Origin of the sequence: Arthrobacter woluwensis, from assembly GCF_030816155.1 — a bacterium.
In the GTDB taxonomy this organism is placed as follows: domain Bacteria; phylum Actinomycetota; class Actinomycetes; order Actinomycetales; family Micrococcaceae; genus Arthrobacter_E; species Arthrobacter_E woluwensis_A.
In genome coordinates, this window is sequence record NZ_JAUSXR010000001.1 from 1493073 (window position 1) to 1550129 (window position 57057).

Consider the following 57057-nt stretch of genomic DNA (forward strand, 5'->3'; position numbering starts at 1 on the left):
ACGTGGAGACCTTCGGCACCGAGACCGTGGATCCCGCGCGCATCAGTGATGCCATCAACGAGGTCTTCGATCTCCGCCCGCGCGCCATCATCGACGCCCTGGATCTGAAGCGCCCCATCTACGCCAAGACGGCTGCTCACGGTCACTTCGGCCGCGAAGAGCCCGAGTTCACCTGGGAGCGTCTCGACAAGGTCGCGGACCTCAAGGCCTTCTTCAACGCCTGATCCCGGTGGTGACACGTGCAGGACGGACTCTTTCCGGTCTCTGACTCCGTGGGACCGTCGGCCTCCGGGCCGGGCGCAGGAGGCGGCAAGGGCTGGCTCATGCCTGAACCGCCGGAGAAGCTGGCCGCCACGAATCCTGTGGCACGGGTGGTTGTCGAATCCCCGCTGCCGCATCTGGACCGACCGTTCGATTACCTGGTGCCGGACGCCCTGGACGGCGACGCCGTCGCCGGAGCCCGGGTCAGGGTCCGGTTCGCGGGCCGGGAACTGCACGGATACATCGTCGAACGCCGGGAGGACAGCGACTCCGGGACACGTCTGAGTGTGCTGGACAAGGTCGTCTCCCCGGTCCCGGTGCTCACCCCTGAGGTTCTGGAGCTCTGCCGTCTGGTCGCCGCCCGGTACGCGGGCACCGTGAGCGACGTCCTCCGGCTCGCCATTCCGGGCCGGGTGGCCAGCTGCGAGAAGGACTGGACGCCGCGGGGCGGGAATGACGAGGACGTGGCGTCCCTGGCGGAGTCGCCTGCCCGCGAGGAGGCGTGGAGCCGCCTCGGCAAAGGCGCCGCCTTCCTTCAGCACCTTCGCACGGGCGGCAGCCCGCGCGCCGTCGTGACCGTGCCCGAGGGATACGGCCCGCACGCGTGGCCCGAGCTCTTCGCAGAGGCCGCCGTCGCCACGCTGCATTCCGGACGCAATGCCCTGCTCGTGGTCCCGGACCGCCGGGACCTGGATCGCCTGGCCGCCGCCCTGGCCGCGCATGTGCCGCGGGGCCTCGTGGCCAGGCTCTCGGCCGAGGACGGCCCGTCCGTGCGGTATCGCGAGTACCTCCGCGTCCTGGGCGGCTACGCCCGCGTGGTCATCGGCACCCGGGCGGCGTCCTACGCGCCCCTCAAAAACCTGGGACTGGTGGCGATCTGGGACGACGGCGACGACGTCCACGCGGAACCCCGCGCTCCGTACCCGCATGCCCGCGAACTCCTCATGATCCGCAGTTCCCAGGGGGAGGGCGCGGCGTGCGTCCTCGCGGCACATGCTCGGAGCACCGAGGCCGAACGCCTCGTGGAGCACGGCTGGGCGCCGGCGGTCGAAGCGGACCGTCCCTTGTTGCGCGCCGTCACCCCTCGAGTGGTCAACACGGCGGATTCCTATCATCAGGAACGGGACCCGTTGGCCACTGCCGCCCGGCTCCCGCATGCGGCCTGGCAGGCAGCCAAGGACGCTCTGGCGCACGGGCCGGTTCTTATCCAGGTGGCGCGGGGCGGGTACGCGCCCACGGTGTTGTGTGCAGAGTGCAGCACGCCGCTACGCTGTTCGACATGTGAAGGCCCCCTGCACGTCCCGGCGACCGGCGCTGCGCCCGAATGCCGCTGGTGCGGCACGGTGCACCGCACGGTCACCTGCCGGGTCTGCGGGTCTCAGCGGTACACGGTCGCCGGGAACGGTGTCCTCCGCACGGCCGAGCAACTCGGCCGGGCGTTCCCCGGTGCACGGGTGGTCTCGTCGTCGGCCGGTCGCGTGAAGGACGAGGTCTCCGGGGCAGGCACCCTCGTGGTCGCGACGCTGGGCGCTGAGCCCGTCGCGCCCGAGGGGTACGCCGCCGCGCTCCTGCTGGATGGCGATCAGATGCTCCGGCGTGAGAACCTGCGGGCAGCGGAGGAGACGGTCCGCCGCTGGTTCAATGCGGCGGCGCTGGTCCGTCCGGCGCGGGACGGGGGAGTGGTCATGATCACGGCTGAGCACGAGGTCGCCGTGGGAGCGCTCGTGCGCTGGGATCCGGCGTCGTTCGCCGCGCGCGAGCTCGCCGAGCGCCGGGAGCTCCACCTGCCGCCTGCGGTCCGCGTCGCCGCGATCACCGGGCCCAAGGACGCGGTGGAGAACCTGCAGCAGGCGCTGGCGCCGTTGCAGGCCGGCGAGCATGAGGTGCGGACGGTGGGTCCCGTCCCCTTCGACGACGGCGACTACCGGACGCTCTGCTTCATCCCCTTCGCGGTGGCCTCCGAAGCCGCACGGCTGCTGCGGGCCGCGAAGGCCGCGGCCTCGGCGAAGAGGACCCATGCTGCAGCCCAGGTGCGCTTCGACGGCCTGGATCTGCTGTAGCCTCCGGGTTTCAGCGGCTCCGCGAACCCCGGAGCCGCATCACTTCCTCCGCCGCGGACAGGAGTTCCTGCGCCGATTGGTCCCAAGAGAACCGGGCTGCCTGCTCCAGCGAGGCGCGGCTGGCGGCCTGCCATGCGCCGTCGTCCTCCAATGAGCGGACCGCGGCGGCGAAGGCGGCAGGGTCCTCGGCCGGCACATAGTGTGCGGCGTCCCCGCCGACTTCACGGAAGATCGGGGTGTCTGCCACCACGACGGGCGTGCCCAGCGACATCGCCTCGACCAGCGGAAGGCCGTAGCCCTCCGCCTTGGACAGCGTGACCAGCGCCGTGCAGCGGCGCAACAGGTCCTCGTACTCCTCGTCCGTGACGCCATTGTGGAACACCACCTGTGCACCCTCGGGGATGAGGGCTTCCAGCTGGGCGCGTCGTTCGGGCTGCACGCGGCTCATGAGCCGGAGCGTGTAGTCCGGCAGGGACGCCATGCCCCGGATGAGGGTCTCGACGTTCTTGTACTCCATGAAGGAGCCCATGTAGACGAGCTCCTTGACCGGTGCCACGCCTTCAGGCCGCGGGACCGCGCCCGGCTGCGGGGCGTTCCCGACGATCCGGATGGGGCGCTTGGTCAGCCGGAACTTCTCCATGAGGGACTCGGTGGTTCGGCTGATGGTCGCGACGACGTCGGCCCGGTTGAGCAGGACCCGTTGCGGCCAGTACGCCTTGTGGTACAGGCGCCACAGGAAGCGGACGGGTGCCGGGAGGAAGCCCGGAGGAGCGGGGTGTTCGTAGTAGATCAGGTCGTGGAGGGTGAGGATGAGCCCGTACTTGCGGCCCCAGGAGCCCATGGTCTGCATGGGGCACACGACCACGTCCGCGCCGAGCTTGTTGACCTCGCGCGCCACGAAGAGTTCGAGCGGCGAGAGCGGGCTGCCGATCTTCACATACGGGACATCCGGGAGGAGCTTGAGCTGCCGTTCGTCACTGATCAGCATGGTCACGTCCGCCACCTTGGAACAGGCCTCGATGAGGCTGGCGCCGTAGCGGCTGATGCCGTCGTGGTGGTCGGTGCGGGTGAACCGGGCGTCGATCACCAGTTTCATGCGGGGTGCTCCTGAAGGAAGAGTTCGATCGAGTGGGCGGCGGCTTGCGGCGTCTCGTAGTGGATCAGATGCCCGACGCCGTCGATCACCACCAGCCGTGAGTCCGGCAGTACGTCCTGCAGTTTCTCCTGGGCGGGCAGCGGGGCGACCTCATCGGTGGAGCCCGCGATCAGCAGAGTCGGCAGGGTGATCCGGTCCGCCACCTCGGTGACCGTGCCGGACACGGAGGCGCGGAAGGACTCGAGCAGGCTTTCCCGGCTGGCGAAGTCGCTGAAGTACGCGTCGTGCTGGGCGTGGATGAACCGGCGGAGGTCCTTCTGCTTGGTCCTGGCCATCGTGACGCTCATGACGCGGACGATCGCCGGATTGGCCAGCAGGGCCCGCCCGGCCTTCTCGGGCAGAGCGGCGGCGGCGCGGTAGTAGGCGATCGCGAGCTTGGTCAGGAGGGCCTTGGGCCCTTCCAGGGCCGGCGCGGCGATGGGATTGATCAGGATCAACGGGTTGACCCTGCCCGGATACAGCGTCACGAAGCGGCTGCACACGAGAGAGCCGAAGGAATGGCCGAGCAGGACGGTGTCGGGACCCAGGTCCAGGGCGTCCATGAACTCCGCCACGAACCGGGCATAGCTTTCCAGCGAATGCTCGCGGTCCTGGAACGCCTCCGAGGCGCCGAATCCGGGCAGGTCCGGAGTGATGAAGCGGTGGCCCGGCATCAGATCCACCAGACGCAGCAGGCCGTGGTGGTCGCCGCGGAACCCGTGGATCACCAGGATGGTGCGGCTCGTGCCGGGGACCGGATCCACGGCGGAATGCTCCCAGTAGCGGGCGGGCCCTCCGGGCAGCTCCACGACGGCGGTCCGTTCCCGGTCCGCGAGGGCGGGGGAGATGAAGCCGGTGGTGTCGGGCAGGGTCTGGTTCCGTGGGTTCATCACTTCACCTGATCGGGGTGGGAGCCGCTGCGGAAGTCCCGGTCAAGACCGGCGATCCGGTCGAGGTCCTCCTGGTCCAGGCTGAACCCGAAGAGGTCCGCGTTCTGCCGGATGCGCTCGGCCGAGCTCGCCTTGGGGAAGACGACGATCCCTTCCTGGATCTGCCAGCGCAGGGCGATCTGAGCCACGCTCTTGCCATGCTTGGCGGCCAGGGCCGCGAGCACCGGATCCTCGAGGAGCGCGCCGCGCGCCAGGGGGCTCCACGCTTCGGTCGTGATGCCGTGCTGGGCGTGGAAGGCCCGGAGATCCCGCTGCTGGAGCCAGGGGTGCAGTTCCACCTGGTTCACGGCGGGCACGACTTCGTGTTCCTCGAGCACCCGTTCGAGGTGCTCCACCTGGAAGTTGGAGACGCCGATCGCCCGGACCCGGCCCTCGCGGTACAGGGTCTCCAGCGCACGGTACGTCTCCAGGTACAGACCGCGGCCGGCCACGGGCCAGTGGATCAGGTAGAGGTCCAGGACGTCGAGGCCGAGGGCCACCATCGAGTCGTCGAAGGAGCGCAGCGTGGCGTCATAGCCCTGCTGGTCGTTCCAGACCTTGCTCGTGATGAAGAAGTCCTCACGGCTCAGGCTGCCGTCCTCCAGCTGCGCGCCCAGGGCCTTGCCCAGCGCCAGTTCATTCCCGTACATCGCCGCGGTGTCGAAATGACGGTATCCGGCGTCGACGGCGGCAGGAACCAAGTCGCCGACATCCTCCCCGGGGACCTTGTAGAGCCCGAATCCCAGCTGAGGGATCAGGACGCCGTTGTTCAGGGCGACGGAGGGGATGTGACTCATGCTCCTGACTCTACCGAAGGTGCCTCCACGAATCCGGGGGACTCGCGCTCAGCTGCCCACCAGGAGCCGGGCCGTCTTCTCGTCGAGGATGAGTTCGGTGACGAGGCCGGCGGCGAGTGCCCCCTTGAGGCCGTTGATCTTGCCCGGACCGGAGACGACGCACACGCGGCGGGGCGCCCGGCGCAACTGCTCATGGCTGGGCCCGGTCGATCGGGCGTTGAGAGGGATGCCGTCGGTGGACCCGTCGGCGCGGAAGAACACGGTGGCCACATCGCCCACCACCTGGTGTTCGGCGAGGGATTCGAGGTCCCGGCGCTCCAGGTAGCCGCCGGCGTACACGTGGCTGGGGTATCCGGCGTCGATCCCGCCCACGCCGAACAGCGCCATCGTCATCCGGGACTGGAGGTCGAGCATGCGCGCCACACTGCGTTCCTTCCACATCGCCTCCCGCGTCTCGACGTGGTCGAAGAAGGCCGGCACCGGGAACTGCTCCACCTTGGCGCCGTAGGCACGACCGAAGCGGCGGAGGATCTCGCTCGAGTAGGAGATGCCGGTGGAGTGTGTGTTGCCGGCGCCGTTGAGCTGAACGATGACGCTGTTGTGGGTGGGCCGGCTGGTGAGGTGGCGGCTCACGGCGCTCATGGTGGCGCCCCAGGCGACGCCGATGATCGAGTTGGAGTCGACGTGCGGGGTGATCGTCCGTGCGGCGTAGAGGGCCACGCGGTCGAGCGCCTCGGCCTCGCCGACGCTCGACGGGATGGGCACGACGTGGGCGTCCACTCCGAAGTGTTTTTTGATCAATTGTTCAAGCTCGGGCGCCATGTCCAGGCTGGAGCGCACCTGGATCTGCACGAGGCCGGTATCCCGCGCGGCTGCCAGGAGACGTGAGACCGTGGAACGGGAGGTGCGCAGCTCCCGCGCGATCGCGTCCATGGTCAGGTCCTGCAGGTAGTAGAGCTGCGCGGCCTTCAGCACGTCGCCGTCCTTGCGCATGACCCACCCTTCTGCACGTTTGTGCATTTTGCTTGACGGTAATTTTCACTCCTTCCAAGAATAGTGGGGACGACGCCGTCATGGCGTCTGGAACGACGTGAAACCCAGTCCGGAGAAGCAATGTCCACGCAGCAGAACGCATCCGCCAACACCCCCCAGACCCGCCAGGCCGTCGAGGCCATCGCCGCCAGGCCGACAGCGAAGGTGCTGATCGTCGGCGGAGGCATCAACGGTGTGGGCACTTTCCGGGACCTCGCGCTCCAGGGCGTGGACGTGGTCCTGGTGGAGCGCGGCGACTACTGTCAGGGCGCCTCGGGCGCGTCTTCCCACATGATCCACGGCGGCATCCGCTACCTGGAGAACGGCGAATTCCGCCTGGTCCAGGAGTCCGTGGTCGAGCGCAACCGCCTCATGAAGATCGCGCCCCACTACGTGAAGCCGCTCAAGACCACCATCCCGATCTTCAGCACCTTCTCCGGCATCCTCAGCGCCCCGATGCGCTTCCTGACCCACAAGCAGGGCAAGCCGAAGGAGCGCGGCGCCTTCCTCATCAAGCTCGGCCTGAGCCTCTACGACTCCTTCTCCCGCGACGGCGGCACCGTGCCCCGCCACCAGTTCCGCGGCCGCACCAAGGCCCTCGAGGAGCTGCCCCGTCTGAACCCGGGCATCAAGTACGCGGCCAGCTACTTCGACGCCTCCGTGCACAACCCGGAGCGTCTCACCCTGGACGTCCTCAACGACGGCCTCAAGGCCGGCGGCGACAAGGCCCGTGCCGCCAACTACCTCAGCGTCGTGGGCGCGGCGGAGTCCGCACCCGGCGTCGTGCGTCTGCGTGATGAGCTGACTGGCGAGGAGTTCGACTTCAGCGCCGACATCGTGGTCAACGTCACCGGCGCCTGGGTGGACCAGAGCAACACCGCGCTGGGCGCTCCGACCACGTTCATGGGTGGCACCAAGGGTTCGCACATCGTGCTGGACCACCCGGAGCTGCTCGCCGCCACCGGTGGCCGCGAGATCTTCTTCGAGCACACCGACGGCCGCATCGTCCTCATCTACCCGATGGGCGACCGCGTCCTCGTGGGCACCACGGACATCAACGCGGACATGAACGAGGACGCCGTCTGCACCGACGAGGAGATCGACTACTTCTTCGACCTCGTGGCGCACGTCTTCCCGGACATCGCCGTGAGCCGTGACCAGATCGTGTACACCTTCTCCGGCGTCCGCCCCCTGCCGCGTCACGATGACACCGCGCCGGGCTTCGTCTCCCGCGACTACCGCATCGAGAAGCGCGTGCAGGATTTCGGCTCCGTCCGCGCCACCGTGCTCAGCCTCGTGGGCGGCAAGTGGACCACCTTCCGCGCGCTCTCCGAGCACCTCGCGGATGAAGTGCTCGGCCTGATCGGCGTGCAGCGCAAGGTCTCCACGGCGAAGCTCGCCATCGGCGGCGGTGTCGGCTTCCCGGCCGACGACGCCGGGGTGCAGCAGTGGATCAAGCAGCGTCTCAACCCGGCGGCGGGGCTCGACGCGGCTCGCGTCGACGGCCTCCTCACGCGTTACGGCACCCGTGCCGACGACGTCATCGCGTACCTGGGCCAGGGGGAGGACCGCCTCCTGCACTCCACGCACGAACTGAGCGTCCGTGAACTTCACTGGATGGCGGAGCACGAGCAGATCGGCCACCTGGTGGACGTTCTCATCCGCCGCACCTCCCTCGCTTTCCGTGGCCTGGTCACGGGAGAACTCCTCCGCGAAACGGCCGAGGTCTTGTCAGAACCGCTTGGCTGGGACAAGGATCGAATCGTGGCGGAAATCAACCATGCAACCACTGTCCTGGAGCGTATGCATCTGGTTCAGCTGGACAGCCTGGTTGCCTAGCCCTTCGGGGCTACTTATCCACCGGGCGCTGGCCCGGTGTGTTCAGCACCTCTCAAGGAGTCAATGATGTCTCTTGGAATCGTCTTCCTTTCGGAAGTCTTCGGTACCGCAATGCTCACCCTCCTCGGCTGTGGCGTTGTCGCCAATACCGCGCTGAAGGGGACTAAGGGCAACAACACCGGGTTCCTCTTTGTGAACTTCGGCTGGGGCCTCGCGGTCTTCGCCGGTGTCTTCGTGGCAGCCAAGTCCGGCGCTCACCTGAACCCCGCCGTGACGCTCGGTATCGTCGCGTCAGGTAAGAGCGAGTTCGTTCCCGGCATCCCGGTGGACGCAGCATCCATCTTCACCTACCTCGGTGCGGAGCTGCTCGGTGCCTTCATCGGCGCCGTCGTCTGCTGGCTGGCCTACAAGCAGCACTTCGACGTGGAGCCCGATCCGGCCAACAAGCTGGGCACCTTCTCCACCGGACCCGCGATCCGCAACTACGGCTGGAACCTGGTCACGGAGATCATCGGCACCTTCGTGCTCGTGTTCGTGATCCTCTGCTTCGGCGGCTCGCCCTCGGGTCTCGGCCCGCTCGCCGTCGCGATGCTCGTGGTCGGTATCGGCGCCTCCCTCGGTGGCCCCACCGGCTACGCCATCAACCCGGCCCGTGACCTCGGCCCGCGCATCGCTCACGCCGTCCTGCCCATCAAGGGCAAGGGCAGCAGTGACTGGAGCTACGCCTGGGTCCCGATCGCCGGCCCCATCATCGGCGGCCTGCTCGCCGGCTGGGCGGCTCACCTGCCCATCGTGTTCACGGCTGTGGCCAAGTAGCCGGTCGAGAAGGAGAACGAGGAAGTCATGTCTGAATACGTCATCGCGATCGACCAGGGCACCACGAGCTCCCGTGCCATCATCTTCGACCACAGCGGGAACATCGTTTCCAGTGGCCAGATGGAGCACGAGCAGATCTTCCCGCACGCCGGGTGGGTCGAGCACGACGCCAAGGAGATCTGGAACAACACCCGTGAGGTCATCGGGAGCGCGCTGTCCAAGGCGAACCTGACCCGCCACGACATCGCCGCGGTAGGCATCACGAACCAGCGCGAGACCGCCGTGGTCTGGGACAAGAACACCGGCGAGCCCGTCTACAACGCCATCGTGTGGCAGGACACCCGCACCCAGTCGATCGTGGACGAGCTCGCGGCCGACGGCGGCGTCGAGCGCTTCAAGGAGAAGGTGGGCCTGCCCCTGGCGACCTACTTCTCCGGCACCAAGGTCAAGTGGATCCTCGACAACGTCGAAGGCGCCCGCGAAAAGGCCGAGGCCGGCGATCTGCTCTTCGGCACCACCGACTGCTGGGTTCTGTGGAACCTGACGGGCGGCGTCGACGGCGGCGTGCACGCCACGGACGTCACCAACGCCTCCCGCACCATGTTCATGGACCTGCAGACTCTCGAGTGGGATCAGGACATCCTGGACGCCTTCGGCGTTCCGGCCTCCATGCTCCCGGCCATCAAGTCCTCCTCCGAGGTCTACGGCCAGGTGCACACGTCGCAGCTGCTGCGCGAAGTGCCGGTGGCGGGCATCCTGGGCGACCAGCAGGCCGCGACCTTCGGTCAGGCGGCGTTCCAGGCCGGCGAGGCCAAGAACACCTACGGCACGGGCTGCTTCCTGATCTTCAACACGGACACCGAGATCGTGCACTCCAAGAACGGTCTGCTGACCACCCTGGGGTACAAGCTGGGGGACCAGCCGGCGCACTACGCGCTGGAAGGCTCCATCGCCGTCGCGGGTTCGCTGATCCAGTGGCTGCGTGACAACCTCGGCATGATCTCCACCGCTCCCGAGGTGGAGCAGCTGGCGGCTTCGGTCGAGGACAACGGCGGCGCGTACATCGTGCCGGCGTTCTCCGGTCTGTTCGCCCCGTACTGGCGTGCGGACGCCCGCGGTGCGATCGTCGGTCTGACCCGCTACGTCAACAAGGGTCACATCGCCCGCGCCGCGCTGGAGTCCACCGCCTTCCAGACCCGTGAGGTCCTGGACGCGGTCAACGCCGACTCCGGTGTGCCGCTGACGGAGCTCAAGGTCGACGGCGGCATGGTCGCCAACGAGGCCCTCATGCAGTTCCAGGCCGACATCCTGGGCGTGCCCGTGGTCCGTCCGAAGGTCACCGAGACCACCGCGCTGGGCGCCGCCTACGCGGCCGGCCTCGCCGTCGGGTTCTGGAAGGATCTCGGCGAGCTGTCCGCCAACTGGGGCGAGGACAAGCGCTGGGAGCCGCAGATGGACGCCGAAGAGCGCGACCGTCAGCTGCGCCTCTGGAAGAAGGCCGTGACCAAGTCCATGGACTGGGTCGACGAGGACGTCAAGTAAGTCCTCCGTCACGACGGAGAGAGGCCGCGCATCGCCCGCAAGGGTGGTGTGCGGCCTCTTCCGTGGACCGGAGGACCATGCCGCGCGACGGGACGGTACCGTGCGGTAAAGTGGAGGGTATGCACGCAATCCTTCTGCTTAGCTAGCCGTCCCTCGGCGCCGCGTCCGCACACAGTTCCGACGTGGTGTTCCGATGTGGACGGCCGCCCCTTGAACCCTTCCGACAGCCGGGCTGTCGTCGCGGGTTGAGGGGCTTTTGTGTGTGTGGAGTGGATGAGCGTGGCTGGAACGATGCCGGAGCGCCGAAGGTGAGAGAGCAAAGAGTGAGCGTAGAAGCTGAACAGACCGTGGGCGGTGAGTCCGCGCGCGAGCGTGGCTATGACTTCGCCGCCATCGAGGCCGTGTGGGCCAAGGCCTGGGAGGAGAACCCCCAGTTCGCCCCCCTCGACGACGGATCGCGCGAACGCCGCTACGTCCTGGACATGTTCCCGTACCCGTCCGGAGACCTTCACATGGGTCATGCCGAGGCCTTCGCCATGGGTGACGTGGTGTCGCGGTACTGGCGCCTGAAGGGCTACGACGTCCTGCACCCGATCGGCTGGGACTCCTTCGGCCTGCCCGCCGAGAACGCCGCGATCAAGCGCAACGCCCACCCGAGCGAGTGGACTTACACCAACATCGACACCCAGGCCGCTTCCTTCAAGCGGTACGCCATCTCCGCGGACTGGACCCGTCGTCTGCAGACCTCGGACCCCGAGTACTACCGCTGGACCCAGTGGCTGTTCAAGCGCTTCTACGAGAAGGGCCTGGCCTACCGCAAGGACTCTCCCGTCAACTGGTGCCCGAAGGACCAGACGGTGCTGGCCAACGAACAGGTCATCAACGGCGCCTGCGAGCGGTGCGGCACCCCGGTCACGAAGAAGTCCCTGAACCAGTGGTACTTCAAGATCACCGATTACGCGCAGCGTCTGCTCGATGACATGGATCAGCTGGAGGGCCATTGGCCCGAGCGTGTGCTGGCCATGCAGAAGAACTGGATCGGCCGCTCCGAAGGCGCCCACGTCCGCTTCGTGATCGAAGCGGCGGGGGACAAGCCCGAGCGCGAGACCACGGTCTTCACCACCCGTCCGGACACGCTGTACGGCGCCACCTTCTTCGTCGTGGCCGCGGACTCCGATCTGGCTGTCGAGCTGGTCGCCCCGGAGCATGCGGAGGCCCTGGACGCCTACCGCGAGCAGGTCAAGGCCCTCTCCGAGATCGAGCGTCAGTCCACCGAGCGTCCCAAGACCGGTGTGTTCACGGGCCGCTACGCGATCAACCCGCTCAACGGCGAGAAGCTGCCCGTGTGGGCCGCCGACTACGTCCTGGCCGACTACGGAACCGGCGCGATCATGGCCGTGCCCGCGCACGACCAGCGTGACCTGGACTTCGCCAAGGCGTTCGGCATCCCCGTCCGCCCCGTGCTGGAGACCGGCGAGGAGAACCCGGCGGAGACCGGCGTCGCGGCCACCGGCGAGGGCACGCTCATCAACTCCGGTGAGCTGGACGGCCTCAGCAAGACTGAAGCCATTCCGGCCGCCATCGCCATCCTGGAGCGCCTGGGCACCGGTGAGGGCTATGTGAACTTCCGCCTGCGCGACTGGCTGCTGAGCCGTCAGCGGTTCTGGGGCACGCCGATCCCGATCATCCACTGCGAATCCTGCGGTGAGGTGCCTGTGCCGGACGAGGACCTGCCGGTCCGTCTGCCGGACGATCTGCGCGGCGAGGACCTGGCGCCGAAGGGCACGTCGCCCCTGGCCGCGGCCGAGGCATGGGTCAACGTCACCTGCCCTGAGTGCGGGGGACCGGCGCGCCGGGACAGCGACACCATGGACACCTTCGTGGACTCGTCCTGGTACTTCCTGCGGTTCACCTCGCCGGACTACACCGAGGGCCCCTTCGACCCGGAGGCCGTCAACACCTGGATGCCGGTCGGTCAGTACGTGGGCGGCGTCGAGCACGCCATCCTGCACCTGCTGTACTCCCGCTTCTTCACCAAGGTCATCCATGACCTGGGCATGCTGGAGACCACCGAGCCGTTCACCGCGCTCCTGAACCAGGGTCAGGTGCTCAACGGCGGCAAGGCCATGAGCAAGTCGCTGGGCAACGGCGTGGACCTGAGCGAGCAGCTGGACAAGTTCGGCGTCGACGCCGTGCGCCTCACCATGGTGTTCGCCTCCCCGCCGGAGGACGACGTCGACTGGGCGGACGTCTCGCCGTCGGGTTCCGCGAAGTTCCTGGCCCGCGCCTGGCGCCTCGCGCAGGACGTCACCAGCGAGCCGGGCACCCCCGCGGAGTCCGGTGACAAGTCCCTGCGCGCTGTGACGCACCGGACCATCGCCGATGCGGAGGAACTGCTCGCCGCGAACAAGTTCAACGTGGTGGTGGCCCGGCTCATGGAGCTGGTCAACGCGACCCGTAAGGTGATCGACTCCGGGGCCGGCGCCGCCGATCCCGCCGTTCGCGAGGCGGCCGAGACCGTGGCCGTCATCCTGTCCCTGTTCGCGCCGTACACGGCGGAGGACATGTGGAACCTGCTGGGCCGTGAGCCGTTCGTGGCGAACGCCGCCTGGCCGACGTTCGACCCGGCGCTCCTGGTTCAGGACACGGTCACCGCCGTGCTGCAGGTCCAGGGCAAGGTCCGCGACCGTCTGGAGGTCCCCGCCGACATCACGGAGGACGCTCTGCGCGAGCTCGCGCTGGCCTCCGAGAACGTGCAGCGGATCCTGGACGGGCGGGACATCCGGACCGTCATCGTGCGGGCGCCCAAGCTCGTGAACATCGTCCCCGCCTAGGCCGGACGACATGCCGGAGCCGGGGGTCGGGACCTGGGGACGCTTGCTCGAGCGTCTCGAGGCTCTCCGTGCCCTCGGCTCTTCCGGTTTCAAGGGTGGCTGCGCGGACGGCCGTGCCGGGCGCGCCAGGAAGCCTGTGCCGCCGCCGGTGCAGGTCGCCGTCGTGACGGATTCCGCGGCGGCCCTGCCGCAGGCCTGGCTCGACCAGGCGCCGGACTGGTTCCGGCACGTGCCCATGCCGGTCATGGTGGGGGAGGAGATCTACTCCTCGGCCGATCTGGCGGAGGGTGAGGCACGGGTGGCCGAGCGTCTGAGCGTCGCCCTGGCGATGGGGGAGACGGTGCGCACCTCACGTCCCTCGCCGGCCACCCTGGCGGCCGCCTACCGCGAGCTCGAAGCGGCCGGCTACTCGGCCATCCTGTCCGTGCATCTCTCCGCAGACCTGTCCGGAACCGCCGATGCTGCGCGCATCGCGGCCGCAGAGTGCGGGATCCCGGTGCAGGTGCTCGACTCACGGACCGCCGCCATGTGCCAGGGTTTCGCCGTGCAGACCGCCTGTGAACTGGCCGGCCAGGGGGCTCCTCTGGAACTGGTGGCGGCCGGCGCCGAAGCATCGCTGGCCGGAAGCACGGTCCACTTCTACGTCCCGTCACTGGAGCAGCTCCGCCGTGGCGGCAGGATCGGCAACGCGGCCTCGTGGCTCGGCACCGTGCTCGCCATCAAACCGATCCTCGGCATCGCCGGCGGCAAAGTGGTGCCGGTGGAGCGCGTCCGTTCCGCGGCCCGGGCACTGGCTCGTCTGGAGGAGCTGGCAGGCGCCGCCGCGAAGGGTATCCCCGAAGAATCACTCGGGCTCGCGGTCCATCACTTCGGCTCGCCGCAGGCCGCCACGGAGCTTGCCGGCCGACTGGCCGCTGCTTTCCCCGCCGCGCCGCCGGTGGTGATCAGCACGCTTCCGCCGGTGCTGGCCGCTCACGTGGGCCTCGGCGTCCTCGCGATCGTCAGCGCACAGCTCCCTCCCCGCGAATTGTCCTCATAGGCCCTCCCGCACCCGCCCCGGGTGGCTTGCCGCAGTAATTTCGGAGGATGACACCGTCCGATGCGCAGGGACGCCTGGACCGGATTCTCGCCGGGGCGTCCGGAGGCGCCGATTCCCCGCCAGCCGAGCCGAACCCCACGTTGGCCGAGCGGCGTCGGCTTCACCGCCGTGGCCGCTTCCGCTGGCACCTCAGCCTCCGGGCCCTGACGACGACGGCACTGTGCCTCGTCGCGCTGCTGGGCGCCTGGTGGGCGGTCACGGCCGCAGTGCCGGGCCAGCCCGCTCAGGAGTCACCCTCCGCCTCGCGCAGCTCCGTGGAGCCCATCCCGTCGAGGCCCTCTTCGCATCCTTCCTCCGTCTCACCTTCGGGTCCGGCCTCAGGACCAGCCGTGATCGTGGTCCATGTCTCCGGTGCGGTGAAGCATCCAGGCATCGTCCGCCTTCCGGCCGGTGTCCGGGTGTTCCAGGCGATCGATAAGGCCGGCGGCGCCTTGGATTCGGCGGAGCTGGACGCCTTGAACCTGGCCGAGCCGCTGCAGGACGGGCGCAAGATCCATGTGCCGCAGCGCGATGAGCGGATGACGGGACAGGACACGAATCCGCCCGGCCCCGGAGGAGGCTCGGGTGACGCCGGGCCCGCCAGAGCCACCGGCAAGCGGTCCGGAAGCCCTGCCGCGCGCGTCGACCTCAACACGGCGTCGGAGGAGCAGCTCATGACCTTGCCGCGGGTCGGGAAGGTGCTCGCTGACCGGATCCTCGCCTGGCGTGAACAGCATGGGCCCTTTACGAGAGTCGAGGACCTCGACGCGGTGGACGGCATCGGCCCGCGTCTTCTGGAGCAGCTGACGCCCCTCCTCGTCCTGGACGGTCGATCGTGAAAGGTCCGACGGTCATGAAGCGCACTGTGATCCTGAGGCGTGCCGTGAGGGGCCTGGCGAGTTTGCTGGCCGTGGCGAAGGCCGCCCTGCGCTCTCGTGACGAGGAACTCGAGCGGCGTCTTCTGCTGCGGGAGACGACGCATGATGTGCGCCTGGTGCCGGTGCTCTGCCTGCTCTGGGTGGTGAGCGCCGTGACCGCGGCGAGGGATGAAGCGCTGTTGAGGGTTCTGGCGATCACGGGCGCCGCCGCGCTCGGCACAGTCGCCCTGTGGTGGTTCTTCATAGCCCGCAGGCTGCGCCGTCCGAGGACCGGGCGACCCCGCAGGAGCGTGGGCGCCGGCCTCGCCCTCGGAGTCCTCGTGGCGCTGCTGGGCTGTCTCCTCGGACTCGTCCGCACCGCCGATCCCGGTCAGCGACAGCTGTGGAGCGCTGTGGAGGCCCGGCAGGCCATCACCGTTCTCGCCAAGGTCGCAGGGCACCCCGAGGCGCTCCCTCAGGAGCCAGGCCGGGGCGAGGGGGCCACGCCTCAGGACACCGGCGAACTGCCGGAAGAGTCGCCGTGCGTCCACGGCTGCCGGTTCACGGTCCGGCTCCAGCGGATCGGAAGCGGAGCCACGCAGCGAAGTCTGGACCTGGCGGTGGACGCCCAGTGTCTGACCGTCTGCACGTCGCTCCGTTACGGCCAGGAGGTGCAACTGATGCTGCGCCTCAAGGAGCGGGACGGCCGCCCCGGCTCGCTTTCCGGCACCGTCGTGGCGAGGCCCCGGTTCCTCGCAGCTCCGTCGCTCTTCGAGGCTGCGGTCTCCCGCCTCCGGCAGGGGTTCCTCCGCCGAAGCCGTGCCGTCGCCGGCGATCCGGGCGCTCTGCTGGACGGCATGGTGCTGGGGGACCGCAGCCGTGCGGCTCCGGAGTCCGCTGCGGTCATGACCACCACCGGCCTGACACACCTGACCGCGGTCTCCGGCGCGAATTGCAGTGTGGTGTTCGCTTCCGTGGTGCTGGTTCTGCGTGGTGTGCGGGTGAGCCGTCCGGCCGTGATGCTGTTGTCCTTGCTGTCACTGGCGGCGTTCGGTGCGCTGGTGGGGCCGGACTCGAGTGTCCTGCGGGCCGTGGTGATGTCCGGGGCGGGGCTGGTGGTGATGATGGGCGGCCACCGGGGCCGCGGGCTTCCTCTGCTATGTGTGAGTGCGTCAGGGTTGCTGCTGGCCGAGCCGTGGCTGGCCTGGGACCTGGGGTTCGCACTCTCGGTGGCGGCGACAGCGGGGATCCTCGTCTCCGCTCAGGGCCTTGCGCAGTGGCTGGCCCGGTGGATGCCGTATGCGGTGGCGCTGGGTCTGTCGATCCCGCTGGCGGCGAATTTGGCGTGTGCGCCATTGCTCGTGCTGATCCAGCCGCAGCTGACACCGTATTCGATGCTCTCCAACGCGCTGACGGCGCCGCTGGTCACCCCGGTGACGCTGCTGGGAACCGCGGCGCTGCCTCTGACCCTGGTACCAGGACCGTTCAGCGGGTTGCTGATCGGCTGGGCAGGATTGGCCACTCAGGGGATCTGGACGATCGCCCAGGTGGTGAGCGGGCTCCCCGGAGCGCTCGTCGACTGGCCTCCGGGGGCTCTGGGACTGTTCACGATGGCGGCCTTCGGAGCATGCCAGGTGGGGCTGCTGTGGCTGCTGGCCCATCCGCGGACCGTCCTGAGTTTCTACCGTCGGGTTCACGCACTCCTGAGAGACGGCCCACGACGGAGCCCGCCGGAGGCCGATAGGGTGCAGACATGACTCTTCCTGACGAAACCAGCCCTCTGCGCCGGGCCTTGGCAGCCATCGACGACGGTCATCCGCTCGTCGCTCCGATGAACGGCAATGTGCAGCACATCCTTCCGCGGCTGGACCGGATCGAGGCGAAGGACGCCTACGTGATCGAATACCTCGAGTATCTTGAGCGGAGGATCGCGGCGCTGGAAGCCCAGCTGGAAGCGCAATTGCGGGCGCAGTGAGCGGGTCCGGCGGGGGACCTGCGTGACGCCGTCGAACCGGGATCGAGGCGCCCTGCTCGCGATACGATGCTGGGGAGCGAACAGCCGAAAACAGCAGGGAGACCACCTCGATGGCGAAGGCCGCCGCATCCACCGCCTTGAACTGGCGTGACATCCAGCCCGCACCGCTGGTCCTCCTCTCCGGCCCCGAGGAGTACTTCGCCCAGCGTGCCCGTGATCTGCTGCGCAGTCAGCTCCGCCAGGTTCACCCCGACCTTGAGGTGACGAGCTTCGACGCTTCGGATTACCAGCCCGGGGCGCTTCTCATGGCCTGCAGCCCGTCGCTCTTCGGCGAATTCAAACTCATCGAGGTCTCGCGGCTGGAAGCCATGAACGACGCGTTCCTTACCGACGCGCTGGAGCTGAGCACCTCGGGGGCGGAGGACGCCGTCGTCGTGCTCCGCCATGGCGGTGGCAACCGGGGCAAGAAGCTCCTGGATGCCGTGAAGTCGCGGTGGCCAGTGGTGGACTGCCAGCCCCTGAAGCGCGATACCGACAAGAACGCGTTCGTCACCTCCGAGTTCCGCGCGGCCAGCCGTCGCATCGAAGGACCGGCGGTGGTGGCCCTCGTCAACGCGGTCGGCTCGCAGACCGCCGAACTGGCCGCAGCCTGCGTTCAGCTCATCGAGGACACCACGGGCACGGTCACCGCGGATGATGTCGAGAAGTACTACGGCGGCCGTATCGAGGCGACGTCGTTCAAGGTCGCCGACGCCGCGCTCGACGGCGACGCCGCCGGTGCGCTGGCCACCCTCCGCTACGCCCTGGATTCCGGTGCGGACCCGGTGCCTCTCGTGGCGGCCCTGGCCGCCAAGCTGCGGACGCTGGCCCGGGTGGCCGGCAGCCGTGGCTCCGCCGCCCAGGTGGCGCGTGATCTGGGGATGCAGCCGTGGCTCGTGGAGCAAGCGCAGCGGGAAGTCCGCCGGTGGACCCCGGAACAGCTGCGCCTGTGCGTCCGGGCCGTGGCCGAGGCCGATGCCCAGGTGAAGGGACTGTCCCGTGATCCCGTCTACGCGGTCGAACGCGTGGTCCACCTCGTGGCATCCTCCGTCCGGAGCCGCTGAGGGGGAGCGGCAGAGAGAGCCTCAGACCGTAGCGCCACGGTGCGGCCTGCGTTTGACGTCGAACACCTTCACGTCGAATGCGGGCCGCACCGCACATTTAACGCAAGAGTGGCCGGTCCCTGGGGGACCGGCCACTCCGAAGCAAGTGAGGTGTCAGCCTGTCGCGTCAGCGATCGGCCGCAGCGGTTCTCTTAGAGAGCGCTGACCTTCTTGTTGATCGCGGACTTGCGGTTGGCAGCGTTGTTCTTGTGAATGACGCCCTTGCTGACAGCCTTGTCCAGCTTACGGCTGGCCGCCTTCACGGCGGACTCAGCGGCATCCTTGTTACCAGCCTCGACCGCCTCGTTGACGGTCTTGATGAGGGTCTTGAGCTCAGACTTGACAGCGACGTTGCGCTGGCGAGCCTTCTCGTTGGTGAGGATGCGCTTCTTCTGAGACTTGATGTTAGCCACTTAGTGAACTCTCTTGTAATGACGGATGGGTCTAGAGGGCGTCAGATTGGCCATTGACTGAGCGGCGTGGGGATGCCTATGGCAGCCAATCATCAGTGTCCGTCGACCTGTGCGGACACACAGCAAATGATCTTAGCAGAATCCCGGCCCGGATGGCCAAAGACTCAGTGTCCGGCGCGGCGCAGGCCGTCGCTGACCTGGGCGAATCGCCGCTTGTCGAGCACGGCCCCTTCGCGCCGGATGGCGGCGGGGTCGACCCGCACCACGCGGTTGACCTTGACCTCGCTGGGCCGGCCTTCGCGGTCCCAGGGACCGGAGCCGATGTCCACGTAGGCGGGGTCCCGATGCGCGCCGTTGTTCTTGTCCTTGGACGTCAGCATGAGGCCGAGCAGCCACGGGCCGTCCTCGCCCACCAGAAGGACAGGCCGGTCCTTGCCCTGCCGAGGGTCCTCTTCAAAGGGGACCCACGTCCACACGATCTCGCCGGGATCGGCCTTGCCGTCGGCCCGCGGTGAATAGCTCACGGGCACGACGCCGGTGAAGTCGCCGGGATATCCGCCGGCCGTGCCGCGCCTCACGCGGGGTGTGCGGCGCGGCGTGGCGCCGAGGAACCTGAGGATGCGTGAGAACAAGCCGGCCATGTGGTCCAGCGTACCCAGGGAGACCGCCGCGGCCGTGCCGGTGTGCGTGAGGAGAAGTGGGCCGAAACGTGGGAGAATGGTTGATCTGACCCCACGGTCCTGTTCCGCATGCCCGGCTTCGAGCCGGAACCGCGCCGGAAGGACCGACCGAAGGCAACAGTAAGGACTCCTGAGTGTCTCCCATGGCCCGCACTGCACCGGTGCCCGCCGCGACTGATCCGTCCGTGATCCGCAACTTCTGCATCATCGCGCACATTGATCACGGCAAGTCGACCCTCGCCGACCGCATGCTGCAGCTGACCGGCGTGGTTCAGCCCCGGGACATGAAGGCCCAGTACCTGGACCGCATGGACATCGAGCGCGAGCGTGGCATCACCATCAAGTCCCAGGCTGTCCGCATGCCCTGGGAATTCGACGGCACGAACTACGCGCTGAACATGATCGACACCCCGGGTCACGTGGACTTCACCTATGAGGTCTCCCGCTCGCTGGCCGCCTGTGAGGGCGCGATCCTTCTGGTGGACGCCGCACAGGGCATCGAAGCCCAGACGCTGGCCAACCTCTATCTGGCCATGGAGAATGATCTGACGATCATCCCCGTGCTCAACAAGATCGACCTGCCCGCGGCCCAGCCGGAGAAGTACGCGGCGGAGCTGGCCAACCTCATCGGCGGCAAGCCCGAGGACGTGCTGATGGTGTCCGGCAAGACCGGCGTCGGCGTCGAAGGCCTCCTGGACAAGATCGTCCAGGACCTGCCGGCGCCCGTGGGCGATCCGGCCGCGCCTGCGCGTGCCATGATCTTCGACTCCGTGTATGACACCTACCGTGGCGTGGTCACGTACGTCCGCGTCGTGGACGGCAAGCTGTCGCCGCGTGAGCGCATTCAGATGATGTCCACCAAGGCGAGCCACGAACTCCTCGAGATCGGCGTGAGCTCTCCGGAGCCCGTGCCGACCAAGGGGCTGGGTGTCGGCGAGGTCGGTTATCTCATCACCGGTGTGAAGGACGTCCGCCAGTCCAAGGTCGGTGACACCGTCACCACGCTGCACAAGCCCGCGTCGGAGTCCCTCGGCGGCTACGAGGACGCCAAGCCCATGGTCTTCTCCGGTCTGTACCCCCTGGACGGCACGGACTACCCGGTGCTCCGTGACGCTCTGGAGAAGCTGATGCTCAACGACGCGGCGCTCGTGTACGAGCCGGAGACCTCCGCGGCCCTCGGCTTCGGCTTCCGCGTGGGCTTCCTCGGCCTGCTCCACCTGGAGATCACCCGTGAGCGTCTGGAGCGCGAGTACAAGCTGGATCTGATCTCGACCGCTCCGAACGTGGAGTACGAGGTGACCCTCGAGGACAAGAAGATCGTCCACGTCACCAACCCGAGTGAATACCCGGTCGGCAAGGTCGCTGAGGTGCGCGAACCGATGGTATCCGCCACGATCCTGGCGCCGAACGAGTTCGTCGGCGCCATCATGGAGCTGTGCCAGTCCCGGCGAGGCATCCTGGGCGGGATGGACTACCTCTCGGAGGACCGCGTGGAGATCCGGTACCGGCTCCCGCTGGCGGAGATCGTCTTCGACTTCTTCGACACCCTGAAGTCCAAGACCCGCGGCTACGGTTCACTGGACTGGAAGGCCGACGGCGACCAGGTCGCCGACCTGGTCAAGGTCGACATCATGCTCCAGGGCGAGACGGTGGACGCCTTCAGCGCGATCACCCACCGCGACAAGGCCTACTCCTATGGCGTCATGATGACCTCCAAGCTCCGGGAACTCATTCCCCGTCAGCAGTTCGAAGTCCCCATCCAGGCCGCCATCGGCGCGCGCATCATCGCCCGAGAGAACATCCGAGCCATCCGCAAGGACGTGCTCGCCAAGTGCTATGGCGGTGACATCAGCCGTAAGCGCAAGCTGCTCGAAAAGCAGAAGGAAGGCAAGAAGCGCATGAAGATGGTGGGCCGCGTCGAGGTCCCGCAGGAAGCCTTCATCGCCGCGCTGAGCAACGACGAAGGCAACGGCAAGGACAAGGCCAAGAAGTAGCCCATGCCCAGTGCGCTTCCTCTCGGTGACCCGGCTCCCGCGGACGGGCTCTTGGATCCTCAGGCCCGGGAAGGCGCGCAGGAGCGCGCCTTCAGCCTGTACATCCACGTGCCGTACTGCACGGTCCGCTGCGGGTACTGCGACTTCAACACCTACACCGCGACGGAACTCGGCGGCGGCGCGAGCCAGGACGAGTACGCCGGCACCGCGCTGTCCGAACTGGACTTCGCGGCCGGAGTCCTGGAGCGCTCCGGCGTTCCGTCACGCCCCGTGTCCACCGTGTTCTTCGGTGGAGGCACGCCGACCCTGCTGAATCCGGACGAACTGGGAGCCCTTCTGGGCCGTGCCCGGGATCTCTGGGGCCTGGAACCGGGCGCTGAGGTCACCACCGAGGCGAATCCGGAGACGGTGACCGAGAAGTCCCTGGCACGGCTCGCGGACGCCGGTTTCACCCGCGTGTCCTTCGGCATGCAGTCCGCCGTCCCGCACGTGCTCAAGACCCTGGACCGGGTCCACCGGCCCGAGCGGGTTCCGCAGGTGGTGGAATGGGCCCGTGCCGCCGGCCTCAACGTGAGCCTGGACCTCATCTATGGGACCCCGGGGGAGTCGCTGGCCGATTGGGAGCATTCCCTGGACGCCGCCCTGGCCTGCGAACCCGACCACCTGAGCGCCTACGCCCTCATCATCGAGGACGGCACGAAGCTCGCAGCCCAGATCCGGCGCGGCCAAGTCCCCGATGTGGACGACGACGACCATGCGGACAAGTACGAACTCGCCGAGCAGCGCCTCGCCGCGGCCGGCTTCGACTGGTACGAGGTCAGCAACTGGGCGCGCGAACCGGGCCAGGAGTGCCGCCACAACCTCGCGTACTGGCGAGGCGACGACTGGTGGGGGATCGGTCCCGGCGCCCACTCGCACGTCGGAGGGGTCCGCTGGTGGAACGTCAAACACCCACGCGCGTACGCACAGCGCCTGGGCGATGGCGTCTCACCTGCCGCGGGCAAGGAAGTGCTCGACGGCGGCACGCGCTACCTCGAGGACGTCCTCCTGCGCGTCCGGCTGGCTGAGGGCCTGCCCACCTCGGCGCTCCACGCCGAGGGGCGCACCGCCGTCGCGGGCCTGATCGCGGACGGACTGATCGACCCCCAGGCCGCCTTCAAGGGCACCGTGCGGCTGAGCCTGCGGGGCCGCCTCCTGGCCGACGCCGTCGTGCGCCGTCTGCTGCCGGACTGACCCGGCTCGATCAGCAGGGGCGTCCAGCACCCGAAGGCCTTCAGGGCATGAAAAAGGCGGAACCCCTTCGCGGGGTTCCGCCTTTCGGCTACTTGAGGAGCCGCAGGTTGTACTTGTAGCGGTACGGCTGGCCCCGGTTGACGTGGATGCCCGCGATCACGGAGAACACGGTGAGGGCGATCCAGATCAGGGCCGCGATGACCGCGAAGATCCCGCCGATCCAGGGGATGAGGCTCAGGATGTTCGCCACGACCGCCACCAATGTGGGCGGCAGGGTGAAGTTGAGGGCTTCCTTCGACTCCTGGGCCGTGAAGGGCCCGCGGTCCTTGAAGATCAGGTAGATCAGGAGCGAGGGGATGAAGCCGAGGATGCCGCCGAAATGGGCCAGCATGGCCCATTGTCGGTCCTCGCTGGAACTCAGGGGCTCCGGCACGGCGCTGGCGCCCGTGTACGGGTGCTCGCCGGGCGTCTGACCCGGGTTGTTCTGGCCTGGATTGCTCTGTGCGGGGTTGTTCTGGGCCGGGCCGCCGTTCATGCCGGACGCGGAGCGCGGCTGATCACCCGGGGAGGATGCTCCCTGGGGCTTCGGACCGGATGCGTCAGACACAGCACTTACTCCTGAGATAGTTCCGGATCACAGGCAGGGCCTGTGACGGCGTTTCCTACTCAGCATAGTGGCTGGGAGGTCAGGCCGTGAGGAAATCGATGACCTCCTCGACACGCCCCAGGAGGCTCGGTTCCAGGTCAGCGTAGCTTCGGACCGTGGAGAGCAGTTTCTGCCAGCCCAGGCCGATGTCCTCGGCCGTGGCATGAGGCCAGCCGAAGGCCTGAAGAATGCCGGTCTTCCAGTCCGTGCCACGGGGGATCTGTGGCCAGGCCGGGATGCCGAGCGTCTGGGGTTTGATGGCCTGCCACACGTCGACGTACGGATGGCCCACCACCAGGACGTTCCCACTGACGCCCGGCTTGCGCATCAGGGCGTCGACGATCCGCTGTTCTTTCGAACCGGGCACCAGGTGATCGACCAGGATGCCGAGCTTGCGGCCGGGGCCGGGAGCGAAGGCCGCCACAGCCGCTTCCAGATCGTCGATGCCGTGCAAAGGTTCGACGACGATGCCCTCCACCCTCAGGTCGTCGCCCCAGACGCGCTCGACGAGTTCGGCGTCGTGCTTGCCTTCCACCCAGATCCGGCTGGCGAGGGCCGTGCGGGCCTTCGTGTCGACGTGGAGCGACCCACTGGCGGTCCGGCGCGGTCCCTGCTGGGCCGGTGGGGCGGCCCGTGGCGGGACGACCTTGACCGCTTCGCCGTCCAGGAGGAATCCGAACCCGAGCTGGAAGGAACGCTCCTTGCCCCGGCGGTCCTCGAGGCTGAGGATGTGCATCCCGCCGGACTTCTCCACGCGCGTCACGGCGCCGACCCAGCCCGTCTGCACTTCTTCGAGGACCATGCCCCGCTCCACCGGCACTTCGCGCAGCTGCTTCTTGGCGGGTGCGCTGAGGTCCTGAGGTCCCCAGGAATGGATGGACATGAAGCCTCCTGCTGTTCTCCGCCTGGTGATGTCCCGGGTCCGGGGCAGGCATACTAGAATTAGCACTTAGAGAGGTAGAGTGCTAAGAGAAACGCCGAAGAGCAAGAGCATGTGGAGGTGGCCGAGTGAGTGATCCTCGTCGTCTCGAAGTCCTGCGCGCGATCGTGGAGGACTACGTCCACTACCGCGAGCCCGTGGGATCCAAGGTCCTGGTCGAGCGCCATCAGCTGGGCGTGTCCAGCGCGACCATCCGCAATGACATGGCGGCACTCGAGGAGGAGGGGCTGATCGCGGCCCCGCACACGAGCGCCGGCCGTATTCCCACGGACAAGGGATACCGGCTCTTCGTGGACCAGCTCGCCTCGGTCAAGCCGTTGTCCGCCGCAGAACGCCGCGCGATCCACTCGTTCCTGGACAGCGCCTCTGATCTCGATGACGTGCTGGAGCGTTCGGCCCGCCTGCTGTCCCAGCTGACCCGCCAGGTGGCCGTGGTGCAGTATCCCAAGGCCAGCCAGGCCCGGTTGCGGCACCTGGAGGTCGTCGCGCTCGGCGGTTCGCAGGTGCTGCTCGTGCTCATCACCGACACGGGATCGGTGGACCAGCGCGTGGTGGACCTCGGTCAGGTCCTGGCCGAGTCGGACGTCGCCGTGCTGAGGACGATGTTCCTGGCGGGGTGCGCGAACCAGCCGCTCGACACCCTCCGGGAGACCGTCCCGGTCCTGACCGCGACGGTGACGCCCGGCCTGCAGCAGCCGGCCGCCGTCCTCGCCGCGGCGCTGCTCTCCCTGCTCGATTCGAGCGCCGAAGACCGGATCGTCCTGGCGGGCACCGCGAATCTCGCCCGCGCGACGATGGACTTCCCGCTGAGCATCGGGCCGGTGCTGGAGGCTCTCGAGGAGCAGGTGGTCATGCTGCGGCTCCTGACCGAGATGCACCAGGATCAGCACGGCGTGGCCATCAGCATCGGGCGCGAGAACCCGTTCGACGAACTCGCGGGCACCTCGGTGGTGGCCACCGGCTATGGCAAGGGCTCCGCCTCGAAGGTGGGCGTCCTCGGCCCCACGCGCATGGACTACCCGTCCTCCATGGCGGCGGTGCGCGCCGTCGCACGCTATCTTTCACGGATTCTGGCGGGGTGACCTCACCGGTCGCCCGACGCCACAGCAAGTCACCCAACAGAGGAAGAGAAGTACACACACGTGAGCAGTCACTATGAAGTCCTCGGAGTCCCGCGCGACGCCAGCGGCGAGGAGATCAAGAAGGCCTACCGCAAGCTCGCGCGGACCCTCCACCCGGACGTCAACTCCGCGGATGACGCCGCCGAGCAGTTCAAGGCCGTGACGCACGCCTATGAGGTCCTCTCGGATCCCGAGAAGCGCAGGGTCTACGACACCACGGGCAATGAGAACGGCACCGACAACGGCTTCGGCGGGTACTCCGGCTCCGGCTTCGCCTTCCAGGACATCTTCGACACCTTCTTCGGTGGCGGCGGCGCGGCCGGCGGCCCGGCCTCCCGTGTGCGGCGAGGTCAGGACGCGCTGGTCGAGGTCCGGATCGATCTCAAGGACGCCGTGTTCGGCGTGGAGAAGACGCTCGAGCTGGAGACGGCCGTGGTGTGCGAGACCTGTGACGGGAGCTGCTGCCAGCCGGGCACGAGTCCGGAGCGCTGCGACATCTGCCACGGCGCCGGTCAGGTGCAGCGCCCCATGCGCTCCATCCTGGGCCAGGTCATGACGGCCGCCACGTGCCCCAGCTGCCAGGGTTTCGGCACCGTCATCAAGGATCCGTGCAATGAGTGCAACGGCCAGGGCCGGGTGCGTTCGCATCGTTCGCTGTCCATCAAGATCCCCGCGGGCGTGAGCACCGGGACCCGGATCCAGCTCTCCGGCCACGGTGAAGCCGGCATCGCCGGTGGCCCTTCGGGCGATCTGTACGTCCAGGTGAAGGTGAACCCGGACAAGACCTACACGCGCGACGGCGACGACCTGCACGCGGCTCTCAAGGTCCCCATGACCGCGGCCGCCCTCGGCACCGACGTCGAGCTGGAGACTTTCGACGGGCCGCAGTCGATCACCATCAAGCCCGGCACGCAGTCCGGCGAGGTGATCACCCTTCACGAGCTGGGCGTCACACACCTGCGCGGATACGGCCGTGGCGATCTGAAGGTCCGCATCCAGGTGGAGACCCCGACGAAGCTCGACGCCGAACAGGAAGAGCTCCTCCGCAAGCTCGCCGGTCTCCGCGAGGAGGAGTTCACCGAAGGCAGGCTCGCCAGCAGCGGCGGGATGTTCGCCAAGCTCCGCGACAAGTTCGGCAACCTCTGAGCCATGAGCAACCCGGTCTTCTTCGCCCCCGCCGGCTCTCTCGACCGGGTGGAACCCTCAGGCCTGGTGACCGTCGACGGCGCCGAGGCCCGGCATGCTGTGACGGTCAAGCGGCTCTCCCCGGGGGAGGGCGTGGATCTCGTCGACGAGCAGGGGACCCGTGTCATCGGTGAGGTCGAGTCGTCCGACTCCGGCGAGCTGGTGGTGCGCGCGCTGGAGATCGTGCGCGAGCCGTCGCCGTCGCCCCGGCTGATCCTCGTGCAGGCCCTCGCCAAGGGGGACCGGGACGAACAGGCTATCGAGAGCGCCACCGAGCTGGGGATCGACGGCGTCATCCCGTGGCAGTCGGACCGGTCGATCGTTCGCTGGCGCGGCGATCGGGCGGCGAAGGCCCTGGCCAAGTGGCGGTCGGTGGTCCGGGCGGCCACCAAGCAGTCGCGCCGGGCCCGGACCCCGGAGGTCGAAGACGTTCTCGATTCCGCAGGGCTCGCCCGGCGGATCGCCCAGGGCGGCAAGGCGTTCATCCTCCACGAGGATGCGAGCACGTCCCTGGCTTCGCAACTCGATGAGGTGGCGGGGCTGGAAGGCGATGTCCTGCTGATCGTGGGTCCGGAAGGCGGGATCTCCCCGGCGGAGGTGGCGGCCTTCGAAGCCGCTGGAGCGCGGATGGCGTTGCTCGGACCGCATGTGCTGCGGTCCTCCTCGGCGGGGCCGGCGGCCCTGGTGGTGGCGAGCACCGTCCTCGGCCGTTGGTGACCTGACGGGGCGCTGCGGCGTCAGCGGATGGTGACGCTCTTCGAATCCTCGACCGGTTGTGAGCCGCCGGGAACGATGGTGGACACGGTCAGCTCGTAGTGACCCTTCGGCAGCACCGTCCGGGCGCTGAACCGGCCCACCTTCTCCGCCGCCTTCGTCAGGGCCACCGTGGCGGAGGAGATCACATCCTGACCGGCGGGGGAGCCGGCCGGGGAGATCGACCAGGTCACGTTCTTCTGACCTCCCAGCACCACGCCGTTGAAGGACAGCGTCCCCGAACTGAGCACGGCCTCGTCCTGGGGGACCATGATGCGGACCGGGGACAGGAACGCCAGGTCCCGGTGGAACGGGAGGTTGAGCGGGATCGAGCCGAACGCCTCGACGTCATTGCGTCCGTCGATGAGGAGGACGACGTCGGGTTCCACCGAAGAATCGACCATCCCCGACGCGCGGGCGGCGGACACCGCCGTGAACGCCAGTTGCTGCAGAGCCCGCTTGGCCATGGACGGGTCGAGGTTCTTGGAGAAGGCATCGGCGCTGACATCGACCGTGATGGTGGAGGCCCCGGAGATCGAAGCCGCCAGACGGTGCGGGGCCTGCCAGGCGGTGAAGTAGTCGGGGTCCTCGGGCTTCTGAGCCATCATGACCTTGAGAGCGGACGTGACGGGATCGTCCACGGCCCCCGTCTTGCGGGGTTCCGAGAAGAGATAGGCGTTGCCGCCCGTGCGTCCGATCCAGTAGATCTGCACCTGGGTCTCGGTGTCCGCCGTGCCGCTCGGAGCGGCGCTGACCTCCGGCACGGAGGTGGCCAGTGACTGCGGATCCGGCAGGCCGGAGGAGACGGTCCCGGAGGGCGTCGCGGTGCACGCGGACAGGAGCGCGGCCGCGAGCGGGAGGGCCAGAAGGCGCGCAGGGAGTCGCCGACGTCGTCGCGTGCTGACCATGCTCACCGTGCCTCTCCTGATCCAGATGGAGGGCTTCCCCGGCTGGTGGCCGGTGGTCGCCCATGCGAAAGGGCCTGCTGATCAGCACGCCCCGCACTCCACCTTGCCACAGCGCATCGGCTCGCCGGGCGCCAGGACGGGTGGGCGGCCGAAGTGCAATCCGATTGATACCCCGCTGTGCCCAAGCCGTGACCGTCCGGCGTCCTGACGTAGACTTTCAGCAGGCCATGGACTGCATGGCCGCACGATTTCCAGGAAAGGGATACCCGGTCACGAGGGCCGGCACCATGAGCGAAGAAACCATGCCATCGGGGGCCCTGTCAGGTCACGCCGACTTCCCGCACAGCACGCCCCTCTCGCGGACCGAAGTGGTCCTCTTCGACACGGGCACGGCGATGGTGCGGGCGCTGGGCGCCCACGACGAAACCCTGCGCGGCCTCGAAGCAGCCTTCCCCAGCGTGACGTTCCACGTGCGTGGCAACGAGCTGACGCTGAAGGGGCCCACCGAGAACGTGCAGCTGGCGCACCGTCTGGTGCTGGAGCTGAAGTCGTTGTCGGAACGGGGCACGCCGGTCACTCGCGAACTGGTGGTCCAGCTCCTCGGCATGCTGAGCGCACGCACCGTGCCCACGCCCACCGAGGTCCTGACCCAGAACATCCTCAGCAGTCGCGGTCGTACGATCCGGCCGAAGACGCTCAACCAGAAGAGCTACGTCGACGCCATCGACCAGAACACGATCGTGTTCGGACTCGGTCCGGCCGGCACCGGCAAGACGTACCTGGCCATGGCCAAGGCGGTCCAGGCGCTGCAGAACAAGGAAGTCACCAGGATCATCCTGACGCGCCCTGCCGTCGAGGCGGGTGAGCGGCTCGGATTCCTGCCCGGCACGCTCAACGACAAGATCGACCCCTACCTGCGTCCTCTCTTCGACGCCCTGCACGACATGATGGACCCGGAATCGATCCCACGTCTCATGGCCGCCGGCACCATCGAGGTGGCGCCTCTCGCCTATATGCGCGGGCGCACCCTCAACGAGGCCTTCATCATCCTGGACGAGGCCCAGAACACCACTCCCGAGCAGATGAAGATGTTCCTCACACGTCTGGGCTTCGGGTCCAAGATGGTCGTCACGGGGGACACCAGCCAGGTGGATCTGCCGGGCGGGACCACGTCGGGCCTGAAGATCGTCCAGGGCATCCTGGCCGGCATCGAGGACATCAACTTCTCCGTCCTCGACGCCAGCGACGTGGTGCGCCACCGCCTGGTGGGGGACATCGTGACCGCGTACAACCACTGGGATGAGGAACAGCAGCGCGGCGTGCAGCGCCGTCGCACCCCGTCCCGTCCGGCCGCCCGCCTGGACAACACCACCGTGCAGGACAACACAGCGCACAACAACACAGCGCACAGCAATACAGAGCACAGCAGCACCGAGCCAGGAGCCACCGCATGAGCATCGAGGTCAACAACGAATCCGGCGTCGACGCCAACGCCGAGGACATCGTCCGGCTCGCGCGGTTCATCTTCGACGAGCTCTACATCCACCCCGAGGCCGAACTCTCCGTCCTGCTGGTGGACGAGCCCACGATGGAGAAGCTCCACATCGAGCTGATGGATGAGCCGGGCGCCACCGATGTGCTCTCCGTGCCGATGGATGAGCTGACCCCGGGCGCGCCCGGCCGGATCACGCCTGCCGGCATGCTGGGCGACATCGCCATCTGCCCGCAGGTGGCGGAGATCCAGGCGAAGAACGCCGGCCACAGCACCGAGGAGGAGATGCTCCTGCTCGCCACCCACGGCATTCTGCACCTTCTGGGCTTCGACCATGCCGAGCCGGAGGAGAAGGCCGAGATGTTCGGTCTTCAGCGGCAGCTGCTCTCCTCCTTCCTGGGCAAGGACGCCCCTCTGGAGACCACCGAATGACCCTGGCGGTACTGCTGGTCCTGACGGTCGCGTTCCTGGTCATCGGGGCCGTTCTCTCGGCGGCTGAGTCGGCTCTCGCCTTCCTGCCCCGTCACGCGCTCGACGATCTGGCCGAATCCCGGCCCCAGCACGCGGCACACCGCGTTCTCGCGGACGCCCAGGCGCATCTGAGGTCGCTGCGGTTCTGGCGGGTCTGGTTCGAGATGGCCGGCGCCGTCGCCCTCACCCTGGCGGTGTCCGGGCTGATCGAGAACGTGTGGCTCGCCGGTCTCATCGCGACGGCGGTCATGGCGATCGTCGGCTTCGTCCTGGTGGGAGTCTCGCCGCGCCGTCTCGGCCGGCTCCATCCCACCGCGACGGTGCGGTACACGGCGTCGCTCGTTCATTTCCTGCGGCTCATCCTGGGCCCGGTCCCGGAGTGGCTGCAGCGCTTCGGCACGGCGGTCCTGCCGTCCTCGCATGGCGCGGACGTGGATTCGCACGACGAGCTCGGCTCGCTCACCAGCGCCGAGGTCCGGGAGCTTTTCGAGCGCTCGAGTGATTCCGAGCTGATCGAAGAGGGCGAAGCCGAGCTGATCCAGAGCGTCTTCGACCTGGAGGACACCCTGGTCCGGGCCGTCATGGTGCCCCGGACCGACATCGTCCACATCGGCAGCGAACAGACGCTGGAACAGGCGATGAGCCTGTTCCTCCGCAGCGGCAATTCCCGGGTCCCCGTGGTGGGGGAGAGCGCCGATGACGTCCTGGGCATCCTGTATCTGAAAGACGTGGCTGCGGCGCTGTTCGGCCGCGGTCCGGACTCGTCGATCGGCCTGCTCGCCCTCATGCGGCCCGTGCGCTTCGTGCCGGAGTCGAAGCCGGTGGCGGAATTGCTCAAGGAGCTCCAGACCGAGCAGGTTCACATGGCCATCGTGATCGACGAATACGGTGGCACCGCCGGCCTGGTCACCCTCGAGGATCTCATCGAGGAGATCGTCGGGGAGATCGTGGACGAATACGATTCCGAGGCCGCGGAATTCGTCGAGCTGGCCCCCGGGATCTTCCGGGTGAACGCCCGCATGCCGATCGATCACCTGGGCGAGCTTTTCGACCGGGAGATCGAGGACGACGACGTGGACTCCGTCGGCGGGCTCCTCGCCAAAGCTCTCGGCAGGGTCCCCATCCTGGGCAGCGTCACGTTCACCCATGGGCTGAGGCTGGAAGCGCTGAGCATTGAGGGCCGGAGGAATCGTGTGCACCACGTCCTGGCCCAGGAGTCGAACGAAACTGAACGTGGGACCGCAGAGTCCCGAGAGGAAGAGGACTGATGTCGGGACGCACTGACGGGCTCATGCCCACACCGCAGGACAAGGACCACCGGGCGGGATTCGCCATCCTGGTGGGTCGACCCAACGCGGGCAAGTCGACACTGACCAACGCCCTCGTGGGTCAGAAGGTGGCCATCACCTCCAACAAGCCGCAGACCACCCGGCACACCATCCGGGGCATCCTGCACCGCCCGGATGCGCAGCTGGTCCTGGTGGACACCCCGGGCCTGCACCGCCCCCGCACGCTGCTGGGTCAGCGCCTCAACGACCTGGTGGCGGCAACGCTGTCCGAAGTGGACGCGATCGGATTCTGTCTCCCGGCCAACGAGGCCGTCGGACCCGGTGACCGCTTCATCGCGCAGCAGTTGGCGATGCTCGGCCGGAAGCCGATCATCGCGGTCGTCACCAAGGCTGATCTGGTGAGCAAGGAGGACCTCGGGAAGCAGCTGCTCTCGGTCCACGCCATGGGTCAGGAGATCCTGGGCGGCGACGGGTTCCGGGACATCGTCCCGGTCTCGGCTCAGGACGGTTTCCAGGTGACGACGCTGGAGGACGTGCTGATCTCCTACATGCCGAAGTCCCCGCCGCTCTACCCGGACGGTGAACTGACCGATGAGCCGGAAGCGGTCATGGTGGCCGAGCTGATCCGCGAAGCGGCACTGGAAGGGGTGCGGGACGAGCTGCCCCACTCCCTGGCCGTGGTGGTGGAGGAGATCGTCCCCCGGGAAGGCCGGTCGGAGGACAATCCTCTCCTGGACGTCCGGGTCAACCTGTTCGTGGAGCGTCCCTCGCAGAAGGCCATCATCATCGGCCGCGCGGGCAGCCGCCTCAAGGAGGTCGGCACCCGGGCACGCAAGGGCATCGAAGCTCTGCTCGGCACCAAGGTGTACCTCGACCTTCACGTGAAGGTGGCGAAGGACTGGCAGCGGGACCCCAAGCAGCTGGGGCGGATGGGCTTCTGAGCAGGGCTCTTCGGGGATCTGTCAGCTCAAATGCAGAAAACGGCTCTACGATGGGACGGTTCTGTTTGTTTCGAAAGGCCCTTTGAGTGACCAAGCCACCCCAAGCCGCACGACGGGCGGATGACACGCGCCGCAAAGCGCGTGCTCACGCGTCTGATGCCAAGGTGCACGAAGCACGCCACCTGACCCGCCCGTCCGGAGCCCCGCTGTGGGTGAAGATCACGGCGTGGGTGGTCAGCGTCGCCCTCATTGCGGTGCTCGGGTTCGCCGGCTACTGGTACTTCCGTCTTCAGGGCAATCTGAACACCGCGCCCCTGACGGCGTCGGGCCGTGACAAAGGCGGCCTGAACGATGCCACCGACCGTCTGCAGATCCTCATCATGGGCACCGACACCCGCGACGGCAAGAACAAGGCGTACGGCACCTCCGACCAGTCCTCCGGCTACGGGAACTCGGACGTCATGATGCTGCTGGACATCTCCGCCGACAACCAGCGGGTGAGCATGGTGTCCTTCCCGCGCGATCTCGTGGTGTCGATTCCGCAGTGCATCGACCCCAAGACCAAGCAGGTCAAGGCGCCCCGCCCGAACGCGCAGATCAACAGCGCCATGTCCGAAGCCGGGCCTGGCTGCACGGTGGACACCATCAACAAGCTGACCGGACTGGAGATCGACCACTTCATGATGGCGGACTTCAACGCCGTCAAGGAGCTGTCCAATGAGGTGGGCGGGGTCGAGGTCTGCGTCAACGCGCCGATCGACGATCCTGACTCACGCCTCAAGCTGCCCGCCGGCAAGTCGCTGGTCCAGGGCGATCAGGCGCTGGCCTTCCTGCGCAACCGCCACGGTGTGGGCGACGGTAGTGACATCACCCGCATCAAGTCGCAGCAGCAGTTCCTGGCCTCCCTGGCCCGCAAGGTCCGCAGCGACGGCACACTGACCAACATCCCGAAGCTCCTGGGCATCGCCGACACGGTCACCAAGAACCTCACGGTGGACGAGGGCCTGGCGAATCCTCAGACCCTCATCACCATCGCGCAGCGCCTGCAGAAGGTGGACCTCGCGAAGGTCGCGTTCGTCACGGTGCCGTGGGAGCCGTCCGACGTGAATCCGACCGCCTGGGTGCAGCCGAAGGAACCCGACGCGGGACAGCTCTTCAAGGCCATGCGAGAAGGCGTCGACCTCACCAACCCCAACCCGCCGAAGCCCAAGCCCAAACCCAGCGCGACGCCGTCGTCCACTCCGACGCCGACTCCGACCGCCACGAAGAAGGCCGTTCCCGCCGTGGATCAGTCGACCGCGCCCGTGACCGTGGCGAATGCCACCGGCATCGAAGGCCGGAGTCAGGAACTCAACACGTTCCTGCTGGCCAAGGGCTTCCTGGTGCAGGAGGCCGTGCCGGCCGACACGAACGCGAAGACGGTCGTGTACTACTCCTCGGCTTACCGCGGGGCTGCGGTCAACGTCGCCACGGCGCTGGGCATCCCGCAGGCGCAACTGAAGCCGAGCGCGGACATCCTGGGCGTCCAGGTCGTCGTGGGCACCGACTTCACCACCGGCACCGCCTACCAGGTGATCCAGCTGCCCAAGGACATCGTGGGGCAGACCGCCGCGGACCAGACCTGTCAGACGGCCTTCAGCGGCTGAGCGGCGGGCGCCGGCACGCACAACGGCGAGGGCCGTGAAGAGGAATCCTCTTCACGGCCCTCGCCGTTTCTCATGCGGTCGCCAGAGGCGGTCACCAGATACGGACGCGCTCCTCCGCGGGGAGCCACATGGCATCGCCCTCCTGGACGTCGAACGCCTCGTGGAACGCGTCGAGGTTCCGCACGGTCGCGTTGGCCCGGAATTCGTTGGGGGAGTGCGGGTCGATCGTCACGCGGCGGATCGCCTCTTCGCTGCGGATCACCTGGCGCCAGCTGGTGGCCCAGGCGAAGAAGAACCGCTGCGCTCCCGTGAGGCCGTCGAGGACCGGGGCCTCTCCGCCGTCGAGCGTGGCTAGGTAGGCCTTGTACGCGATGCCCAGTCCTCCGAGGTCGCCGATGTTCTCGCCGAGGGTCAGCTCACCGTTCACGTGATGGCCCGGCGCCTCCGCCGGTTCCAGGGCGTTGAACTGGTCGACCAGACGGCGGGTGCGCCCCTCGAAGGCCTCGCGGTCGGCGTCGGTCCACCAATTGCGGAGGGTGCCGTCGCCGTCGTACTGCGAGCCCTTGTCGTCGAAGCCGTGACCGATCTCGTGGCCGATGACCGCGCCGATCGCGCCGTAGTTGACCGCGTCATCGGCGTCCGCCTGGAAGAACGGCGGCTGCAGGATGGCCGCCGGGAACACGATCTCGTTCAGCACCGGGTGGTAGTACGCGTTGACCGTCTGAGGCGTCATGAGCCACTTCTCGTGGTCCACCTCCTTGCCCACTTCGTCCAGGTGGCGGTCGACGTCGGCGCTATGGGCGCGCTCGACGTTCCCCAGCAGATCCGTGGGGTCGATGATCACGGACGAGTAGTCGGTCCACTTGGCCGGGTAGCCGATCTTGGTCCGGAAGGAGTCCAGCTTCGCCAGGGCACGGGTCTTCGTCTCCTCGCCCATCCAGTCGAGTCCGGTGATGCTGCTGCGGTACGCCTCGACGAGGTTTCCGACCAGCTCCTCCATCCGGGCCTTGTGGCTCTCCGGGAAGTGCTTGCGGACGTACAGCTCGCCGATCGCCTCGCCGAGAGCATCCTCCACGACGGCGACTCCGCGCTTCCAGCGCTCCTTCAGTTCGGGGGTCCCGCTGAGCACGGTGCCGTAGAACGCGAAGTTCTCCTGCACGAAGGGGGACGAGAGGTACGGGGCCGCCGAGCCGACGATCCTCGCGGCGAGCCAGTCCCTCCAGCTCTGGGCCGGTTCCGAGGACAGCAGACCCAGGAGCGCCGGGAAGTAGTCCGGGGTGCTGAGGACCACCTCGGAGCAGATCGACGGGTCGACCCCCGCGGCTTCGAACCAGGCGCCGGCGAGAGGGAACACTTCTGAGAACTCTTCCGCGGTGCGGAGGTTGTAGGTCTTCTGCGGGTCGCGCAGTGTGACCTTGTCCCAGTGCGTGGCGGCGATCCGGCGCTCGAGTTCCACGATGCGGGCCGCGGCGCCTTCGGGATCCTCCCACTCGGCGAGGGCCAGGATGCGTCCCAGGTGTTCCTGGTACTTGGCGACCGTCTCCGCGAATTGCTCTTCGCGGTAGTAGCTCTCGTCCGGTAGACCGAGGCCGGACTGCCCGAGGTACAGCAGGACGCGGGTGGGGTCTCCGGCGTCGGGGGAGGGATAGAGGTAGAAGAGGCCGGGGACGTCGGCGCGGAAGAGTTCGCCCACACGGCGGATGACCGCTTCGGGGCTGTCGAGTCCGGCCAGTGCCGCAAGACGTTCGCGGATCGGTTCCAGGCCGAGGGCTTCGACACGCTCCTCATCCATGAAGCTCGCGTAGAGCCCGCCGATCTGGGCGGCGATCCCGCCCTCCTGCTGGCCCCTCGCTGCGGCGTCTTCGATGAGCGTCCGCACCGCCTCCTCGGAGGCGTCACGGAGTGCGGTGAAGGTGCCTTCGAGCGAACGGTCGTCGCGGATGGTGGTGGAGGACAGCCAAGCGCCGTTGACGTGGCGGTAGAAGTCATCCTGGGCTCGCGTGCCGGGGTCGACGTGGCCGAGTTCAATACCGGATGGATTCAAAGGGGAATCGCTCCTCTGCAGGATGGCCCTGCTCGGGCCACATGGTGGACATCGTGGTGATGCGGGACACCCTCATCCTAAGCACGTGCTAACCTGACAACGTGCATGCAGGGCTGCTTCTTCTTAGCTGCCGTGGCGAGGCCTGATTCTTTACCGTTGTGAAGCTGGGCTCCCTCGTCGCGGAGTCTGTTGCGCCCGGCTATCTTGACAGCCCTCACGAGTAAAAGGCACTGGAAATCACATGCGAAATGCACAGCAGCCCTCGGGCATGCCCGTCCACCGTTACATCCCGTTCCACGAGCAGATCACCGTCGATCTGCCAGACAGGACCTGGCCGGACCAGCGGATCACCACGGCGCCCCGCTGGTGCGCGGTCGATCTGCGCGACGGGAATCAGGCGCTCATCGACCCCATGAGCCCGGCCCGCAAGATGAAGATGTTCGATCTGCTGGTCCGCATGGGCTACAAGGAGATCGAGGTCGGGTTCCCCTCCGCCTCCCAGACGGACTTCGATTTCGTCCGTCAGTTGATCGAAGGCAACCACATCCCTGACGATGTGACCATCCAGGTCCTCACCCAGGCACGCGAGCACCTGATTGAGCGCACTTATGAGGCGATCACCGGTGCGAAGAACGTGATCGTTCACCTGTACAACTCCACCTCCACCCTCCAGCGCCGCGTCGTGTTCAAGCAGGACGAGGACGGCATCCTGGACATCGCCCTGCAGGGCGCCCGGCTGTGCAAGAAGTACGAGGAGACGCTGACGGACACCAACGTCACGTACGAGTACTCGCCCGAGTCCTTCACCGGCACCGAGCTGGAATACGCCGTCCGGGTCTGCAACGCGGTCGCGGACATCTTCGAGGCCTCGGCCGACCGCCAGGTGATCATCAACCTGCCGGCCACCGTGGAAATGGCGACCCCCAACGTCTACGCCGACTCCATCGAGTGGATGCACCGCAACCTGCACCCGCGGGAAGGCATCATCCTCTCGCTGCACCCGCACAACGACCGGGGCACCGGCGTCGCCGCCGCGGAGCTCGGTTACCTGGCGGGCGCCGACCGCATCGAGGGCTGCCTGTTCGGCAACGGTGAACGCACCGGCAACGTCGACCTGGTGACGCTGGGCCTGAACATGTTCGTCCAGGGCGTGGACCCGATGATCGACTTCTCGAACATCGACGAAATCCGGCGGACCGTGGAGTACTGCAACCAGCTGCCGGTCCCCGAGCGTTCCCCGTACGGCGGCGACCTGGTCTTCACCGCCTTCTCCGGTTCCCACCAGGACGCCATCAAGAAGGGGCTGGAGGCTCTGGAGCAGGACGCCCAGGCCGCCGGAGTCGAGGTGGACGAGTTCACCTGGCAGGTCCCTTACCTGCCGATCGACCCCAAGGACGTGGGCCGGAGCTACGAGGCGGTCATCCGTGTGAACTCCCAGTCCGGCAAGGGCGGCGTCGCGTACCTGCTGAAGTCCGAGCACCACCTGGACCTGCCTCGCCGTGCCCAGATCGAGTTCTCCGGCGTCATCCAGCGCCGTACGGACACGGTCGGCGGCGAGGTCAGCGCGGACGAACTCTGGAAGGCGTTCCAGGATGAGTACCTGCCCGCGAAGGATGCCGCGCAGCAGTGGGGCCGCTATGCTCTCGGCGCCACCCGCACCGAGTCCGACGAGGACGGCGCCGTGACCCTCCACGCGGCGATGCGCGTGGACGGCCAGATCGTGGACCGCACAGGCCATGGCAATGGCCCCATCGCCGCCCTGCTGGACATCCTGAGCAAGGACGGCGTCGACGTCCGAGTGCTCGACTACAGCGAACACGCGCTGAGCGAGGGCGGCAACGCCCTGGCGGCCGCCTACGTCGAGTGCGCGGTGGGGGAGCGGGTCCTGTGGGGCACCGGCATCGATTCGAACACCAGCACGTCCTCCCTGAAAGCCGTGATCTCCGCCGTCAACCGGGCCATCCGGGACCGCTCCATCTGAGATCCTCTCGCCGCCCGGCGTCACGGGCGGCTGGGCTGACCATCCGCCGGCCCCGGCGGCGCTCCGACTCCCGGAGCGCCGCCGGGGCCTTTCGGTGTCCGGAAGTGGGAGAATGGAACCGTGGCAGAGGCGAGCTTCACATCACGCGCATACCGCGACGACGCCGTCGTGCTGCGCACCCATAAGCTGGGCGAGGCGGACCGGATCCTGACCCTGCTGACCAAGCACCACGGTCAGATCCGGGCGGTGGCCCGTGGGGTCCGCCGGACGAGCAGCCGTTTCGGCTCTCGCCTGGAGCCTTTCATGGTGGCCGACCTGCAGCTGGTGCCCGGCCGAAGTCTTGAAGTGGTGACCCAGGCCCAGAGCAAGGGCTCCTACGGACATGCGATCGCCTCCGACTACTCGCGGTATACGGTGGCGGCAGCCATGGTGGAGACGGCGGAGAAGCTGACCGACGTCGACGGCGACTCGGGCACGGCCCAGTACCTCCTGCTGGTGGGGGCGCTGGCGGCGCTCAGCCGCGGCGCCTACGCGCCCGGCCTCATCCTCGATTCCTATCTCCTGCGGGCCCTCTCCACCGGCGGCTGGGCTCCGAGCTTCACCTCGTGCGCCCGTTGCGATGCTCCTGGCCCCCACACGGCGTTCAACGCCGCGCTGGGAGGGATGGTCTGCGCCGACTGCCGTCCTCCGGGATCGCCGGCTCCGGCGCCGGAGACCATCACCTTGCTCGCCGCACTGCTGAGCGGTGACTGGGAGACCGCGGGGGAGTCGCCGGACCGAGCGAGGGCCGAGGCCGCCGGGCTCGTGTCCGCGTATCTACAATGGCACCTGGAACGCAGGGTGAAGTCCTTGCAGCATGTCGACCGTTCATCCTGAACTGAGGAATTAACACACGTGTCCTTCTCTGATTCCGCCCAGCAGGGCTACGAGTTCCCTTACCCGCACCCGAGCGGTGCCACACCGCCGAGGATTCCTGCGGAGCTCGTCCCCGAACATGTCGCGATCGTCATGGATGGCAACGGGCGCTGGGCCAACCTCAGGGGACTTCCACGGATCGAAGGACACAAGGCCGGCGAGCCGGCGCTGCTCGACGTCGTCGCGGGCGCCATCGAGCTGGGCGTGAAGTACGTGACGGTCTATGCGTTCTCGACGGAGAACTGGAAGCGCTCGCCCGAAGAGGTGCGCTTCCTGATGGGATTTAACAAGGACGTACTACGCCGCCAGCGCGATCAGCTGAACCGCTGGGGCGTGCAGGTGCGCTGGTCGGGCCGCCGTCCACGGCTCTGGGGTTCCGTGATCCGCGAGCTGGAGGAAGCCGAGAAGCTCACCCGTGCCAACACGCGCTGCGTGCTGACCATGTGCATCAATTACGGCGGCCGGGCGGAACTGGTGGACGGCTTCAACCGCATGGCGGAGGAGGTGGCGGCCGGGCGGCTCAAGCCCGGCAAGATCTCCGAGAAGACCGTTCAGCGGTATCTGTACCAGCCGGACCTGCCGGACGTCGATCTCTTCATGCGGTCCTCAGGGGAGCAGCGCCTCTCGAACTTCCTGCCCTGGCAGTCCGCCTACGCCGAGTTCGTCTTCCTCGAGGAACTGTGGCCGGACGTGGACCGCACCACGCTGTATCAGGCCGTGGAGACCTACGCCCGCCGTGACCGGCGCTACGGCGCGGCCGTGGATTCCGCAGCCGTCTGAACGAGCCAGTCCATCGATTCCTTGTAGGCCTGTTCGCGGACGTGGCGTGAGGACATGAAGATGTCGTGGATGGCGCCGCGGTAGCGGAACACGGCGACCCGGCGGCTGATCCCCAGCGCTCGCTTGGCGGTCTCCTGGACGTCGATCACGGCGTCGAGGGTCTTCAGTTCGTCCGTGTAGCCCGTCTGGATCTTGCTCCGCTCGCTCAGCATGATCAGGACCGGCGCGTCGATGTCAAGGCCGCGCTGCACCCGGGAATGGCCGTTCATGACGGCACGGATCCATCCGGCCCGGATGGGGAAGGACTCCCGGGGGCGCCAGGCGGAGACGATGTGCCATTCTCCGTACGCCTTGTCACTGACGCTCTTCCAATAGGCGGGCATCTCCGGAAGCGGGAACGCGTGTTTCGGGTCGGCCCGCGCGAAAGGCTCCACCAATTGAGTGGCGATGCTGCGGACCAGGGTGCTGCCCTGCAGTTCCAGCCAGGGCGAGTTCAGGATCACGCTCGCCAGGCGGCCCGGGTGGCGGTCCGCCCAGAGCGCGGCCACCAGCCCGCCGAGGGAATGTCCCATCAAGTGCACCCGCAGGCGTTCCTCCGGCACACCCCGCACCGCTGCTTCGTCCTTGATGACCGCCAGTGCCGCCCCGATCTCCTCGTCATAGACCTCCAGATCGTCCGTGTAGCCGGCGGTCTGGTACTCGTGGAGGCTGCGGCCGAACTTGCGCAGATCCAGCGCATAGAAACTCGCCCCGTGGTCTTCGAAGTAGTCGGCGAGTTCGGTCTGGAGGAAGTAGTCGGCCCAGCCGTGGAGATACAGGACCACATTGTGGTCCTCGTGATCGTGGCGGTGTTCGCGGCGCTGCCGGACTGCAGCCAGCCATGATGGCCAGTCGTGTTCCCGCGCCGCGGAGGACAGCTCCCGCTTCGGCTTCCGGCGGACCAGCGTCGCGGACACCGCCCCCTCGTCGTCCGGCTCCAGTGGCAGGAGGCACTGTTCGAAGTCATTGAACAGCACGTCCTGCTGCCACGTGTGGACCGGCAGAGGGGAACGCGTCATCGGGTGAGTCCTTTCGGGGTTGGCGCTGTCAGAAGGTCCTCAGCCAGCGTCTGAGTCGATCGTAGGCTTCCTCCCGCACGGCGGCGGGGGAGAGGAACACATCATGCAGCGCGCCGTCGACCCTCTCGACCGTGACCGACGTGCCGAGTTCGAGGGCGCGGACGGCCATGGTGTTGACGTCGAGGACGGCGTCACTGCGACGCATGTCCTCCCGCCAGAGCGGACCGTTCGAGCTGGACGTGGACATGAGGACGACGATGGGCAGGGAGAGCCTCAGGCCCCGGGCCACCTTGCTCTGGCCGCTCAGGATCGCGCTGAGCCAGCCTGCTCGCACCGGGAAGGCCAGAGGCGGGCGGTACCGGTCATCGAGCTCCCATTCACCCTCCGCCTCCGAGCTGATGCTGCGCCAGTAGAATCCCCGTTCCGGAAGCCGCAGGACGGTCTTCGGGCGCATCCGGGAGAGCGGCGCCAGCAGCGACCGTGCCGCGTGACGGACCGCCGGGCTGCCGTGCATCTCCAGCCAGGGGCTGTTGAGGATCAAGCCGTCCACGCGCTCGGGATGGCGCGCGGCCCACAGGCTGGCCACCAGACCGCCCGTCGAATGACCCATGAGGAGAAGAGGCCTTCCCGGAGCCTTCTCGCAGGAGTCGAGAGCGGCGAGGATGTCCTGGTCATAGTGCTCCAGGTCCGCCACGTAGCCTCCGGGCAGCTCGGGGCGGAGGCTGCGGCCGTGGTTGTGGAGGTCCAGGGCGTAAAAGAGGAAGCCCTGGCCCGCGAAGAATTCCGCCAGTTCCCTGTTGAAGAAGTAATCGCTCCAGCCGTGCAGGAACAGCACCGTACCGCGCGGCTCCCGGTCCGTGTCCGGCATGGTTCCGAGGTGACGGATCAGCGTGGCGGTCTGCTGGGAACCGTTCCGGATGGTGTGCAGCTCCAAGGACTCGAAGGACGGACCGAGGATGTCCGGCTGCCACTCCATGTCCCCTCCTCAGCGCCTCGTGTGTCCGCGCTTTCATCCTAAGCCCGGGCCCATGACGTGGGCTCATTTGTGCGGACCGGCCTGAACGGAAAAAATGGAGCCATGCGCATCTATCCCACCGTCTTCCGTGTTGCCTTCTCCTGGATGGATCCAGAGAAGGCTCATCGGATCGGTTACCAGGCCATCCGGTTCTTCAACAAGGCCGGAGCCGCCGGGCTCCTTCACCGGCTCAACGGACCCGACCCGTCGCTGCGGACCACGGTGTTCGGCATCGACTTCCCGTCCCCGTTCGGTCTCGCCGCGGGATTCGACAAGGAAGGTCTGGCCATCGAGGCGCTGGCCGCCATGGGCTTCGGCCACATCGAGGCCGGCACCATCACCGGCGCGGCCCAGCCGGGCAATGAGAAGCCCCGCCTGTTCCGCCTCGTGGAGGACCGCGCGGTGATCAACCGGATGGGCTTCAACAACGACGGCGCCGAGCACGTCGCGCCGCGCATCGCCGCCGCGCGTGCGGCCCTCAGCCGCCGGCACCCGGGCGTGCGCCCCGTGATCGGCGTGAACATCGGCAAGACGAAGCTCGTGGAGCTCGAGCACGCCGTCGAGGACTACCTCGTCAGCACCCGCGCTCTGGCGCCGCACGCCGACTACCTGGTGGTGAACGTCAGCTCCCCGAACACGCCCGGACTCCGCCTGCTGCAGAACGTGGACTCGCTCCGTCCTCTGCTGGAGGCCGTGGGCGCCGAGGCTGACCGGAGCGCGGGCCGTCATGTGCCGCTGCTGGTCAAGATCGCCCCCGACCTCAGCGATGAGGATCTGGACGACGTCGCACGTCTGGCGATCGACCTCGGCCTCGACGGGATCATCGCCACCAACACCACCATCGGCCGTGAAGGGCTGACCGCGCCGGCCGCCAAGGTCGAGTCGTGCGGCGCCGGCGGTCTGTCCGGGGCGCCTTTGAAGGCCCGGTCCCTGGATGTCCTGCGCCGCCTGCGCGCTCAGGTTCCCGCGGAGATGGTCATCATCTCCGTCGGAGGCGTCGAGACCGCCGCCGATGTCCAGGAACGCCTCGACGCCGGCGCGAACCTGGTGCAGGGCTATACGGCCTTCCTCTACGAGGGTCCGTTCTGGGCAGGCCACATCAATAAGGGCCTCGCGAAGCTCCGCCGGTAGACCGCTAGACCCTGGATGCCGCAAGGGCCCCGGCCGTGAAAATCACGGCCGGGGCCCTTGTCTGTGGAAGGAGGAGGCGGCTCGACGGCCGCCAGGATCAGCTGGGACGCTGACCGCGGGTGACCTGGGGCTTGGGAAGACGCAGCTTGCGGAACTGCAGGGCCCGCATGCACCCGTACCAGACGGTGCCGCGCTCGACGGAGCCGAACTTGGCCGTGAGAGCCTTCTTCAGCCGGCGGCTGAGGAGGAAGGTGTCCACGAAGACGATCAGGAACATCACCCAGAACGCGCCGAGGACGATGAACTGCGAGTCGCTGCGCTGCGGGATCACGAGCGACGCGACCACGAAGATCAGGGCGCCGAACATGAGGAATTCACCGGCGCTGAAGCGGGAGTCCACGAAGTCACGGGCGAAACGCTTCTGCGGACCCTTGTCGCGGACCGGTAGGAACCGCTCATCGCCGGTGTCCATCGCGCTGCGGACCTTGGCGCGCTGCTCGGCGACGGCGAGTCGCTCGGCCTGCTTCGAGGCCTTGCGGTCCTCGGGGACCAGCGGGCGCTTGCGGGCCGCGACCTGGTCCTTCCGCTTCGGGGTCGGGGCACCCTTTCCGATCACAGGAGCATCGGAAGCGGTCTCCGGCTCGGCGGGCAGGGGCTCATCCTTCTTACGTCCAAACACCCCACAAGGATACTCGGTGCCGGTCGCTGGACCTGCACGCTGCTTCGGTAGGCTTTCAGCATGACTTCTCACGAGGAAAACAGCCTGCCCGCAACGGGCCGCCACAGCGCGGCCCTGCGCGCCGCCATCGATGAATCCTTCGCCTCCACCGTGGCGACTCTGAAGGAACTCGTCGCCATCCCGGGTATCGCCTGGGCGAGCTTCGACGCCGCCCAGCTGGACCGCAGTGCCGAGGCCGTCGCAGCCCTCGCCACGGCCGCCGGTTTCCCGGAGGTCGCCGTGCACCGCGCGCTCAAGGAGGACGGGACCCCGGGCGGCCCCGCCGTCGTCGCCCGCCGCGCCGCCGCGGACGGCAAGCCGACCGTGCTGCTGTACGCCCACCACGACGTGCAGCCGCCGGGGGATCCGGCACTCTGGGAGTCCGAGCCGTTCGTGGCGGTCGAACGCGACGGCCGGCTCTACGGCCGCGGCGCCGCGGATGACAAGGCGGGCATCATGGTGCACCTCTCCGCCAGCGCCGCCGTGGCGAAGGTCCTCGGTGAGGAACTCGGCCTCGGTGTCACCCTGTTCATCGAGGGCGAGGAGGAAGCCGGTTCGCCGACCTTCCGCACCTTCCTGGAGGAGCACCAGGCCGAGCTCGAGGCAGACGTCATCATCGTGGCCGACTCCAGCAACTGGAAGGTCGGCATCCCAGCCCTGACCACGAGCCTCCGCGGCCTGGTCGACGGGGTGGTCGAGGTCCGCGTGCTGGACCACGCCGTGCACTCCGGCATGTTCGGCGGGCCCGTGCTGGACGCTCCGACGCTCCTGGCCCGGCTCATCAGCACCTTCCACGACGAGCGGGGCAATGTCGCGATCGCTGGACTGGTCGCCGAAGACAACGCCGACGTCGACATGCCCGAAGAGGACTTCCGCGCCGACGCCTCGGTGCTGCCCGGTGTTCAGCTCGCGGGGGAGGGGAGCCTGACCTCCCGCATCTGGACCAAGCCGGCTCTGTCGATCATCGGGATCGACGCGCCGAGCATCGAGGTCGCCAGCAACACGCTGCTTCCGACCGCGCGGGCGAAGTTCAGCCTGCGCATCGCCCCCGGGCAGGACCCGCGCTCCGCCATGAAGGCGATGGAGGAGCACGTGAAGGCGCACGCGCCGTTCGGCGCCCAGGTGACCTTCACGCCGGGTGAGATGGGCAACCCGTTCGCCGTCGACATGAAGTCCCCGGCCGCCACCGCCATGATGGCCGCCCTGGCCGAGGCGTGGGGGACCGGTTCGGTGGGCACCGGCATCGGCGGATCGATCCCGTTCATCGCGGAGCTCGTCGAGGTCTACCCTCAGGCACAGATCCTGGTGACCGGCGTCGAGGACCCCGATTCGCGGGCGCACAGCGCCAACGAATCCCTGCATCTCGAGGAGTTCCGCAAGGCCATCCTGGCCGAAGCACTGCTCCTGGCGGACCTCAACGGCTGAATCCGTGACGTCCGGGAAGAACGCGGGCCGCTTCCGCGTTGACTCCTATTAAGGCTGCGCCGTGTTCCGCCGTAGCATAGTAGGAGAGCCAGCAGTCTCCTGGGGTCATGACAGGCCTTGGGAAAAGTGAAAGAGGAGAGATCCATGAGCACCAGCACCAGCGAGAATGTCGCTGTCACCACGGACGACGAGCTTCCCACCCACGAGGTCCAGCTCAGCGACGTAGCCGCTGGCAAGGTCCGCAGCCTCCTGGAGCAGGAAGGCCGCACGGACCTCCGTCTGCGCGTGGCCGTTCAGCCGGGCGGCTGCTCGGGCCTCATCTACCAGCTCTACTTCGATGAGCGTCTGCTCGACGGCGACGCCGTCCGTGACTTCGACGGCGTGGAGGTCGTGGTGGACAAGATGAGCGTGCCGTACCTGAACGGCGCCTCCATCGACTTCGAGGACACCATCTCCAAGCAGGGTTTCACCATCGACAACCCGAATGCCGGCGGTTCCTGCGCCTGTGGTGACTCGTTCCACTAGGAAGTCTCCCGATCTCAACAGCCGTGTGCCCCGCACTTCTCAAGAATGTGCGGGGCACACGGCTGTTGTGTGAGCAAAACGCGGCCCATCGCGGTAAGCTCTACATCGGGTAGTAAAACTCCACGCAGTGGTGCCAAAAAACGGTGCCACATGCTGAAACAAAGAGGAAGGGCCGTCTGTGAGTTCGCAGAACCGAACCGGCAGCCGACGCGGTAAGATCACGGCGATCACCGGCGTCGCCGTGGCCGGTGCGTTGGCATTGACCGGATGTTCATCGGAGGTAGCCAGGGGGTGGTTGCCGTCGGAGAAGGACGTCACCAATCACACTGGCCGGATCATTGACCTCTGGGTGAACTCGTGGATTGCCGCCATTGCCGTTGGGTTTGTGACCTGGGGCTTGATCATCTGGTGCATCATCGCCTACCGGCGCCGCAAGGGCACCACGGGATTCCCCAAGCAGCTGAGCTACAACTTGCCGCTCGAGGTCTTCTACTTGACCATCCCGCTCTTCATGGTCCTGGTGTTCTTCTACTTCACCGACCGTGACCAGCAGGCGATCGATGACCGGTCGAAGCCGGCCGACGTCGTGGTGGATGTCCGTGGCAAGCAGTGGGCCTGGGACTTCAACTACAAGCAGGGCAACGTCATTCAGCAGCCCGTCTACGAAGGCGGCGTTCAGGCGCACCTCACCGGCCAGGAAGTGGACAAGGACAAGCTCCCCACGCTGTACCTCCCGGTCAACAAGAGCGTCGAGCTGGAACTGAACTCCCGTGACGTCATCCACTCCTTCTGGGTTCCCGCCTTCCTGCAGAAGCGCGACATGATCCCCGGCAAGACGAACTACCTGAACTTCACCCCCACCAAGGAAGGCACTTACGACGGTAAGTGCGCTGAACTCTGTGGTGAGTACCACTCCGAGATGCTCTTCCGCGTGAAGGTCGTCTCCGAGACCGAGTTCCAGGCTCACATGGATGAACTCCGCAAGCAGGGCAACACGGGCGAGCTTGGCTCCAAGTACGACCGCAACCCCAATCTGAACGAAAAGAAGTAAGGGACGTCTCGTGGCTACCTACACTCAACCCTCTGGGGTCCTGGAGGCACCGGTCGTGCCGAAATCCAAGGGCCGGATCGTGGTCAACTGGATCACGTCCACCGACCACAAGACGATCGGCTACATGTACCTGATCGCCTCCTTCATCTTCTTCTGCCTGGGCGGCGTCATGGCGCTCCTCATCCGTGCGGAGCTGTTTGAACCCGGTATGCAGATCCTGCAGACCAAGGAGCAGTACAACCAGCTGTTCACCATGCACGGCACGGTCATGCTCCTGATGTTCGCCACCCCGCTGTTCGCGGGCTTCGCCAACGTCATCATGCCGCTGCAGATCGGCGCTCCCGACGTGGCCTTCCCGCGTCTGAACGCCCTGGCCTTCTGGTTCTTCCTGTTCGGCTCCACGATCGCCGTCTCCGGCTTCATCACCCCGCAGGGTGCCGCCTCCTTCGGCTGGTTCGCCTACGCGCCGCTCTCCAACACCACGTTCTCCCCGGGTGTGGGTGGTGACCTCTGGGTCTTCGGCCTGGGTCTCTCCGGCTTCGGCACGATCCTCGGCGCCGTGAACTTCATCACGACCATCATCTGCATGCGTGCCCCGGGCATGACCATGTGGCGCATGCCGATCTTCACCTGGAACACGCTGATCACCGCGATCCTGGTCCTGATGGCCTTCCCGCCGCTGGCCGCCGCCCTGTTCGGCCTGGGCGCCGACCGCCGCTTCGGCGCTCACATCTTCGATCCGGAGAACGGCGGAGCAGTGCTCTGGCAGCACCTGTTCTGGTTCTTCGGTCACCCCGAGGTGTACATCATCGCCCTGCCGTTCTTCGGCATCGTCTCCGAGATCTTCCCGGTGTTCAGCCGCAAGCCGATCTTCGGTTACAAGGGTCTGGTCTACGCGACCATCTCCATCGCCGCCCTGTCCGTCACCGTGTGGGCTCACCACATGTACGTGACCGGCTCCGTGCTGCTGCCGTTCTTCTCCTTCATGACGATGCTGATCGCGGTTCCGACCGGTGTGAAGTTCTTCAACTGGATCGGTACGCTCTGGGGTGGTTCCATCACCTTCGAGACCCCCATGCTGTGGAGCCTCGGCTTCATGGTCACCTTCCTCTTCGGTGGTCTGACCGGCATCATCCTGGCCTCGCCGCCGCTGGACTTCCACCTCTCGGACAGCTACTTCGTGGTGGCCCACTTCCACTACGTGGTGTTCGGCACCGTGGTGTTCGCGATGTTCGCGGGCTTCTACTTCTGGTGGCCGAAGTGGACCGGCAAGATGCTCAACGAGCGTCTGGGCAAGATCCACTTCTGGCTCCTGTTCCTGGGCTTCCACGGCACCTTCCTGATCCAGCACTGGCTGGGTGTGCTCGGCATGCCGCGTCGTTACGCGGACTACATGCCGCAGGACGGCTTCACCGCGATGAACCAGTTCTCCACCATCTCCTCCTTCGTGCTCGGCGCCTCGCTGATCCCGTTCTTCTGGAACGTGTACATCACCTGGCGCAGTGACAAGAAGGTCACCGTGGATGACCCGTGGGGCTTCGGCGCTTCGCTCGAGTGGGCCACGTCCTGCCCGCCGCCGCGTCACAACTTCACGTCCATCCCGCGCATCCGGTCCGAGCGTCCCGCGCTCGACCTGCACCACCCGGAGCTGGCCCCCGCGCACATCTCCGCAGTCTCGAAGGAAGTGGCCAAGTGAAAATCGAGTCCTGGCTCTTCGGAACCGGCGTCTTCTTCTTCGTCCCGGTCTCCATCGTCTACGGTTTCCTGACCAACTGGACCGAGTGGGTCGGTGTTCTGGGCATCCTCCTGGTGGGCGGCCTGGCCGGCATGATCGGCTTCTACCTCGGCTTCACCGGCAAGCGCGTCGGTATGCGTCCCGAGGACCGCGAAGACGCTGAGATCCACGAGGGCGCCGGCGAGCAGGGGCACTTCAGTCCCTGGAGCTGGTGGCCGCTGGTCCTCGGCCTGGCCTGCGCCGGTGGTTTCCTCGGCCTGGCCGTCGGCTGGTGGATCCTGTTCATCGCAGCCGGCCTCGCGGTCGTGGCCCTGGTCGGCTGGGTGTTCGAGTACAGCCGCGGTGACCACGCTCACTGACCGGCCGGCTCACGCCGACTGACTGCAGCAACGACGACGGCGGCGGCCTCCTTCGGGAGGCCGCCGCCGTCGTTTTCGTCTATCCAGGTATTTCCATGCTCTTGGGGGAGCGGTGACAGCCTCCCAGGCGCCGCGCGGCCGCCGCCTACTCCTGGGACTCGAGGAGGTCCCGGAGGCTCTCCAGGATCGCCAGGGCCTCGGGCGTGCCGTAACGCTCGTCGTCGAGTCCGAGGACGACTTCAGTGCCCTGCGTGAAGTCCGCGGTCATGACTTCCAGGAGCGAACGTGCATCCACCGGTTCCTGTCCCTGCTGGGTGATGGTGACCGGCAGCAGCGTCTCGGCGACGGCGCGGACGAACTGGGCGGCCGGGCGCGCGTGCAGGCCGATGGCGGCAGCGATTCGGGCACGGACAACGGGCACAGGGACTCCTCGAATGTTCATTAGACCGGTACAGCTATCTGAACAAGAATAGTAGTTGTCCACCATCCACTTTTCATTGCGGAGAAGAGCATGCCCCCCAGCGCGTCGGCCATCAGTGGAGAGATCGACAGGGAAAGCCCTGTGCCGCTCTATGAGCAGCTCAAATCGCTCCTGCTGGTCTTCATCGACACCAAGTGCCAGCCGGGCACGGAGCTGCCCTCTGAGCGCGCCCTGTGCGAACGTTTCGGTCTGGCGCGCATGACCGTCCGTCAGGCGCTGGATTCCCTCGCACGCGACAACGTGGTCGACCGCATGGTGGGGGTGGGGACCTTCGTCCATCGGCCGAAGATGGACCTGCAGCTCAAACTGACCTCGTACAGCGAGGAGATGCAGCGGCGCGGCATGGTGCCGACGTCGCGCGTCCTCAGCTTCGAGGAGATCCACTCCAACGCTCATCTGGCGCGGGAACTCGAGGTGCCGGAGGGGACCGCCGTGGTCCGCTTCAGGCGTCTGCTGCTCGCGGACAATGAACCGATGAGCGTGGACGAGAACTTCATCGTCTCCTCCCGGGCGCCGGGAATCACGGCGGGGAAGGCTCCCGTCTCGCTCTACGGGGAACTGGAGCAGAATTACGGCCTGGTGATGGAATGGGGGGAGGACATCGTGGAAGCGACGGCGGCAAGCCCGTCCGTGGCCACGCTCCTCAAAGTGGACATCGGCTCACCTCTGCTCAAGATCCAGCGGCACGCCTATGTGGCGGACACGGTGGTGGACTATTCCGTGTCCTACTACCGCGCCGACCGCTACTCGCTCAGGGTGCCCCTCCAGAGGCAGGGCAAGAAGTCACCCCGCAACTACCGGGCCGCACCACCGCCGCGTCCCTGAGCGGCGCCCCAGGGCGTTTGACAGCATGCCGGCGGAAGCGCCGGGGCAACGAAACGCCAGGACAACCAAACCTCAGTGCACCGCCGGGGCAACGAAGTGGCCCGCACATTGATGAGGCAGCACACCGAAAAGACCACGACAACGAAAAGGCCCCCCTCCAGTTTCCTGGAAGGGGGCCTTTTCGGCTGTGTGCCGCTGAATCAGTGGCTCAGGCTCTTGGTGTCCTCGCCGGACTCGACCTCGGCGTGGTGCCCGTGACCGTGAGCGGCCTCGAGCTCGGCCGGAGTCACAGGTGCGACGCGGTCTTCGAAGAACCACTTCGAGAACTTCGCACGGCGGCGTTCCTTGCTGTCCACCACACCCTGCGCGTTCGGCTGTGCCGGGAGCGGCTTCGGGGACTCGAAGGCCACCAGGCGGTAGCGCTTGTAGTCGTTCAGCGGCTCGTGGACCTCGATGAACTCACCGTGCGGCAGGCGCACGATGCGGCCGGTCTCGCGACCGTGCAGGGCGATTTCGCGGTCCTTGCGCTGCAGCGCCAGGGCCACACGCTTGGCCACGAAGAAGCCGATGATCGGGCCGATGAAGAACAGCGCACGGAGCCAGTAGGTCACGTCGTTCAGCGACACCTTGAAGTGGGTGGCGATGAGGTCGGAGCTGGCGGCCGCCCACATGACGCAGTAGAACACGATGCCTGCTACGCCGATGGCGGTGCGGGTCGGTGCGTTGCGCGGACGGTCCAGCACGTGGTGCTCGCGGTTGTCCTTGGTGATCCAGCGCTCGATCCACGGGTAGGTGAACAGGACGGTGAACACGATGCCCGCGGGCACGAGGGCAGGCAGCAGCACGTTCAGGGTCAGCGTGTGATCGAAGATGATGAACTCGAAGTGCTGACGGTAGCTGCCGATCGCTCCGATGACACCGGGCATCAGACGCAGAGCGCCATCCACCCAGCCGATGTACCAGTCAGGCTGGGTGCCTGCGGACACGGGGGAGGGGTCATACGGACCGTAGTTCCAGATCGGGTTGATCGTGAAGAAACCGGCCATCAGCGCGATCACGCCGAAGACGATGAAGAAGAATCCACCGGCCTTCGCGGCGTAGACCGGGCCGAGGGGGTAGCCGACCACGTTGCGGTCGTTGCGGCCCGGGCCGGGGTACTGCGTGTGCTTGTGGACCACGACCATGAACAGGTGGATGGCGACCATCAGAAGGATGAGTGCCGGAACCAGCAGGATGTGGAGCACGTACAGGCGGCCGATGATCGCGGTGCCGGGGAACTCTCCGCCGAAGAGGAAGAAGGAGATCCAGGTGCCGATCACGGGGATCGACTTGATGACGCCATCGATGATGCGCAGGCCGTTGCCGGAGAGCAGGTCATCAGGGAGCGAGTAACCGGTGAAGCCGGCGGCCATGGCCAGGATCAGCAGGACACCGCCCACCACCCAGTTGAGCTCACGGGGCTTGCGGAATGCGCCGGTGAAGAACACGCGGAGCATGTGCACCGACACGGAGGCCACGAAGAGCAGTGCTGCCCAGTGGTGGACCTGACGCATGAACAGACCGCCACGCACCTCGAACGAGATGTTCAGCGAGGAGTTGTAAGCGACCGACATCTCCACGTTGTAGAGCGGCGAGTAGCTGCCCTGATAGTGGGTCTCCGCCATGGACGGGTCGAAGAAGAACGTCAGGAACGTTCCCGACATCAGCAGGATGACGAAGGAGTACAGCGCCACCTCGCCAAACATGAAGGACCAGTGGTCCGGGAAGACCTTGCGGCCGAACTCCTTCAGGATGCCGGAACCACCGACACGCTGATCGACGAAGTCAGTGAAGCGGCCGAACTTGGTCTCCGCCTGATAGGTGGATTGCTCAGCTGTTGAGGCGGCGCTCATGCTCGTCACGCTCCCAGTAACTCGGTCCGACAGGTTCATGGAAATCGCTCGTGGCGACCAGGTAGCCCTCTTCGTCGACGGCGATCGGCAGCTGCGGCAGCGGACGGCTGGCCGGGCCGAAGATGACCTCGCACTCGTGCGTCAGGTCGAAGGTCGACTGGTGACACGGGCAGAGCAGGTGGTGCGTCTGCTGCTCGTACAGAGCAACCGGGCAACCGACGTGCGTGCAGATCTTGGAGTAGGCGACGATGCCGTTGTAGGCCCAGTTCTCACGCCCGGGGGAGGGGTGAAGCTCGTCCGGGTTCAGACGCATCAGCAGAACGACGGCCTTGGCCTTCTCGTTCAGCTTGCCGTGCTCCAGCTCGTTCAAGCCCTCAGGGATCACGTGGAACGCGGAGCCGATGGTGACATCCGACGCCTTGATGGGGGTGCCATCGGGGTCACGGGTGAGGCGCTTGAGCTTGCCGTCCTTGGGAGCCCACATGGTGTGTGCGAGCTTGTCGTCCGGACGCGGTCCCAGATCTCCGAAGACGGCCAGCGCGGGCAGGGGAGCCAGCGCGACCGCACCCAGGAGGGTGTTCCGGATGAGGGGGCGGCGCTTGATGCCGGATTCCTCGATGATCGTGTCCGCGATGGCCACGGCTGCCACGCGGTCGTCCTCGGACCGCAGCTCGTGCCGCTCCTCGGAGACTTCGTGATCGGGCATCAGGGTCTTCGCCCAGTGCACGATGCCCGTGCCGATGCCAAGCATTGCGAACGCGGTGCCAAGGCCGAGCAGCATGTTCTGCAGGCTGATGTCACGAGTCGTGGACTTGTTGGTCAGGTCGATGGCGAAGTACGCCACCAGGAAGACCAAGGTGCCGATCACGGACACGATGAACAGGATGGCTACCTGCCGCTCCGCCCGCTTGGCGGCCTTGGGGTTTTTGTCGGCGAGTCGAGGACGGTGAGGAGGAATTCCAGGATCCTGGAATGCTCCCTCATCGTTCTGACCAGCCGTAGCTACGGTGCCCGAGCCTGTCGAGCTGCCGTCACTATGGTTGCCCATGGTTCCCCTTTTTCCCTCTCTGAGTTCGGCTGTTGCCGAAGATCTTCAATTTCAGCGCCGCTGTCGTGACAGCGGCAAAGTTTGCGCCCGCGCTGTCGGTCAGCTGCTGCGCGAGGTCAGCCAGATGGTGAAGCCGATGATCACGGCCAGACCTGCAGTCCACACGAAGAGGCCTTCGGAGACCGGACCCAGTGCGCCGAGGTCGGCGCCACCCGGGGACGGGTTGTTCTCGATGGTCTTCAGGAAGGTGATGATGTCACGCTTGCCCTCGGGGGAGATGTTCGCGTCACTGAAGACAGGCATGTTCTGCGGGCCGGTGACCATGGCCTCGTAGATGTGCTTGCTTTCAACACCGTGCAGGCTCGGGGCGAACTTGCCCCGGGTCAGCGCACCACCGGCGGCGGCGGCGTTGTGGCACATGGCGCAGTTGACGCGGAAGAGCTCGCCACCCTTGGCGGCGTCACCCTTCTCATCCAGGATGTGTGCGTCCGGAACGCTCGGGCCCGGAGCCAGGGACGCCACGTAGGCGGCCAGCTGGCGGGTCTGGTCCTCGTTGAACTGCTTCGGCTTGATCTGCGCCTGCGGGCCGTTCAGCTGCATGGGCATACGGCCGGTGCCGACCTGGAAGTCGACGGCGGCGGCGCCGACGCCGACCAGGGACGGACCGTCCTTGGTGCCGGCCGCGCCCATCCCGTGACAGGTGGAGCAGTTGGCCACGAACAGCTTCTTGCCTTCAGCGGCATCGCTGGCGCTGTAGCTCTGGGTCTCGGCCTTGGCCTGGTTGGCCGTGGAAGCCGCCGCGTAGAGGCCACCGGTGAAGAGCAGACCCAACAACAGCAAGGCGATTGCCGCGAGCGGATGACGTCGCTTCAGGGAGAGTGCCTTCACTTGGTGGTTCCTTTGATCGATCGTGCACTTGCCAGCCAGGCAGGTGCGTTGTTTTCTTTGCCGTGTTCCGTGCTCAAGGCACCGGTCACTTCAGGACGTAGATGACCAGGAAGAGGCCGATCCACACGACGTCGACGAAGTGCCAGTAGTAAGAGGTCACGATCGCCGATGTCGCTTCGAAGTGGCCGAACTTCTTGGCCGCGTACGAACGCCCGAGGATGAACAGGAACGCGATGAGGCCGCCGATGACGTGCAGGCCGTGGAAGCCCGTGGTCATGTAGAACGCCGAGCCGTAGGCGTTGGCGTTCAGGGTCACGTGCTCGCTGGTCAGCATCGCGTACTCGGTGGCCTGACCGGCCACGAAGAAGGCACCCATGAGGAACGTCAGGATGAACCATTCGTTCATCCCCCAGCGGGTGAACTGGAAGACGCCGCCGGTGCGGCGGGGCTGCAGACGCTCTGCGGCGAAGACACCCATCTGGCAGGTGAAGGAGGAGAGCACCAGAACAATGGTGTTCACCAGGGCGAAGGGGAAGTTCAGCTTCGCAGTCTCTTCGGCCCAGAGCTCACCGGAGGTGGAGCGCAGGGTGAAGTACATGGCAAAAAGGCCGGCGAAGAACATCAGCTCGCTGGACAGCCACACCACGGTCCCAACGGAAACCATGTTTGGCCTGTTCAGCGTGGGATGCGCCGGGGTACTGGGGGCATGAGTCGCTGTGGTCACATAGACATTATGTCTGCAAAACGGCGCGGTGCCCAACGCAAAGCGCCGTTTCGGCCCACTTTTTCTACAGAGGTGCGAAAACTACCGTGGTTTTCCGCACCAGGAGAGGTGCTGCAGTTCACATTGCGGGTCCGACGGCGTTGCGTCGATAGGATCTACACGTGAGTAACGACGTTCAGACCCCGCGAGTTCCCTGGACCTGGCCGCTCCTGATCAGCGCGCTCGTCCGCGGTGAAGATCTGCCGTCCGAAGCCACGGCCTGGGCCATGGCGGAGGTCATGGACGGCGCGGCGAACCCTGCGCAGCTCGCCGGATTCCTGGTGGGTCTGCGGGCCAAGGGTGAGACCGTGGAGGAGATCGACGGCCTCGCCGGCACCATGCTCGCCCGCGCCGAGCGCATCGCCGTTCCCGGGGAGACCCTGGACATCGTCGGCACGGGTGGAGACGGACTGGACACCGTGAACATCTCCACCATGTCCTCTCTGGTGGTCGTGGGCGCCGGGCGCACCGTGGTGAAGCACGGCAACCGGGGCGCTTCGACCAAGGCCGGGTCCGCCGACGTGATCGAAGCGCTCGGGGTCCGACTCGACCTTCCGGCGCAGCGGGTCGCCGAGATCGCCACCGAGGTCGGGATCACCCTCTGCTTCGCCCAGGTCTTCCACCCCTCCTTCCGGCATGCCGGTGGGGTGCGCCGCGACCTCGGCATCCCGACGGCCTTCAATGTCCTCGGACCGCTGACCAATCCGGCGGGCGTGACCGCACAGGCCCTCGGCGTGGCGAACGAGCGGATGGCGCCCCTGATGGCAGGCGTGCTCGCGCGGCGTGGCACCCGCGCGCTGGTGTTCCGCGGTGACGACGGCCGCGACAAGATCACCACCTCGGGCCTGTCGACCGTCTGGGAGGTCCGGGACGGTGGGATCGAGGTTCATCGACTTGACCCTCGGGATTTCGGCGTGGATCTGGTGCCGGTCGAGGCTCTCAAGGGATCTGACGCGGACAGCAACGCCGACCTGGTGCGACGTTTCCTGGCGGGGGAGAAGGGGCCGGTGCGGGACGCCGTCGTGCTGAACGCCGCCGCAGGTCTTGTCGCGGCCGATGCCGGCCACGACGCCCCGCTCAAGGAGCGGCTGAGGAACGCCCAGCTGGTGGCCGAGGAGTCGATCGACTCCGGTGCGGCCGCCGACGTGCTGGATCGCTGGGTGCAGGCCAGCCGGCGCTGAGCGGATGCGCCCGTGGCGATCACGAGTCAGTGGCACGGGCGACGCAGACGAGAAGAGGGCTCCCGGATCATCCGGGAGCCCTCTCTGTTAGGTCTTGCGCGTAAGTCTTGCGCGGTGGAACCGGCTCAGCCGTCGAACCCCATGGAGAAAGCCTCATCGAGGTCCTCCTTGGAGTAGGAGCGGAAGGCGATGTGGGTCGTCGTGTGGACGACGGCGGGAACCTTGGAGAGGCGGTCGGCGATGACGTCCGCCAGGTCCTCGTGCTTGCCGACCTTCGCGATGGCGATCAGATCCCAGTCGCCGGTGACCGAGTAGACCTCGGAGATGCCCTCGATGGCCGCGATCTGCTGTGCGGATTCCGGGATGGAGGAGGTGTCCGTCTTGATGTGGACGAATGCGGTGATCACGGTGGGCCTTCCTGGTGTCACGTACCGGTGCTTGCTCTAGGGGAACTCTATTACAGGGCCCGGCGCTTTGAACCCACGCGCACCGCCAGGAGCCAGACGGCACGCCAGCCGAGGAGGACCAGGGCCAGGAACAGGGTGGCCACGATGATGAACGGGACCACCACCACCTGACCGGTGAGAGCGCGCAGCACCATGCCGCCGACGAGGGCGCCCAGCCAGACGGAGACGCCCGCGGGCCACAGACGGAGCGGCGCGCGCCAGACGCGGCCGGCGAGCCAGCCGATCAGCGCGCCGGCCAGGAACGGCCAGGCGGTGACGAACACTCCCAGAACTCCTTGATCGCGGTGGTGGGCGTCGCGACCGATTCCTGCGAACACGAGGATCAGCACGATGTCCAGGACGATCGCTGCGGTCAGGATGGATTTGCTGGGGGAGTTCATCGGCGTCTTCCGGTGTCGGGGCGTATCAGGCTGCGCGGCGTTCGAGCAGCACCATGGTCTCGTAGTGGTGACTCTGGGGGAACATGTCCATGAGCCGGGCTTTGACGGGGGAGAGGCCGGGCATCCGGGCGAGGTCCTTGGCCAGGCTCACCGCATTGCAGCTGGAATAGAGGACGTGCCGCACGCCGGATTCCTCCAGCAGGGAGGCGAGCTCCGCGCCGAGTCCGCGCCGGGGCGGATTGACGATCACCATCTCCGGAAGTGCGTTCGCGTCCCGGACGAATGAGGTCGCATCCGCTGCCAGAAACTCCGTGCCGGGAAGGTCGGCCTCCGCCGCGCTCAGACGGGCGCTGGCGACAGCCTCGGCACTGACCTCGATGCCGGTG

53 protein-coding genes (2 of these 53 running past the window's edge) are annotated in these 57057 nt (G+C 67.2%); 32 read left to right on the plus strand and 21 right to left on the minus strand.

The window, feature by feature from the left end; all coding sequences use genetic code 11:
- On the plus strand, window positions 1-224 hold the 3' end of the coding sequence (gene metK, locus QFZ52_RS06650; protein ID WP_307498681.1) for a methionine adenosyltransferase. It extends 985 nt beyond the left edge of the window; the window shows 224 of its 1209 coding nt (coding positions 986-1209); its start codon lies beyond the left edge, outside the window; its stop codon occupies window positions 222-224.
- Between the two features lie 99 nt (window positions 225-323).
- A complete protein-coding gene (locus tag QFZ52_RS06655; protein ID WP_307496835.1) occupies window positions 324-2321 on the plus strand; it encodes a primosomal protein N' in 1998 nt (665 codons plus the stop codon).
- Between the two features lie 10 nt (window positions 2322-2331).
- On the opposite strand, the gene QFZ52_RS06660 is transcribed toward QFZ52_RS06655, so the two are convergent.
- The 4 genes from QFZ52_RS06660 to QFZ52_RS06675 are packed head-to-tail and all read right to left on the minus strand — an operon-like array spanning window position 2332 to window position 6202.
- On the minus strand, window positions 2332-3417 hold the full coding sequence (locus tag QFZ52_RS06660; RefSeq protein ID WP_307496836.1) for a glycosyltransferase family 4 protein: 1086 nt from the start codon (window positions 3415-3417) through the stop codon (window positions 2332-2334).
- The gene (locus tag QFZ52_RS06665) at window positions 3414-4346 is read right to left on the minus strand and encodes an alpha/beta fold hydrolase (protein ID WP_307496837.1); all 933 of its coding nucleotides are present in this window, start codon (window positions 4344-4346) and stop codon (window positions 3414-3416) included. The genes QFZ52_RS06660 and QFZ52_RS06665 overlap by 4 nt, the downstream gene beginning before the upstream one ends.
- Window positions 4346-5182 (minus strand): aldo/keto reductase, encoded by an 837-nt coding sequence (locus tag QFZ52_RS06670; RefSeq protein ID WP_307496839.1) that lies wholly within the window; start codon window positions 5180-5182, stop codon window positions 4346-4348. The genes QFZ52_RS06665 and QFZ52_RS06670 overlap by 1 nt, the downstream gene beginning before the upstream one ends.
- A gap of 48 nt (window positions 5183-5230) precedes the next feature.
- Window positions 5231-6202 (minus strand): sugar-binding transcriptional regulator, encoded by a 972-nt coding sequence (locus QFZ52_RS06675; RefSeq protein ID WP_307496840.1) that lies wholly within the window; start codon window positions 6200-6202, stop codon window positions 5231-5233.
- A 93-nt stretch (window positions 6203-6295) separates the two neighbouring features.
- Between QFZ52_RS06675 and QFZ52_RS06680 the strand changes: the two genes are divergently transcribed.
- The 9 genes from QFZ52_RS06680 to holA all read left to right on the plus strand — a co-directional run bounded on the left by QFZ52_RS06680 (window position 6296) and on the right by holA (window position 18258).
- Entirely contained in the window at window positions 6296-8053 is a 1758-nt protein-coding gene (locus QFZ52_RS06680; RefSeq protein ID WP_307496841.1) for a glycerol-3-phosphate dehydrogenase/oxidase, read from the plus strand.
- 66 nt (window positions 8054-8119) lie between these two features.
- On the plus strand, window positions 8120-8869 hold the full coding sequence (locus tag QFZ52_RS06685) for an MIP/aquaporin family protein (protein ID WP_107002454.1): 750 nt from the start codon (window positions 8120-8122) through the stop codon (window positions 8867-8869).
- 27 nt (window positions 8870-8896) lie between these two features.
- A complete protein-coding gene (gene glpK, locus QFZ52_RS06690) occupies window positions 8897-10411 on the plus strand; it encodes a glycerol kinase GlpK (RefSeq protein ID WP_307496842.1) in 1515 nt (504 codons plus the stop codon).
- Between the two features lie 323 nt (window positions 10412-10734).
- Window positions 10735-13245: a leucine--tRNA ligase gene (leuS, locus tag QFZ52_RS06695; protein ID WP_307496843.1), complete on the plus strand. Its 2511-nt coding sequence runs from the start codon at window positions 10735-10737 to the stop codon at window positions 13243-13245.
- Window positions 13246-13255: 10 nt separating this feature from the next.
- Window positions 13256-14284, plus strand: coding sequence for a DegV family protein (locus QFZ52_RS06700; RefSeq protein WP_307496844.1), 1029 nt, complete (start codon window positions 13256-13258; stop codon window positions 14282-14284).
- Between the two features lie 47 nt (window positions 14285-14331).
- A complete protein-coding gene (locus tag QFZ52_RS06705) occupies window positions 14332-15162 on the plus strand; it encodes a ComEA family DNA-binding protein (RefSeq protein ID WP_307496846.1) in 831 nt (276 codons plus the stop codon).
- A gap of 14 nt (window positions 15163-15176) precedes the next feature.
- A complete protein-coding gene (locus QFZ52_RS06710) occupies window positions 15177-16937 on the plus strand; it encodes a ComEC/Rec2 family competence protein (RefSeq protein ID WP_307496847.1) in 1761 nt (586 codons plus the stop codon).
- Complete coding sequence (locus QFZ52_RS06715; RefSeq protein ID WP_307496848.1) at window positions 16934-17155, plus strand: hypothetical protein; 222 nt, start codon at window positions 16934-16936, stop codon at window positions 17153-17155. Before QFZ52_RS06710 ends, QFZ52_RS06715 begins: the two co-directional genes overlap by 4 nt.
- Before the next feature lie 110 nt (window positions 17156-17265).
- Window positions 17266-18258, plus strand: a complete 993-nt coding sequence (gene holA, locus QFZ52_RS06720; RefSeq protein WP_307496849.1) for a DNA polymerase III subunit delta — start codon at window positions 17266-17268, stop codon at window positions 18256-18258.
- A 191-nt stretch (window positions 18259-18449) separates the two neighbouring features.
- Here holA and rpsT read toward each other — a convergent pair whose 3' ends face one another.
- Window positions 18450-18710, minus strand: coding sequence for a 30S ribosomal protein S20 (rpsT, locus tag QFZ52_RS06725; protein ID WP_307496850.1), 261 nt, complete (start codon window positions 18708-18710; stop codon window positions 18450-18452).
- A 164-nt stretch (window positions 18711-18874) separates the two neighbouring features.
- Window positions 18875-19351: a type II toxin-antitoxin system PemK/MazF family toxin gene (locus QFZ52_RS06730; RefSeq protein ID WP_307496852.1), complete on the minus strand. Its 477-nt coding sequence runs from the start codon at window positions 19349-19351 to the stop codon at window positions 18875-18877.
- Between the two features lie 173 nt (window positions 19352-19524).
- Here QFZ52_RS06730 and lepA point away from each other — a divergent pair, with 173 nt between their 5' ends.
- Entirely contained in the window at window positions 19525-21384 is a 1860-nt protein-coding gene (gene lepA / locus QFZ52_RS06735) for a translation elongation factor 4 (protein WP_307496853.1), read from the plus strand.
- A 3-nt stretch (window positions 21385-21387) separates the two neighbouring features.
- Complete coding sequence (gene hemW / locus QFZ52_RS06740; protein ID WP_307496854.1) at window positions 21388-22617, plus strand: radical SAM family heme chaperone HemW; 1230 nt, start codon at window positions 21388-21390, stop codon at window positions 22615-22617.
- A gap of 88 nt (window positions 22618-22705) precedes the next feature.
- Here hemW and QFZ52_RS06745 read toward each other — a convergent pair whose 3' ends face one another.
- Window positions 22706-23152: a DUF4870 domain-containing protein gene (locus QFZ52_RS06745; protein WP_373425705.1), complete on the minus strand. Its 447-nt coding sequence runs from the start codon at window positions 23150-23152 to the stop codon at window positions 22706-22708.
- Window positions 23153-23303: 151 nt separating this feature from the next.
- Window positions 23304-24146 carry a DUF3097 domain-containing protein gene (locus QFZ52_RS06750; protein WP_307496856.1) on the minus strand — a complete coding sequence of 281 codons (843 nt, stop codon included), beginning with the start codon at window positions 24144-24146 and terminating at the stop codon, window positions 23304-23306.
- 125 nt (window positions 24147-24271) lie between these two features.
- Here QFZ52_RS06750 and hrcA point away from each other — a divergent pair, with 125 nt between their 5' ends.
- The 3 genes from hrcA to QFZ52_RS06765 are packed head-to-tail and all read left to right on the plus strand — an operon-like array spanning window position 24272 to window position 27226.
- Entirely contained in the window at window positions 24272-25285 is a 1014-nt protein-coding gene (gene hrcA, locus QFZ52_RS06755; RefSeq protein WP_307496857.1) for a heat-inducible transcriptional repressor HrcA, read from the plus strand.
- 60 nt (window positions 25286-25345) lie between these two features.
- On the plus strand, window positions 25346-26470 hold the full coding sequence (gene dnaJ, locus QFZ52_RS06760; protein ID WP_307496858.1) for a molecular chaperone DnaJ: 1125 nt from the start codon (window positions 25346-25348) through the stop codon (window positions 26468-26470).
- Window positions 26471-26473: 3 nt separating this feature from the next.
- Window positions 26474-27226, plus strand: a complete 753-nt coding sequence (locus QFZ52_RS06765) for a 16S rRNA (uracil(1498)-N(3))-methyltransferase (RefSeq protein ID WP_307496860.1) — start codon at window positions 26474-26476, stop codon at window positions 27224-27226.
- Window positions 27227-27246: 20 nt separating this feature from the next.
- Here QFZ52_RS06765 and QFZ52_RS06770 read toward each other — a convergent pair whose 3' ends face one another.
- Window positions 27247-28176: a GerMN domain-containing protein gene (locus tag QFZ52_RS06770; RefSeq protein WP_307496861.1), complete on the minus strand. Its 930-nt coding sequence runs from the start codon at window positions 28174-28176 to the stop codon at window positions 27247-27249.
- Between the two features lie 281 nt (window positions 28177-28457).
- Here QFZ52_RS06770 and QFZ52_RS06775 point away from each other — a divergent pair, with 281 nt between their 5' ends.
- The 5 genes from QFZ52_RS06775 (at window position 28458) to QFZ52_RS06795 (ending at window position 34009) form a co-directional block, all read left to right on the plus strand.
- Window positions 28458-29624: a PhoH family protein gene (locus QFZ52_RS06775; protein WP_307496862.1), complete on the plus strand. Its 1167-nt coding sequence runs from the start codon at window positions 28458-28460 to the stop codon at window positions 29622-29624.
- On the plus strand, window positions 29621-30094 hold the full coding sequence (ybeY, locus tag QFZ52_RS06780; protein WP_066212595.1) for an rRNA maturation RNase YbeY: 474 nt from the start codon (window positions 29621-29623) through the stop codon (window positions 30092-30094). Before QFZ52_RS06775 ends, ybeY begins: the two co-directional genes overlap by 4 nt.
- Window positions 30091-31401 carry a hemolysin family protein gene (locus tag QFZ52_RS06785; RefSeq protein WP_307496864.1) on the plus strand — a complete coding sequence of 437 codons (1311 nt, stop codon included), beginning with the start codon at window positions 30091-30093 and terminating at the stop codon, window positions 31399-31401. Before ybeY ends, QFZ52_RS06785 begins: the two co-directional genes overlap by 4 nt.
- Window positions 31401-32363, plus strand: a complete 963-nt coding sequence (gene era, locus QFZ52_RS06790) for a GTPase Era (protein ID WP_307496865.1) — start codon at window positions 31401-31403, stop codon at window positions 32361-32363. The genes QFZ52_RS06785 and era overlap by 1 nt, the downstream gene beginning before the upstream one ends.
- 164 nt (window positions 32364-32527) lie before the next feature.
- Window positions 32528-34009, plus strand: coding sequence for an LCP family protein (locus tag QFZ52_RS06795; protein WP_307496866.1), 1482 nt, complete (start codon window positions 32528-32530; stop codon window positions 34007-34009).
- A gap of 91 nt (window positions 34010-34100) precedes the next feature.
- Here the strand turns inward: QFZ52_RS06795 and QFZ52_RS06800 are convergent, their stop codons facing one another.
- A complete protein-coding gene (locus QFZ52_RS06800; protein WP_307496867.1) occupies window positions 34101-36053 on the minus strand; it encodes a M13 family metallopeptidase in 1953 nt (650 codons plus the stop codon).
- A gap of 241 nt (window positions 36054-36294) precedes the next feature.
- Here QFZ52_RS06800 and leuA point away from each other — a divergent pair, with 241 nt between their 5' ends.
- The 3 genes from leuA to QFZ52_RS06815 all read left to right on the plus strand — a co-directional run bounded on the left by leuA (window position 36295) and on the right by QFZ52_RS06815 (window position 39729).
- Window positions 36295-38034 (plus strand): 2-isopropylmalate synthase, encoded by a 1740-nt coding sequence (gene leuA / locus QFZ52_RS06805; RefSeq protein ID WP_307496868.1) that lies wholly within the window; start codon window positions 36295-36297, stop codon window positions 38032-38034.
- Window positions 38035-38154: 120 nt separating this feature from the next.
- Window positions 38155-38910, plus strand: coding sequence for a DNA repair protein RecO (gene recO, locus QFZ52_RS06810; RefSeq protein ID WP_307496869.1), 756 nt, complete (start codon window positions 38155-38157; stop codon window positions 38908-38910).
- Between the two features lie 18 nt (window positions 38911-38928).
- Window positions 38929-39729, plus strand: a complete 801-nt coding sequence (locus tag QFZ52_RS06815; protein WP_307496871.1) for an isoprenyl transferase — start codon at window positions 38929-38931, stop codon at window positions 39727-39729.
- Here QFZ52_RS06815 and QFZ52_RS06820 read toward each other — a convergent pair.
- Together QFZ52_RS06820 and QFZ52_RS06825 are read right to left on the minus strand one after the other, a co-directional pair.
- Entirely contained in the window at window positions 39696-40787 is a 1092-nt protein-coding gene (locus tag QFZ52_RS06820) for an alpha/beta hydrolase (protein WP_307496872.1), read from the minus strand. The two genes, QFZ52_RS06815 and QFZ52_RS06820, sit on opposite strands and share 34 nt — an antisense overlap.
- Before the next feature lie 28 nt (window positions 40788-40815).
- A complete protein-coding gene (locus QFZ52_RS06825) occupies window positions 40816-41763 on the minus strand; it encodes an alpha/beta hydrolase (RefSeq protein WP_307496873.1) in 948 nt (315 codons plus the stop codon).
- 102 nt (window positions 41764-41865) lie between these two features.
- Between QFZ52_RS06825 and QFZ52_RS06830 the strand changes: the two genes are divergently transcribed.
- A complete protein-coding gene (locus tag QFZ52_RS06830) occupies window positions 41866-42933 on the plus strand; it encodes a quinone-dependent dihydroorotate dehydrogenase (protein WP_144628608.1) in 1068 nt (355 codons plus the stop codon).
- Between the two features lie 97 nt (window positions 42934-43030).
- Here the strand turns inward: QFZ52_RS06830 and QFZ52_RS06835 are convergent, their stop codons facing one another.
- Window positions 43031-43612: a DUF3043 domain-containing protein gene (locus QFZ52_RS06835; protein ID WP_373425634.1), complete on the minus strand. Its 582-nt coding sequence runs from the start codon at window positions 43610-43612 to the stop codon at window positions 43031-43033.
- Between the two features lie 60 nt (window positions 43613-43672).
- Between QFZ52_RS06835 and QFZ52_RS06840 the strand changes: the two genes are divergently transcribed.
- From QFZ52_RS06840 to QFZ52_RS06860, 5 genes are all read left to right on the plus strand, one after another.
- The gene (locus QFZ52_RS06840) at window positions 43673-45076 is read left to right on the plus strand and encodes a dipeptidase (protein WP_307496875.1); all 1404 of its coding nucleotides are present in this window, start codon (window positions 43673-43675) and stop codon (window positions 45074-45076) included.
- Between the two features lie 144 nt (window positions 45077-45220).
- The gene (locus QFZ52_RS06845) at window positions 45221-45601 is read left to right on the plus strand and encodes a HesB/IscA family protein (RefSeq protein ID WP_066212558.1); all 381 of its coding nucleotides are present in this window, start codon (window positions 45221-45223) and stop codon (window positions 45599-45601) included.
- Between the two features lie 178 nt (window positions 45602-45779).
- Window positions 45780-46652 carry an aa3-type cytochrome oxidase subunit II gene (gene ctaC, locus QFZ52_RS06850; protein WP_278269034.1) on the plus strand — a complete coding sequence of 291 codons (873 nt, stop codon included), beginning with the start codon at window positions 45780-45782 and terminating at the stop codon, window positions 46650-46652.
- A gap of 10 nt (window positions 46653-46662) precedes the next feature.
- Window positions 46663-48348 (plus strand): aa3-type cytochrome oxidase subunit I, encoded by a 1686-nt coding sequence (gene ctaD, locus QFZ52_RS06855; RefSeq protein ID WP_307496876.1) that lies wholly within the window; start codon window positions 46663-46665, stop codon window positions 48346-48348.
- Window positions 48345-48746: a cytochrome c oxidase subunit 4 gene (locus QFZ52_RS06860; RefSeq protein WP_066212551.1), complete on the plus strand. Its 402-nt coding sequence runs from the start codon at window positions 48345-48347 to the stop codon at window positions 48744-48746. Before ctaD ends, QFZ52_RS06860 begins: the two co-directional genes overlap by 4 nt.
- Before the next feature lie 145 nt (window positions 48747-48891).
- Here QFZ52_RS06860 and QFZ52_RS06865 read toward each other — a convergent pair whose 3' ends face one another.
- Window positions 48892-49167 carry an HPr family phosphocarrier protein gene (locus QFZ52_RS06865; protein WP_307496877.1) on the minus strand — a complete coding sequence of 92 codons (276 nt, stop codon included), beginning with the start codon at window positions 49165-49167 and terminating at the stop codon, window positions 48892-48894.
- A gap of 90 nt (window positions 49168-49257) precedes the next feature.
- Between QFZ52_RS06865 and QFZ52_RS06870 the strand changes: the two genes are divergently transcribed.
- A complete protein-coding gene (locus QFZ52_RS06870; protein ID WP_307496878.1) occupies window positions 49258-50052 on the plus strand; it encodes a GntR family transcriptional regulator in 795 nt (264 codons plus the stop codon).
- Window positions 50053-50252: 200 nt separating this feature from the next.
- Here the strand turns inward: QFZ52_RS06870 and qcrB are convergent, their stop codons facing one another.
- The 4 genes from qcrB to ctaE all read right to left on the minus strand — a co-directional run bounded on the left by qcrB (window position 50253) and on the right by ctaE (window position 54604).
- A complete protein-coding gene (gene qcrB / locus QFZ52_RS06875) occupies window positions 50253-51944 on the minus strand; it encodes a cytochrome bc1 complex cytochrome b subunit (protein WP_307496879.1) in 1692 nt (563 codons plus the stop codon).
- Window positions 51922-52992 (minus strand): cytochrome bc1 complex Rieske iron-sulfur subunit, encoded by a 1071-nt coding sequence (gene qcrA / locus QFZ52_RS06880; RefSeq protein WP_278269038.1) that lies wholly within the window; start codon window positions 52990-52992, stop codon window positions 51922-51924. Before qcrA ends, qcrB begins: the two co-directional genes overlap by 23 nt.
- Before the next feature lie 99 nt (window positions 52993-53091).
- Window positions 53092-53880 carry a cytochrome bc1 complex diheme cytochrome c subunit gene (gene qcrC / locus QFZ52_RS06885; RefSeq protein ID WP_307496880.1) on the minus strand — a complete coding sequence of 263 codons (789 nt, stop codon included), beginning with the start codon at window positions 53878-53880 and terminating at the stop codon, window positions 53092-53094.
- An 85-nt stretch (window positions 53881-53965) separates the two neighbouring features.
- The gene (ctaE, locus tag QFZ52_RS06890) at window positions 53966-54604 is read right to left on the minus strand and encodes an aa3-type cytochrome oxidase subunit III (protein WP_444861215.1); all 639 of its coding nucleotides are present in this window, start codon (window positions 54602-54604) and stop codon (window positions 53966-53968) included.
- A gap of 161 nt (window positions 54605-54765) precedes the next feature.
- Here ctaE and trpD point away from each other — a divergent pair, with 161 nt between their 5' ends.
- Window positions 54766-55824, plus strand: a complete 1059-nt coding sequence (trpD, locus tag QFZ52_RS06895; protein ID WP_307496881.1) for an anthranilate phosphoribosyltransferase — start codon at window positions 54766-54768, stop codon at window positions 55822-55824.
- Between the two features lie 125 nt (window positions 55825-55949).
- On the opposite strand, the gene QFZ52_RS06900 is transcribed toward trpD, so the two are convergent.
- The 3 genes in view from QFZ52_RS06900 to rlmC are tightly spaced (at most 50 nt apart) and all read right to left on the minus strand, a layout consistent with a single transcriptional unit that may run on beyond the window.
- Window positions 55950-56231, minus strand: a complete 282-nt coding sequence (locus QFZ52_RS06900; protein ID WP_278269045.1) for an Lrp/AsnC family transcriptional regulator — start codon at window positions 56229-56231, stop codon at window positions 55950-55952.
- A 50-nt stretch (window positions 56232-56281) separates the two neighbouring features.
- Window positions 56282-56671 (minus strand): DUF3054 domain-containing protein, encoded by a 390-nt coding sequence (locus tag QFZ52_RS06905; protein WP_307496883.1) that lies wholly within the window; start codon window positions 56669-56671, stop codon window positions 56282-56284.
- Window positions 56672-56696: 25 nt separating this feature from the next.
- On the minus strand, window positions 56697-57057 hold the 3' end of the coding sequence (gene rlmC, locus QFZ52_RS06910; protein ID WP_307496884.1) for a 23S rRNA (uracil(747)-C(5))-methyltransferase RlmC. It continues 770 nt past the right edge of the window; only the last 361 of its 1131 coding nucleotides appear in the window; its start codon lies off the right edge, out of view — the gene reads right to left on this strand; its stop codon occupies window positions 56697-56699.

What these genes read in the sequence shown, in the direction of transcription:
- QFZ52_RS06655 (WP_307496835.1), top strand. Translation starts at nt 324, where the DNA reads ATGCCTGAACCGCCGGAGAAGCTGGCCGCCACGAATCCTGTGGCACGG.
- QFZ52_RS06660 (WP_307496836.1), bottom strand. Translation starts at nt 3,417, where the DNA reads ATGAAACTGGTGATCGACGCCCGGTTCACCCGCACCGACCACCACGAC.
- QFZ52_RS06665 (WP_307496837.1), bottom strand. Translation starts at nt 4,346, where the DNA reads ATGAACCCACGGAACCAGACCCTGCCCGACACCACCGGCTTCATCTCC.
- QFZ52_RS06670 (WP_307496839.1), bottom strand. Translation starts at nt 5,182, where the DNA reads ATGAGTCACATCCCCTCCGTCGCCCTGAACAACGGCGTCCTGATCCCT.
- QFZ52_RS06675 (WP_307496840.1), bottom strand. Translation starts at nt 6,202, where the DNA reads ATGCACAAACGTGCAGAAGGGTGGGTCATGCGCAAGGACGGCGACGTG.
- QFZ52_RS06680 (WP_307496841.1), top strand. Translation starts at nt 6,296, where the DNA reads ATGTCCACGCAGCAGAACGCATCCGCCAACACCCCCCAGACCCGCCAG.
- QFZ52_RS06685 (WP_107002454.1), top strand. Translation starts at nt 8,120, where the DNA reads ATGTCTCTTGGAATCGTCTTCCTTTCGGAAGTCTTCGGTACCGCAATG.
- glpK (WP_307496842.1), top strand. Translation starts at nt 8,897, where the DNA reads ATGTCTGAATACGTCATCGCGATCGACCAGGGCACCACGAGCTCCCGT.
- QFZ52_RS06700 (WP_307496844.1), top strand. Translation starts at nt 13,256, where the DNA reads ATGCCGGAGCCGGGGGTCGGGACCTGGGGACGCTTGCTCGAGCGTCTC.
- QFZ52_RS06705 (WP_307496846.1), top strand. Translation starts at nt 14,332, where the DNA reads ATGACACCGTCCGATGCGCAGGGACGCCTGGACCGGATTCTCGCCGGG.
- QFZ52_RS06710 (WP_307496847.1), top strand. Translation starts at nt 15,177, where the DNA reads ATGAAGCGCACTGTGATCCTGAGGCGTGCCGTGAGGGGCCTGGCGAGT.
- QFZ52_RS06715 (WP_307496848.1), top strand. Translation starts at nt 16,934, where the DNA reads ATGACTCTTCCTGACGAAACCAGCCCTCTGCGCCGGGCCTTGGCAGCC.
- holA (WP_307496849.1), top strand. Translation starts at nt 17,266, where the DNA reads ATGGCGAAGGCCGCCGCATCCACCGCCTTGAACTGGCGTGACATCCAG.
- QFZ52_RS06730 (WP_307496852.1), bottom strand. Translation starts at nt 19,351, where the DNA reads ATGGCCGGCTTGTTCTCACGCATCCTCAGGTTCCTCGGCGCCACGCCG.
- hemW (WP_307496854.1), top strand. Translation starts at nt 21,388, where the DNA reads ATGCCCAGTGCGCTTCCTCTCGGTGACCCGGCTCCCGCGGACGGGCTC.
- QFZ52_RS06745 (WP_373425705.1), bottom strand. Translation starts at nt 23,152, where the DNA reads ATGAACGGCGGCCCGGCCCAGAACAACCCCGCACAGAGCAATCCAGGC.
- QFZ52_RS06750 (WP_307496856.1), bottom strand. Translation starts at nt 24,146, where the DNA reads ATGTCCATCCATTCCTGGGGACCTCAGGACCTCAGCGCACCCGCCAAG.
- QFZ52_RS06765 (WP_307496860.1), top strand. Translation starts at nt 26,474, where the DNA reads ATGAGCAACCCGGTCTTCTTCGCCCCCGCCGGCTCTCTCGACCGGGTG.
- QFZ52_RS06775 (WP_307496862.1), top strand. Translation starts at nt 28,458, where the DNA reads ATGAGCGAAGAAACCATGCCATCGGGGGCCCTGTCAGGTCACGCCGAC.
- ybeY (WP_066212595.1), top strand. Translation starts at nt 29,621, where the DNA reads ATGAGCATCGAGGTCAACAACGAATCCGGCGTCGACGCCAACGCCGAG.
- QFZ52_RS06785 (WP_307496864.1), top strand. Translation starts at nt 30,091, where the DNA reads ATGACCCTGGCGGTACTGCTGGTCCTGACGGTCGCGTTCCTGGTCATC.
- era (WP_307496865.1), top strand. Translation starts at nt 31,401, where the DNA reads ATGTCGGGACGCACTGACGGGCTCATGCCCACACCGCAGGACAAGGAC.
- leuA (WP_307496868.1), top strand. Translation starts at nt 36,295, where the DNA reads ATGCGAAATGCACAGCAGCCCTCGGGCATGCCCGTCCACCGTTACATC.
- QFZ52_RS06820 (WP_307496872.1), bottom strand. Translation starts at nt 40,787, where the DNA reads ATGACGCGTTCCCCTCTGCCGGTCCACACGTGGCAGCAGGACGTGCTG.
- QFZ52_RS06825 (WP_307496873.1), bottom strand. Translation starts at nt 41,763, where the DNA reads ATGGAGTGGCAGCCGGACATCCTCGGTCCGTCCTTCGAGTCCTTGGAG.
- QFZ52_RS06830 (WP_144628608.1), top strand. Translation starts at nt 41,866, where the DNA reads ATGCGCATCTATCCCACCGTCTTCCGTGTTGCCTTCTCCTGGATGGAT.
- QFZ52_RS06840 (WP_307496875.1), top strand. Translation starts at nt 43,673, where the DNA reads ATGACTTCTCACGAGGAAAACAGCCTGCCCGCAACGGGCCGCCACAGC.
- QFZ52_RS06845 (WP_066212558.1), top strand. Translation starts at nt 45,221, where the DNA reads ATGAGCACCAGCACCAGCGAGAATGTCGCTGTCACCACGGACGACGAG.
- QFZ52_RS06870 (WP_307496878.1), top strand. Translation starts at nt 49,258, where the DNA reads ATGCCCCCCAGCGCGTCGGCCATCAGTGGAGAGATCGACAGGGAAAGC.
- qcrB (WP_307496879.1), bottom strand. Translation starts at nt 51,944, where the DNA reads ATGAGCGCCGCCTCAACAGCTGAGCAATCCACCTATCAGGCGGAGACC.
- qcrA (WP_278269038.1), bottom strand. Translation starts at nt 52,992, where the DNA reads ATGGGCAACCATAGTGACGGCAGCTCGACAGGCTCGGGCACCGTAGCT.
- QFZ52_RS06905 (WP_307496883.1), bottom strand. Translation starts at nt 56,671, where the DNA reads ATGAACTCCCCCAGCAAATCCATCCTGACCGCAGCGATCGTCCTGGAC.